Origin of the sequence: Methylobrevis pamukkalensis (genome assembly GCF_001720135.1) — a bacterium.
GTDB lineage: Bacteria > Pseudomonadota > Alphaproteobacteria > Rhizobiales > Pleomorphomonadaceae > Methylobrevis > Methylobrevis pamukkalensis.
Genome location: NZ_MCRJ01000004.1, coordinates 1 through 56,985, shown reverse-complemented (window position 1 = coordinate 56,985; position 56,985 = coordinate 1). Strand labels below are relative to the sequence as shown.

47 protein-coding genes and 9 pseudogenes (1 of these 56 only partly in view) are annotated in these 56,985 nt (G+C 69.4%); 44 read left to right on the top strand and 12 right to left on the bottom strand.

Features of this window, described 5'->3' with window-relative positions:
• From A6302_RS01715 to A6302_RS01710, 3 genes and pseudogenes are all read left to right on the top strand, one after another.
• Positions 1-255 carry the 3' portion of a (2Fe-2S)-binding protein gene (locus A6302_RS01715; RefSeq protein WP_069305593.1) on the top strand. 249 nt of this gene lie to the left of the window's left edge, so only the last 255 of its 504 coding nucleotides appear in the window; the start codon falls outside the window, past its left edge; it ends in the stop codon at positions 253-255.
• Positions 252-1,384: pseudogene (locus A6302_RS23905) on the top strand (xanthine dehydrogenase family protein molybdopterin-binding subunit); the annotation flags it as partial. The gene A6302_RS01715 and the pseudogene A6302_RS23905, both read left to right, overlap by 4 nt.
• Positions 1,385-1,459: 75 nt before the next feature.
• Positions 1,460-2,536, top strand: coding sequence for a xanthine dehydrogenase family protein molybdopterin-binding subunit (locus A6302_RS01710; protein ID WP_425349100.1), 1,077 nt, complete (start codon positions 1,460-1,462; stop codon positions 2,534-2,536).
• A gap of 44 nt (positions 2,537-2,580) precedes the next feature.
• Here A6302_RS01710 and A6302_RS01705 read toward each other — a convergent pair whose 3' ends face one another.
• Positions 2,581-3,180, bottom strand: coding sequence for a helix-turn-helix domain-containing protein (locus tag A6302_RS01705; RefSeq protein WP_069305592.1), 600 nt, complete (start codon positions 3,178-3,180; stop codon positions 2,581-2,583).
• A 137-nt stretch (positions 3,181-3,317) separates the two neighbouring features.
• Between A6302_RS01705 and A6302_RS21870 the strand changes: the two genes are divergently transcribed.
• The 7 genes from A6302_RS21870 (at position 3,318) to A6302_RS01670 (ending at position 8,350) form a co-directional block, all read left to right on the top strand.
• Positions 3,318-3,716 (top strand): cupin domain-containing protein, encoded by a 399-nt coding sequence (locus A6302_RS21870; protein WP_141703360.1) that lies wholly within the window; start codon positions 3,318-3,320, stop codon positions 3,714-3,716.
• Positions 3,716-4,114, top strand: a complete 399-nt coding sequence (locus tag A6302_RS01695) for a cupin domain-containing protein (protein WP_069305590.1) — start codon at positions 3,716-3,718, stop codon at positions 4,112-4,114. Before A6302_RS21870 ends, A6302_RS01695 begins: the two co-directional genes overlap by 1 nt.
• Positions 4,111-4,959 carry a nitrilase-related carbon-nitrogen hydrolase gene (locus tag A6302_RS01690; RefSeq protein WP_069305589.1) on the top strand — a complete coding sequence of 283 codons (849 nt, stop codon included), beginning with the start codon at positions 4,111-4,113 and terminating at the stop codon, positions 4,957-4,959. Before A6302_RS01695 ends, A6302_RS01690 begins: the two co-directional genes overlap by 4 nt.
• 47 nt (positions 4,960-5,006) lie before the next feature.
• A complete protein-coding gene (locus A6302_RS01685; protein ID WP_069305588.1) occupies positions 5,007-5,615 on the top strand; it encodes an SRPBCC family protein in 609 nt (202 codons plus the stop codon).
• A 71-nt stretch (positions 5,616-5,686) separates the two neighbouring features.
• Entirely contained in the window at positions 5,687-6,577 is an 891-nt protein-coding gene (locus A6302_RS01680) for a cyclase family protein (RefSeq protein WP_069305587.1), read from the top strand.
• A gap of 274 nt (positions 6,578-6,851) precedes the next feature.
• Positions 6,852-7,421, top strand: coding sequence for a carboxymuconolactone decarboxylase family protein (locus A6302_RS01675; protein WP_069305586.1), 570 nt, complete (start codon positions 6,852-6,854; stop codon positions 7,419-7,421).
• Positions 7,422-7,423: 2 nt separating this feature from the next.
• On the top strand, positions 7,424-8,350 hold the full coding sequence (locus A6302_RS01670; RefSeq protein WP_069305585.1) for a quinone oxidoreductase family protein: 927 nt from the start codon (positions 7,424-7,426) through the stop codon (positions 8,348-8,350).
• 65 nt (positions 8,351-8,415) lie between these two features.
• Here A6302_RS01670 and A6302_RS23900 read toward each other — a convergent pair whose 3' ends face one another.
• Positions 8,416-8,610 (bottom strand): hypothetical protein, encoded by a 195-nt coding sequence (locus A6302_RS23900; protein WP_069305584.1) that lies wholly within the window; start codon positions 8,608-8,610, stop codon positions 8,416-8,418.
• Between A6302_RS23900 and A6302_RS25960 the strand changes: the two genes are divergently transcribed.
• From A6302_RS25960 to A6302_RS01600, 15 genes and pseudogenes are all read left to right on the top strand, one after another.
• Entirely contained in the window at positions 8,539-8,871 is a 333-nt protein-coding gene (locus A6302_RS25960) for a Rieske 2Fe-2S domain-containing protein (protein WP_425349099.1), read from the top strand. The two genes, A6302_RS23900 and A6302_RS25960, sit on opposite strands and share 72 nt — an antisense overlap.
• Positions 8,817-9,449: a hypothetical protein gene (locus A6302_RS23895; protein WP_083255406.1), complete on the top strand. Its 633-nt coding sequence runs from the start codon at positions 8,817-8,819 to the stop codon at positions 9,447-9,449. The genes A6302_RS25960 and A6302_RS23895 overlap by 55 nt, the downstream gene beginning before the upstream one ends.
• A 75-nt stretch (positions 9,450-9,524) precedes the next feature.
• Positions 9,525-10,127 carry a ferredoxin reductase gene (locus tag A6302_RS20905; RefSeq protein WP_083255405.1) on the top strand — a complete coding sequence of 201 codons (603 nt, stop codon included), beginning with the start codon at positions 9,525-9,527 and terminating at the stop codon, positions 10,125-10,127.
• Positions 10,127-10,402, top strand: coding sequence for a 2Fe-2S iron-sulfur cluster-binding protein (locus A6302_RS20900; RefSeq protein WP_083255404.1), 276 nt, complete (start codon positions 10,127-10,129; stop codon positions 10,400-10,402). Before A6302_RS20905 ends, A6302_RS20900 begins: the two co-directional genes overlap by 1 nt.
• A gap of 292 nt (positions 10,403-10,694) precedes the next feature.
• The gene (locus A6302_RS01650; protein ID WP_169833468.1) at positions 10,695-11,564 is read left to right on the top strand and encodes a branched-chain amino acid ABC transporter permease; all 870 of its coding nucleotides are present in this window, start codon (positions 10,695-10,697) and stop codon (positions 11,562-11,564) included.
• Positions 11,565-11,691: 127 nt separating this feature from the next.
• The gene (locus A6302_RS01645) at positions 11,692-12,669 is read left to right on the top strand and encodes a branched-chain amino acid ABC transporter permease (protein ID WP_069305581.1); all 978 of its coding nucleotides are present in this window, start codon (positions 11,692-11,694) and stop codon (positions 12,667-12,669) included.
• Positions 12,662-13,417, top strand: coding sequence for an ABC transporter ATP-binding protein (locus A6302_RS01640; protein ID WP_069305580.1), 756 nt, complete (start codon positions 12,662-12,664; stop codon positions 13,415-13,417). The genes A6302_RS01645 and A6302_RS01640 overlap by 8 nt, the downstream gene beginning before the upstream one ends.
• A 23-nt stretch (positions 13,418-13,440) precedes the next feature.
• Positions 13,441-14,673 carry an ABC transporter substrate-binding protein gene (locus A6302_RS01635; protein ID WP_083255403.1) on the top strand — a complete coding sequence of 411 codons (1,233 nt, stop codon included), beginning with the start codon at positions 13,441-13,443 and terminating at the stop codon, positions 14,671-14,673.
• Positions 14,674-14,741: 68 nt separating this feature from the next.
• Positions 14,742-15,473, top strand: coding sequence for an ABC transporter ATP-binding protein (locus A6302_RS01630; protein WP_069305578.1), 732 nt, complete (start codon positions 14,742-14,744; stop codon positions 15,471-15,473).
• 101 nt (positions 15,474-15,574) lie between these two features.
• Complete coding sequence (truB, locus tag A6302_RS01625; protein WP_425349098.1) at positions 15,575-16,564, top strand: tRNA pseudouridine(55) synthase TruB; 990 nt, start codon at positions 15,575-15,577, stop codon at positions 16,562-16,564.
• 28 nt (positions 16,565-16,592) lie between these two features.
• Positions 16,593-16,861: pseudogene (gene rpsO, locus A6302_RS01620) on the top strand (30S ribosomal protein S15).
• Between the two features lie 276 nt (positions 16,862-17,137).
• Positions 17,138-19,263 (top strand): annotated as a pseudogene (gene pnp / locus A6302_RS01615) (polyribonucleotide nucleotidyltransferase).
• A 187-nt stretch (positions 19,264-19,450) separates the two neighbouring features.
• Positions 19,451-20,419, top strand: coding sequence for a sugar-binding transcriptional regulator (locus tag A6302_RS01610; protein WP_083255402.1), 969 nt, complete (start codon positions 19,451-19,453; stop codon positions 20,417-20,419).
• A 192-nt stretch (positions 20,420-20,611) separates the two neighbouring features.
• Positions 20,612-21,924, top strand: a pseudogene (locus tag A6302_RS01605) (cyclopropane fatty acid synthase).
• A 191-nt stretch (positions 21,925-22,115) separates the two neighbouring features.
• Positions 22,116-23,120, top strand: coding sequence for an ABC transporter substrate-binding protein (locus A6302_RS01600; RefSeq protein WP_069305575.1), 1,005 nt, complete (start codon positions 22,116-22,118; stop codon positions 23,118-23,120).
• A gap of 349 nt (positions 23,121-23,469) precedes the next feature.
• Here A6302_RS01600 and nadC read toward each other — a convergent pair whose 3' ends face one another.
• From nadC to nadA, 4 genes are all read right to left on the bottom strand, one after another.
• Entirely contained in the window at positions 23,470-24,330 is an 861-nt protein-coding gene (gene nadC / locus A6302_RS01595; protein WP_069305574.1) for a carboxylating nicotinate-nucleotide diphosphorylase, read from the bottom strand.
• A complete protein-coding gene (locus tag A6302_RS23890; protein WP_245293855.1) occupies positions 24,327-24,587 on the bottom strand; it encodes a hypothetical protein in 261 nt (86 codons plus the stop codon). The genes nadC and A6302_RS23890 overlap by 4 nt, the downstream gene beginning before the upstream one ends.
• Positions 24,584-25,690 carry an FAD-binding protein gene (locus A6302_RS01590; protein WP_245293857.1) on the bottom strand — a complete coding sequence of 369 codons (1,107 nt, stop codon included), beginning with the start codon at positions 25,688-25,690 and terminating at the stop codon, positions 24,584-24,586. Before A6302_RS01590 ends, A6302_RS23890 begins: the two co-directional genes overlap by 4 nt.
• Positions 25,691-25,883: 193 nt before the next feature.
• Positions 25,884-26,876, bottom strand: coding sequence for a quinolinate synthase NadA (gene nadA / locus A6302_RS01585; protein WP_069305573.1), 993 nt, complete (start codon positions 26,874-26,876; stop codon positions 25,884-25,886).
• 271 nt (positions 26,877-27,147) lie between these two features.
• Here nadA and A6302_RS01580 point away from each other — a divergent pair, with 271 nt between their 5' ends.
• From A6302_RS01580 to A6302_RS01570, 3 genes are all read left to right on the top strand, one after another.
• On the top strand, positions 27,148-27,528 hold the full coding sequence (locus A6302_RS01580; RefSeq protein WP_141703359.1) for a DUF2946 family protein: 381 nt from the start codon (positions 27,148-27,150) through the stop codon (positions 27,526-27,528).
• A gap of 124 nt (positions 27,529-27,652) precedes the next feature.
• Complete coding sequence (locus A6302_RS01575; protein ID WP_069305571.1) at positions 27,653-28,267, top strand: copper chaperone PCu(A)C; 615 nt, start codon at positions 27,653-27,655, stop codon at positions 28,265-28,267.
• Between the two features lie 228 nt (positions 28,268-28,495).
• Positions 28,496-29,926: a PepSY-associated TM helix domain-containing protein gene (locus tag A6302_RS01570; protein ID WP_069305570.1), complete on the top strand. Its 1,431-nt coding sequence runs from the start codon at positions 28,496-28,498 to the stop codon at positions 29,924-29,926.
• Between the two features lie 13 nt (positions 29,927-29,939).
• Here A6302_RS01570 and A6302_RS01565 read toward each other — a convergent pair whose 3' ends face one another.
• From A6302_RS01565 to A6302_RS01555, 4 genes and pseudogenes are all read right to left on the bottom strand, one after another.
• The gene (locus A6302_RS01565; protein WP_069305569.1) at positions 29,940-30,920 is read right to left on the bottom strand and encodes an NUDIX hydrolase; all 981 of its coding nucleotides are present in this window, start codon (positions 30,918-30,920) and stop codon (positions 29,940-29,942) included.
• A 244-nt stretch (positions 30,921-31,164) separates the two neighbouring features.
• Positions 31,165-31,752 (bottom strand): annotated as a pseudogene (locus tag A6302_RS23885) (CorA family divalent cation transporter); the annotation flags it as partial.
• On the bottom strand, positions 31,725-32,105 hold the full coding sequence (locus A6302_RS22590) for a hypothetical protein (RefSeq protein ID WP_069305568.1): 381 nt from the start codon (positions 32,103-32,105) through the stop codon (positions 31,725-31,727). The gene A6302_RS22590 and the pseudogene A6302_RS23885, both read right to left, overlap by 28 nt.
• A 38-nt stretch (positions 32,106-32,143) precedes the next feature.
• On the bottom strand, positions 32,144-32,854 hold the full coding sequence (locus tag A6302_RS01555) for a TetR/AcrR family transcriptional regulator (RefSeq protein ID WP_069305567.1): 711 nt from the start codon (positions 32,852-32,854) through the stop codon (positions 32,144-32,146).
• A 366-nt stretch (positions 32,855-33,220) separates the two neighbouring features.
• Here A6302_RS01555 and A6302_RS01550 point away from each other — a divergent pair, with 366 nt between their 5' ends.
• From A6302_RS01550 to A6302_RS01515, 9 genes and pseudogenes are all read left to right on the top strand, one after another.
• The gene (locus A6302_RS01550; RefSeq protein ID WP_083255400.1) at positions 33,221-34,732 is read left to right on the top strand and encodes an efflux transporter outer membrane subunit; all 1,512 of its coding nucleotides are present in this window, start codon (positions 33,221-33,223) and stop codon (positions 34,730-34,732) included.
• A 279-nt stretch (positions 34,733-35,011) separates the two neighbouring features.
• Entirely contained in the window at positions 35,012-36,133 is a 1,122-nt protein-coding gene (locus A6302_RS01545; RefSeq protein ID WP_069305565.1) for an acyltransferase family protein, read from the top strand.
• A gap of 154 nt (positions 36,134-36,287) precedes the next feature.
• Positions 36,288-39,317, top strand: a pseudogene (polA, locus tag A6302_RS23395) (DNA polymerase I).
• A 184-nt stretch (positions 39,318-39,501) separates the two neighbouring features.
• A complete protein-coding gene (locus tag A6302_RS01535; protein ID WP_069305564.1) occupies positions 39,502-39,882 on the top strand; it encodes a DUF2852 domain-containing protein in 381 nt (126 codons plus the stop codon).
• 231 nt (positions 39,883-40,113) lie between these two features.
• Positions 40,114-41,147: pseudogene (locus tag A6302_RS01530) on the top strand (LLM class flavin-dependent oxidoreductase).
• Between the two features lie 102 nt (positions 41,148-41,249).
• The gene (locus A6302_RS01525) at positions 41,250-42,047 is read left to right on the top strand and encodes a M48 family metallopeptidase (protein WP_069305563.1); all 798 of its coding nucleotides are present in this window, start codon (positions 41,250-41,252) and stop codon (positions 42,045-42,047) included.
• Positions 42,048-42,237: 190 nt separating this feature from the next.
• Positions 42,238-42,480: a protein kinase family protein gene (locus A6302_RS25510; RefSeq protein WP_342586187.1), complete on the top strand. Its 243-nt coding sequence runs from the start codon at positions 42,238-42,240 to the stop codon at positions 42,478-42,480.
• Positions 42,480-43,109, top strand: coding sequence for a phosphotransferase family protein (locus A6302_RS23880; protein WP_342586186.1), 630 nt, complete (start codon positions 42,480-42,482; stop codon positions 43,107-43,109). The genes A6302_RS25510 and A6302_RS23880 overlap by 1 nt, the downstream gene beginning before the upstream one ends.
• Positions 43,106-45,548: pseudogene (locus tag A6302_RS01515) on the top strand (GcvT family protein). The gene A6302_RS23880 and the pseudogene A6302_RS01515 overlap by 4 nt, the downstream one beginning before the upstream one ends.
• A 336-nt stretch (positions 45,549-45,884) precedes the next feature.
• Here the strand turns inward: A6302_RS01515 and A6302_RS01510 are convergent.
• Together A6302_RS01510 and A6302_RS01505 are read right to left on the bottom strand one after the other, a co-directional pair.
• Positions 45,885-46,775 carry an HpcH/HpaI aldolase/citrate lyase family protein gene (locus tag A6302_RS01510; protein WP_069305562.1) on the bottom strand — a complete coding sequence of 297 codons (891 nt, stop codon included), beginning with the start codon at positions 46,773-46,775 and terminating at the stop codon, positions 45,885-45,887.
• A 163-nt stretch (positions 46,776-46,938) separates the two neighbouring features.
• Positions 46,939-47,769 carry an aldo/keto reductase gene (locus A6302_RS01505; protein WP_069305561.1) on the bottom strand — a complete coding sequence of 277 codons (831 nt, stop codon included), beginning with the start codon at positions 47,767-47,769 and terminating at the stop codon, positions 46,939-46,941.
• Positions 47,770-48,141: 372 nt separating this feature from the next.
• On the opposite strand from A6302_RS01505, the gene A6302_RS01500 reads away from it, so the two are divergent.
• The 7 genes and pseudogenes from A6302_RS01500 to A6302_RS01470 form a co-directional block, all read left to right on the top strand.
• Positions 48,142-48,663, top strand: a complete 522-nt coding sequence (locus A6302_RS01500) for a protease inhibitor Inh/omp19 family protein (RefSeq protein WP_069305560.1) — start codon at positions 48,142-48,144, stop codon at positions 48,661-48,663.
• A 111-nt stretch (positions 48,664-48,774) separates the two neighbouring features.
• Positions 48,775-49,938: a cell division protein ZapE gene (gene zapE, locus A6302_RS01495; protein WP_083255399.1), complete on the top strand. Its 1,164-nt coding sequence runs from the start codon at positions 48,775-48,777 to the stop codon at positions 49,936-49,938.
• Positions 49,939-50,214: 276 nt separating this feature from the next.
• The gene (gene mdh, locus A6302_RS01490) at positions 50,215-51,177 is read left to right on the top strand and encodes a malate dehydrogenase (RefSeq protein ID WP_069305559.1); all 963 of its coding nucleotides are present in this window, start codon (positions 50,215-50,217) and stop codon (positions 51,175-51,177) included.
• Between the two features lie 199 nt (positions 51,178-51,376).
• A complete protein-coding gene (sucC, locus tag A6302_RS01485) occupies positions 51,377-52,570 on the top strand; it encodes an ADP-forming succinate--CoA ligase subunit beta (RefSeq protein ID WP_069305558.1) in 1,194 nt (397 codons plus the stop codon).
• Between the two features lie 5 nt (positions 52,571-52,575).
• Positions 52,576-53,478: a succinate--CoA ligase subunit alpha gene (sucD, locus tag A6302_RS01480; protein ID WP_069305557.1), complete on the top strand. Its 903-nt coding sequence runs from the start codon at positions 52,576-52,578 to the stop codon at positions 53,476-53,478.
• Between the two features lie 161 nt (positions 53,479-53,639).
• A pseudogene (locus A6302_RS01475) lies at positions 53,640-56,623 on the top strand (2-oxoglutarate dehydrogenase E1 component).
• 40 nt (positions 56,624-56,663) lie between these two features.
• Positions 56,664-56,985, top strand: a 322-nt coding sequence (locus A6302_RS01470) for a biotin/lipoyl-containing protein (protein WP_342586185.1), incomplete at its 3' end; no start/stop codon positions are given.

Genomic DNA, 56,985 nt, shown 5'->3' with positions numbered 1-56,985 from the left:
GGCGACAGGCTGCATCCGCTGCAGCAGGCCTTCTGGGAAAACCACGGCCTGCAATGCGGCTTCTGCACCCCCGGCTTCCTGATGCTGGCGGCCGGCGCGCTGGAGGAAAACCCCGACATGACCGACGAGGAGATCCGCGACGTGCTCTCCTCCAACCTCTGCCGCTGCACCGGCTACCAGAACATCGTCAAGGCCGTGCGCCTTGCCGCCGAGGTGATGAAGGCGGGCCCGGCCCCGCAGGCGACACGTTCATGAGAGACACGGGCATGAGCGGCATCGGCATGTCGGTGAAGCGGCTCGAGGACGGGCCGCTCCTGCGTGGGCAGGGCTGCTTTGCCGCCGATTTCAATGCGCCGGGCCAGGTGCACATGCGCGTCGTGCGCTCGCCCGTCGCCTTCGGCCGCATCCTCGCCGTGGAGATCGACGACGCGGTCGCGCTGCCCGGCGTGCTCGCCGTCTGGACCATCGCCGACGTCGACGACCTGCCGCCGATCGACTTCCGCATGACCCGGATCGAGGGTCTCGCGCCCTATCGCCAGCATGTGCTGGCCCGTGACTACGTGCGCTATGTGGGCGAGCCGGTGGCCGTGGTGTTCGCGGTCGATCCCTATGTGGCCGAGGATGCCGCCGATCTGGTCTTCTGCGATGTCGACGAGCTCGATGCCGTGCTCGATCCGCTGGCCGCCCCCTCGGCCTTCAAGCCGGACACGATGCCGGGCTTCCTCAGCGAGCCGGCTGTGGTGCGCAAGGGCTACGGCGACCTCGACGCCGCCTTTGCCGACGCCCACCGGGTGATCGAACTCGAGGTCAAGATCGGTCGCCACAGCGGCGTGCCGATGGAAACCCGCGGCGCGCTCGCCGTCTTTGACGCCGCGCGCGACGTCCTCACCATGTATGGCGCCGCAAGGTGCCCCACTACAACCGCGACGCCATCGCCCGCATGCTGGGCCGCGATCCCGCGCGGCTGCAATTGTCGGAAGGCCATGTCGGCGGCGGCTTCGGCATCCGCGGCGAGCTCTATCCCGAAGACGTGCTGGTCTGCGCCGCCGCCCTGCGCCTCGGCGTGCCGGTGAAATGGGTGGAGGACCGCAAGGAGCATCTGCTCGCGGCCAACCATTCCCGCGACCAGGTCTACCGCCTGCGCGCCGCGGTCGATTCGCGCGGCTACATCCTCGGCCTCGACGCCGAGTTCACCACCGACCAGGGCGCCTATGTGCGCACCCACGGCGGCACGGTCACCGATCTCGCCGCCGGCCTGCTGCCCGGCCCCTACGTGATCCCGGCCTACCGGGTCGCCGGCCACATCCGGCTGACCAACAAGACGCCGTCGGGCACCTACCGCGCGCCGGGCCGCTACGAGTCGACGTTTGCCCGCGAGCGACTGGTCGATCGCATCGCCGCCGAACTCGGCCTCGATCCGGTCGAGGTCCGCCGCGTCAATCTCGTTCCGGCCGAGGCGATGCCGTTCCACCGCGGCCTCGACACGCTCGGCACCCACGTGGTCTACGATTCCGGCCTCTACCACGACCTGCTCGACCGCACGCTCGCCCATGTCGGCCATGCGCAGGCGCGGATCGATGTCGCCGCCCGGCGCAACGCCGGCGAGGCGGTGGGGCTCGGCCTTGCCTTCTTCGTGGAAAAGAGCGGCCTTGGCCCGAAGGATCTCGCCCGCATCGCGATTGCTCCCGACGGCAGCGTCGAGATCGTCACCGGCGTCGCGTCGATCGGGCAGGGGGTGGAAACCGTGCTGGCGCAGATCGCCTCCGAAACCCTCGGCATCGCGCCCGAGCGGATGCGGGTGATCCACGGCCAGACCGACCGGATCGAATACGGTCTTGGCGCCTTCGCCTCGCGGGTCACGGTGATGACCGGCTCGGCGGTGAAGATCGCCAGCGAGGATGTTCTGGCGCGGGCGCGTCCCGCCGCTGCCGCCCTGCTGCAGGCCGATCCCGCCGGTCTCATTTTCGAGAAGGGTTCCTTCGTTTCCGCCTCGGGCGCCTCGGCGTCGCTCGCCGACGTCGCCCGGCATCTCGGCGGACCGGGGCTCACCGGCGAGGGCGAGTTCGCCGCCGACCACATGAACTATCCCTACGGCATCCATGTCGCGCAGGTGCGGGTCGACCGCGAGACCGGCGGCGTGACGGTCGAGCGCTACGTGGTCGCCTGCGATGTCGGCCGCGCGGTCAATCCGATGCTGGTCGAGGGGCAGATCGTCGGCGCCTGCGCCCAGGGCATCGGCGGCGCGCTGCTGGAGGAATTCGTCTACGACGAGGGCGGCCAGCCGCTCGCGGCCAGCCTCGCCGACTATCTGATGCCGACCTGCCACGAGATGCCGCCGGTGGAGGCCTTCGTGCGCGAGGACGCGCCGAGCCCGCAGAATCCGCTGGGAGTAAAGGGCGCGGGCGAGGGCGGGATCACGGCCGTCGGCGCGGCGATCGCCGCGGCAATCGACGATGCGCTGCAGAGCCCGGGTCTCGTCACCCGCCTGCCGGTCTCGCCGTCGCGGCTGCATGCCCTTGTCGCGGGGCTCCGGTGAGCGCGGCGCGGCCTGGCCGCGACCGGCCGGATGTTTCCGGCGCCTCAGCCGCGGTCGAGGTTGAACCACAGGGTGCGGACCTTGCCGCCGCCGTGGTTCCAGATCTTGTGCTGCCGCCGCGAGTCATAGGCGATCAGGTCGCCGGCCTTGAGCTGGTGGCTGATGCCGTCGACCTCGACGGTCAGCTGGCCCTCGAGGATGAAGCCGTATTCGAAGCCCTCGTGGGAGATCGGCCGCTCGGCGCTGCCGGTGTGGGCCTCGTATTCGTTGAGCGCAACCGAGACGCCGCGCTCGCGGTCCTCGCGCAGCATCCGCCGCACCACATGCTTGGCGGTCTCGACGATCGGGGCATCCTCGGAATGGACCACCAGCCGGTCTTCCCGCACCTCCGGGGTCGCCACCAGCTCCGACATGGTGATGCCGAGCGCATTGGCGATCACGATCAGCGAGCCGATCGAGGGCGAGGCGCGGCCGCGCTCGACGAGGCTCAGCATCGACGGGCTGACGCCCGACACCTGCGCGATCGCCTGCAGGGTCATGCCGCGGCCGAGCCGGGCCTCGCGAATCCGGTTGCCGATCGCCGCCAGCGCGCTGGCCGTCGCGTCGGCCACCGAGTCGAGCCCGCCTTCCGAAGGCATGTCCATCTGCGAAGTCCCTTCGTCGCCGTCAGCTCGGCCGAGCTTGACGTGTATTTTCCGGCGTTCCGGATCAACCATGGTGTTGACCTTGTTTTTTGACTAAATTAAAATCCGTTCAATGACAAACAAAATGAGCGCCAGATATGACCTCTTCCGCGAATGTGGTGCGTGTCATCGACACCTCGTCTGACTGTCCGGAAATTCCGATCATCGAAAGAAACGGCCGCGGGCGTGTGGTGCTCTGGCCCGGTAACGGTGCCAGGTTCCGGAGTTTTCAGCTTATCTCACTTACCGAAGGCGGCTCAACCATTCCCCTGAGCCATGCGTCGGACTGTGTCTACTACGTGATATCCGGAACCGGCCGCATCGTCGATCTCGGCGGTGACGGAACGTCCGAACTCGTCGAGGGCACGATGGTTCACATCGATGCCGGCGACAGCTACCGCATCGAGACCGATGCCAGGATCGAGATCCTCGGCGGCCCCTGTCCGCCCGATGCCGCGTTCTACGCCGGCATCGCTGCCCTGGAAGGCGCACTCTGATGGCGATCCGGATCTTCCACCGCGACCACCCGACCCTGCGCCTGCCGCTGATCTCGAAGGATGCCCGCTTCGTGGTGTGGCCGGGCGTCGGTGCCTGGAACGCCAACATGAACTATGTCCGGCTCGAGCCGGGCGAGGAGAACGTGCCCCATATCCATTCGCTGTCCGAGGATACCATCTTCATCCTCGAGGGCGAGGGCACGATCTGCGACTTCACCAATGACATCGAGGTGCCGTTCCGCGCCGGCTGCGTCGTGCACGTGCCGGTCGGGGTCAAGCACGCGGTCAAGGCCAACCGCGGCACCGGCATCGTCAGCGTCGGCGGCCCGGCCCCGGCCGACGTGCCGCTGCTCAAGGCGGTCAAGGCGTTGCCGGCCGACGCGGAACCGCCGAAATGAGCCTTGGCGTCGCCGCCGTCCAGTTCCAGAGCGCGCTCTACCGGCCGGACGAGAACCGGGCGCGGACGCTCGACCTGATCGACCAGGCCGCGGCGGCCGGCGCGAAGCTGGTGATCCTCCCGGAACTCTCCATCTCCGGCTACGGCATCGACCGCGACGGACTGGAGGCCTGCGCCGAGCCCGTGGACGGGCCGACGCTTCAAGCCTGGCAGGCCGCCGCCGCGCGCCTCGGCATCCACATCGCCGGCGGCTTCTGCGAGCGCGCCGACGGCCGCCTCTACAATGCAGCGATGCTGGTCGGACCGGACGGTCTCGTCGGCCATTACCGCAAGCTGCATCTGTTCGACCGGGAAAAGCACGTGTTCACGCCCGGCGATCTCGGTCTGCCGGTCGCCGACCTGCCGTTCGGCAAGGTCGGCATCTGCGTCTGCTACGACCTGCGCTTCGTCGAGGTGGTGCGGGCGCTCGCCCTCAAGGGCGCGTCGATCATCGCGGTGCCCACCGCCTGGGTCGGCGGCTTCGATGCCGATCCCTTCGACGCCATGGGCTACATCGGCCAGGCGCGCGGGGCGATCCTGCAGGCCAATCTCAGCCAGGTGTTCATCTGCTGCGCCTCCCAGCCGGGCCGGCGCGACGACGTGCGCTTTCTCGGCTCCTCGCTGATCGTCGATCCGTGGGGCACGGTGCTCGCCGGTCCCCTCGATCCCGACCGCGAGGGCATCGCGCTTGCGGCGATCGATCCGTCGGCAGCAAAGGCCGCGCAGGTGCGGTCCGAACTGGTCCGCCCGCGCGAGGACCGGCGCACCGACGTCTACGCGATCACCGTCGACGGCACCGCCTGGTGACGTCGCCCAGCCCGGAACAAGGCCAGACCGGAACAAGGACAGACCGCATGAAACTCCAGCAGGACTTCACCATCAACCGGCCGGTCGACGAGGTCTGGGCCTTCTTCCACGACATTCCCGCGCTCGCCGAATGCCTGCCCGGCGCCGAATATCTCGGGCCGAAGGAGGGCGGCGGCCACACCGGCAAGGTGACGAGCAAGGTCGGCCCGTTCCAGGCAAGCTTCGAGGGCGAAGCCCAGGTCGTCTATGACGAGACGGCGCGGACCATCGCGCTCGACGGCAAGGGCGTCGACCGCAAGGGCAACAGCCGCGGCAAGATGACGATGACCTGCACGGTCGTGCCGGATGGGGCGACGACGAAGGTCGGCGTCGAGTCCGACATCCAGCTGTCGGGCACCATCGCCCAGTTCGGCCGCACCGGCATCATCGCCGAGATCGCCAACATCCTCGTCGCCGACTTCGTGCGCAACGTCGAGACCCGGCTCCAGGCCGCTGCCCCGGTGGCGGCAACCGCGGACGGGTCGGTGGCAACGCCGGCTGCGCCGGTTGCCGCGCCGCCCGCCGAGACCAAGCCGCTCGGCGGCTTCCGCCTGCTGCTGCTCGCGCTCAAGGGCTGGATCCGCAACCTGGTGAAGCCGCAGTCGTCCTCGCGCTGACGCGCGCACCCGATCTCCCGGCGCCGCGTTTGCGGCGCCCGCCGTTCAACCCCTGAAGAAAGTCATTTCAGATGCAGATCGTTGATCTCACTCACCTGATGAACGTCCACACCCCGGGCTGGGTCGGCTACGCCGGCAACAAGATGTATTATGCGCAGAACCTGCAGACGATCCACATCGTCGCCCAGCGCATCGATTCGGCCCTGCATGTCGGCACCCACATCGACGGCGCCATGCACGGCACCGACGGCATGGGCGACATGGCCTCCTACCCGATGGACTTCCTCGTCGGCCCGGGTGCCGTGGTCGACGTCTCCGAGCACATGGACGACTGGGCGGTCATCACCCCGGAGATGATCGAGAGCGCGCCGGTCGAGGTGAAGGACGGCGACATCCTGATCATCCACACCGGCTGGCACCGCTACTGGGAAGGCAAGCCGGAGCAGGATCTCGTCAAGTATTTCTGCATGCACCCGGGCGGCAAGCAGGAACTGCTCGACTGGATGCTGAAGAAGAAGATCAAGTGGTTCGGTATCGACGCCGGTTCGGGCGACCATGCCATGAACACCACCATTCGCCGCATGCGCCCCGACCTTGCCAAGCAGTTCGAGGAAAAGGTCGGCATGACCTGCGACGAGTTCTTCGGCAAGAACAGCTACACGCACAAGCGTTCGGGCCGCAAGGTCGTGGAAGACTACTTCCCCTTCCACTCGCAGGCCTTCCAGGAGGGCCTGATCCACGCCGAGAACATCGGCGGCGACATCGAGCTGATGCTCAACCAGCGCGCGGTGATCGGTGCTTTCCCGTGGCGCTACGAAGGCCTCGAGGCCTGCCCCTGCCGCATCGTCTGCTTCAAGGGCATCGAGGAAAATGTCGAGGCGGTCGGTGACGTCGCCAAGGCGATCTTCGGCCCGCGCCAGATCGCGTCCGGCATGATCTCCGGCGGCCCCGACGGCCGCTGAGTCCCGCACGCACGACCACACCCCGGCCGGCGACGGCCGGGGTTTTTGCCATGACGGCCGGAGTGATGAGTGGTTGGCAGCGGTCCATGCCTCTGACCCTCCGGTTGTCATCCCCGGCGAGCCGAGCGCAGCTCGGGGAGGGAAGGGGATCCAGAAATCAGCCGCGGACTTCGGTGGCCAGCTTCTGGATCCCCTTCCCTCGCTTCGCTCGCGGGGATGACAATTCCCTTGATGTGAGACCCAGTTCCCCGAGTGCGGGGCGAGGAGACGAGACGTGCAGATCGGCGCCAGCGATCCGAATGCGATGACCTCCGCCCAGAAGGCGGTCTTCGACGCCATCGCCTCCGGGCCGCGCGGCGACGTGCCCCGGCCCTTCCTCGCCATGCTCGACAGCCCGGTGCTCGCCGATGCGATCCAGGGTGTCGGCGCGGCGATCCGCTTTTCCGGCGCGCTGCCGGCGGACCTGCGCGAGGTGGCGATCCTCGCCGCCGCCGCTGCCTACGGCTCCGGCTACGAGTGGGACTATCACGAGCCGATCGGCCGCCGTGAAGGCCTCGGCGACGCCGTGATCGAGGCCGCCCGAAGCGGCGATGTCGCCGCGCTCGACCCCGTTGATCCGGCCGCCGCGATCATCGTCTTCTGTCATCGGGCGATCGCCGGCAACGTCGCCGATGCCGCGGCGCTCGCCCATCTGTCGACCACGCTCGGCCGGGGCGCCGCGACCGATGTGGTCGCGATCGCCGGCTACTATCCCCTGCTTGCCCTGTTTCTCGCCGCCGCCAATCTCGACCATCCGGTCCCCAATCCCGGCATTGGCGCGGCTACCCCCCTTGAAAGGTCCTGATCATGAAGGCTGCGGTTCTCAGCGCGCCCGGTATCCCCGACTACGCCAGCTTCGAGGCGCCGGTGGCGCGCGAGGGCGAAAGCCTCGTCACCGTCACCGCCGCCGGCCTCAACCCGATCGACGTGCTGCTCGCCTCGGGCCGGATCGGCCCGCCGATGCTGCCCTCGGTGCCCGGCCGCGAGGGCGTCGGCACCGTCGACGGCCGCCGCGTCTACTTCTCCGCCAGCCGCGCCCCCTTCGGCTCGATGGCCGAGATGAGCCTCGCCGCGACCGGGGCGCTGATGCCGCTGCTCGATGACATCGACGACGGCACCGCGCTGGCGCTCGGCATCGCCGGCCTCACCGGCTGGCTCGCCCTCAGCGAAAGCGCCCGGCTGGTCGCCGGCGAGACGGTTCTGGTGCTCGGCGCCAGCGGCGCCGTCGGCGTGGTCGCGCTGCAGGCGGCCCGCCTGCTCGGCGCCGGCCGCGTGGTCGCCGCCGCCCGCTCGGCCGAAGGCCAGGCCCGCGCTCTGGAACTCGGCGCCGACGCGGTGGTCGATCTCTCGTCCGAGGACAACCTTGCCGGCCGCATCCGCGAAGCCTGCGCCGGCCGGCTCGACGTCGTCGTCGATCCGCTCTGGGGTCCGCCGGCCAAGGCCGCGCTGTCCTGCCTCACCGCCGGCGGCCGCCTGATCCAGATCGGCAACAGCGCGGGGGCCGAACTCGTGCTCAATCCCGCCTTCATGCGCTTTCCGCGCAGCGCGATCCTCGGCTTTTCCGGTGGCAGCGTCGCCCACGGCCCGCGCGCCGCGGCCTTTGCGCGCATGCAGGACCATGTGCTCGCCGGCGAGCTCGCCACCACCTTCACGGCGATGCCGCTGTCGGACGTCGCCAGCGCCTTCGAGCTGCAGATGCGCTCGCCGGGCTCCAAGCTCGTGCTGGTGCCGTGACGCCGCATCTCGTTGACAAGAAGCTCCAAATGATTTTGAATATATCAAAATAAAAGTTGAGCTTATTAAATACGGGACCGCACCCGCTCGAGAAACTGGAGGTCGGCATGTCGAAACTTTCGCTCCGCAACTACTGGCACCCGATTGCCCGTACGGAAGAAGTCACCGGCGTGCCGACCGCTTTCCGCATGCTCGGCGAACAGGTCGTCGCCTTTCGCGACGACGAGGGCGTGGCGATCTTCAAGGATCTCTGCATCCACCGCGGCGCCGCCTTCTCGGCGGGTGGCCGCGCCGAGAACGGCCGGATCGTCTGCCCCTATCACGCTGGGCCTATGACAAGACCGGCGCCTGCGTGCACATTCCCTCGCTCGCCCCCGGCGCGCCGATCCCGGAAAAGGCGCGCGCCATCGCCTACAAGGCCCGCGAGGCCTATGGTCTCGTCTGGGTCTGCCTCGCCGAGCCGGCGATGCCCTTCCCCGAATGGCCGGACGATGCCTGGAACCGGCCCGACCACCGGGTGATCCTCGTCAACACCTACGACTGGAAGGCCTCGGCCGGCCGCGTCGTCGAGAATGCCATGGACTTCTCGCATTTCAACTTCGTCCATCTCGGCTACACCGAGCTTGCCGACGGGCCAGTGATCAAGCCCTACGAGGTGACGAAGACCGAGCGCGGGCTGAACTACGCCTATGACGACGGCCACCTGCTGCGCGACTATGTCATCGAGTTTCCCTTCATCGTCCACGACCGCAAGAGCGTGGTGAAGGTCGGCAATGTGAAGACCTGGTCGGACAACGAGGAGTCGAAGCCAGGCGACATCACCTGCCTGTCCTTCCTCTCCGCGCCGATCGACGACACCTTCACCCGGATCTACGTCTTCGTCGGCCGCAATCACTCGCTGGACAAGGCCGACGCCCAGTTCACCGGCGGCTTCGACACGGTGATGGAGCAGGACCGGGTGATCGTCGAGACCCAGCGGCCCGAGCAGATCCCGGTGTCGATCAGCGAGGAACTGCACATCCGCTTCCCCGACGCGGGCGCGGTGCAGTACCGGCGCATGCTGCGCGATCTCGACAAGGCCGAGGCCTTCGTTCCCTGAAACAGGGGCCCTGAAATCTGGATCCTGACACGCGCACGCGCGCGCGGCGCCGACCTCAGAAGCGGGACGACGCGGATGACCGAGACACTGACCCTCCGGGTGCGCGCCGTCGCCGAACTGACCCCGCGCATCCGCACCTTCGAACTGGTTCCGCGCCAGCGGGGTGACGTGCTTCCCGGCTTCACGGCCGGGTCGCACGTCACCGTCTTCCTGCCCTCCGGCCTGGAGCGGCAGTATTCGCTCCACAACGACCCGGCCGAAACCCACCGCTACTGCATCGCCGTGCAGCGCGAGGAGCCGGGCCGGGGCGGGTCGGCGGAGATGTTCCGCGCCGTTCATGTCGGCGACGAGATCGCCGTCTCAAGGCCGCGCAATCATTTTCCCCTCCATGACGGAGCCGAACCGGCGCTTCTGATCGCCGGCGGCATCGGCGCGACGCCCATTCTCGCGATGGCGCGGTCACTCGGTGCCGCGGGACGTGCCTTTTCCGTCGTCTATCTCACGCGCGACCGGGACAGCGCGGCCTTTGCCGCCGACTTCGCGGCGCTCGCCGCCGCGGGCCATGCCGTGATCGTCCACCATGACGGGGGCGATGCGGCCCGGGCGTCGATCTTGCCGGCCACATCGGCGCGGCACCGGACCATGCCCACGTCTACTGCTGCGGTCCGGAAGGCCTGATGACCGCGGTCGCGGCGGTGGCCGGCGCGCGCGGCGAGCGCCTGCATTTCGAGCGCTTTGCCAACGCCGACGCCGGCCCGCGCGACAGCGACGCGGGTTTCACCGTCGTGCTCGCCCGCACCGGCCGGGAAATCGCGGTACCCGCGGGGCAGACCATCCTCGACGCCCTGCTCGGGGCCGGTCTCGACATCGACTACAGCTGCATGGAAGGCACCTGCGCACCTGCATCACCCGCGTCCTGGATGGCACGCCGGACCACCGCGACACCGTGCTGATGCCGGGCGAGAAGGAGAACAGCATCGTCATCTGCTGCTCGCGGGCCCGGACCGCGCGGATCACGCTGGATCTTTGAGCGGAGTCAAGGCGTGGCCGGGGTCGAGGGTGTCGCCACGACTGCCCTCTGATGCAGACGCCGCCGCTCCACCCGTTGGCAGACTGCACAAATCGTCGGCAGATATTTGCCCAGACGAAAAATGACGCAAAATACTTTTGACCTGATTAAAAACTGCGGCTAGCTTGTGGTGGACAGAGGGCAAGGCAATGCCCCGCATCGGATCGGAGAGTGCGATGGACATCCTGATTTTCGGGACAATCTCGGCCAGCATCCTGCTGCTGTCCTCCATCGGCTTTTCAATGACATTAAAGACCGAAGGCTTCATCAACATCGCCCACGGCCAGGCGCTGCTGATGGGGGCCTATCTGGCGCTGTGGCTCGACGGCCTCGGCCTGCCGCTGTGGGCCGCCGCGATCCTCGCCTCGATCGGCTGCGGCTTCACCGGCGTGATCCTCAACCGGGTCCTGTTCAAGCCGGTGAAGTCCAAGGGCATCCTGGTGCTGCTGTTCACCTCGGTCGGCGCGGCTTACGTGATCTACGGCATCGTCGGGGCGCTGGCCGGCAAGCGCATGCTCGCCTTCGACCTGCCGCCGATGCGCGCCTGGCAGATCGCCGGCCAGCCGTTCATGACGCCCTACGAATTCGCCATCGTGCTGCTGGCGATCGTCTCGGCGCTCGGCGTCCACGTGTTCCTCACCTACACCTGGGCCGGCAAGAGCATCCGCGCCGTCGCCGACAACGAGGATCTCGCCCGGGTGCGCGGCTTCGACCCGCGCCGCACGTCCGACATCGTCTGGTTCGTGGCGACCGCGCTGGCCGGTCTCGCCGGCGTGTTCCTCGGTATCGTCGGCTCGCTGCACACCCAGATGGGCTGGCAGATGATCATCATGATCCTCGCCGTCACGGTGCTCGGCGGTCTCGGCAGCATCTACGGCGTGATGCTCGCCTCCGTGGTGCTCGCCTTCGGCATCGAGATCGGCCTGATGTTCGTGTCGTCGAGCTACCGCACGGGCCTCGCCTTCGCGCTGATCATCGCCGTGCTGCTGGTGCGGCCGGGCGGGCTGCAGTCGCTGTGGGGCGGCGGCAAGACGCGCACGCACTGACGGGTCGCTCCGGGCGTGGCCGCGTGGTCCCCGCCCGGCACAGGACAACGAGACGACTTCGGACCGCGGCACAGTTCCCTGACCCGGGACAAGGCCGCCGGATCCGGCGAAAAAGGGTTCGGGACAGATGAGCGGACTTCTGCTTTTCCTCGTCAGCATGGTCAGCCTCGGCGCCATCTACGCCATGCTCTGCGTGGCGCTCAATCTGGAATCCGGGGTCGGCGGCCTCTGGGATCTCGGCATCGTCTCCTTCTTCGGCATCGGCGCCTATGCCTATGTCATCGTCACGGCCCCGCCGGCCGCCTCCTACCAGGCCTACATCTTCGGCTTCGAGGCGCCGGTCTGGGCCGGCATGGCGGCGGCGATGATCGCGGCGGCGCTGTTCGCGCTGCTGATCGGCGCGCTGACCCTGCGGCTCAAGCGGGAATACTTCCTGATCACCACGCTCGCCTTCGCCGAGGTGATCCGCCAGATCTTCGTCAACGAGGCCTGGCTGACCAACGGCGTCGCCGGCATCTACGGCCTGCGCCCGCCGCTGCGCGAGGCGGTCGATCCCTCGGCCTACGGCTTCCTGCTGCTGGCCCTGCTGGTGGCGGGTCTCGCCATCGTCTTCCTCGTGACGCGCCACATGGTGATCTCGCCCTTCGGCCGCAGCCTCAAGGCCGTGCGCGAGAACGAGGCGCTGGCGATCACCGCCGGCATCGCGCCGCGCCGGCACAATCTCAAGGCCTATGTGGTGGCCGGCACGATCAGCGGTCTCGCGGGGGTGTTCTACGTCTGGTACAACACCATCGTCACCCCGGGCCAGTATTCCAGCGACGTCACCTTCTTCGTCTGGACGGCGGTGATCATCGGCGGCCTCGGCAGCCTGCGCGGCGCCCTCGTCGGCGGCTTCATCTTCGTGCTGCTGCACGACATCCTGCGCTTCGTTCCCGTCTCCGGCGAGGCCGCCGCCACCGTCGCCTCGCTGCGCACGGCCGTGATCGGCCTCGCCCTCATCCTCATCCTCCGCTGGCGGCCCAACGGCCTGTTCCCCGAGCGCGCCACCGTCTTCGGCGGCGCGGCTCCGGCCGGCGCCAAGGCCATGGTGTCGCACAATGCTTGACGTCTCCTCCTGCAAGCTCTCCTTCGGCGGCGTCAAGGCGGTGGACGACGTGTCGCTGCGGGTCGAGCCCGGCAGCATCACCGGCCTGATCGGCACCAACGGCGCCGGCAAGACCACGCTGTTCAACGTGATCAGCGGCTTCCTCAAGGCCGACGCCGGCAGCATCCGCTTCATGGACCGCGACATCACCGCCAGGGACCCGAGCGAGATCGCCAAGCTCGGCATCCTGCGCACCTTCCAGACCCCGGTCGGCTTTCCGCGGATGACGGTGATGGAGAACATGCTGGTGTTCTCCCGCCACGACCGTGACCGGCGGTCCTCGCCCTTCTCGCCGGCGCGGGTGCCGGCCGAGACCCTGGAGGCGGCCTCGGCCATCCTCGCCGACTTCGGCCTCTACCAGAAGCGCGACGTCTGGGCCGAGGATCTCAGCGCCCCGGATCTCAAGATGCTGGAATTTGCCCGGGCGATGATGGCCGGGCCCGTGCTGCTGATGCTCGACGAGCCGGCCGCGGGCGTCAATCCGGCGCTGATCGAGAGCCTTGCGTCGCGCATTCGTGCCCTGCGCGACCAGGGCGTGAGCTTCCTGCTCGTCGATCACAACCTGAAATTCGTCTGCAACGTCTGCGACCGGATCTTCGCGATGGCGGACGGTCGCATCATTGCGGAAGGAACCCCCGACGAGGTGATCGCGGACCAGAAGGTCCTCGAACTCTACATCGGGAAGAGTGCGAAGACCGACCTGCAATAAATCCAACGAGGGGACCCGAAATCATGCCTAGGACTCTGAAAAGTGCCCTGTTTGCCGCCGTGAGTGTCGCCTGCCTCGTCGGGCCCGCCGCAGCGGAGGACGTCAAGCTCGGCTTCATGGTGGGCTTCACCGGCGACATGGCCCCCTGGGCCGGCGCGCTGAACAACGGCGCCATCCTCGCCGTGGAGGAAATCAACGCCGCCGGCGGCGTGCTCGGCAACAATGTCGTGCTCGTCCCCGAGGACAACACGTCCACGGCGGCGGGCGGCGTGCGCGGCGCGCAGAAGCTCGTCAGCGTCGACGGCGTGAGCGCGATCATCGGCCCGGAATCCGATCCGATCATGGCGCTGCTGTCCTTTGCCAAGGACACCAAGACCCCGATCATCTCCACCTCCGCCGGCACCGAAGGCCTCGACAAGGCCGGCGGCAAGGGCAACTACATCTACCGCACCAACGCCTCCGACAGCTTCCTCGGCGTCGTCCACGCCAAGCTGCTCATCGACGAGATGAAGCAGACCGAGATCGTCATGGTCGTGGAGAATCTCGAAGGCACGCTCAGCGCTGCCAACACCTTCGTGCGCAACTACGAGAAATTCGGCGGCAAGGTCGTCAAGACCGTGACGCTGGCGCCGGGCCAGTCGAACTATCTCAACGAGATCAAGGAAGTGGCCGACGCCACGCCGGGCGGCCTGATCTTCGTCGCCGCCGGCCAGACCACCGGCGTCAACTTCGTCAAGCAGGCCTACCAGCGCGGCTACGACTGGAAATACTGGGTCACCGCCGAACTGCAGAGCCAGGACTTCGTCCAGGCCGCCGGCGCCGAGATCGTCAAGGGCGCGATCAACCCGGTGTCGAGCCAGGTGGAAGGCGCGCCGAGCTGGGCGCGGTTCTCCGAGGCCTACGCCAAGCGCTTCGGCGAGGCCCCGCAGTCGGGCTTCTACCAGGCCGAGACCTATGACGCGGTGATCCTCGCCGCGCTCGCCATGCAGGCGGCGGGCGCCACCACCGGCGAGGCGATCGATTCCAAGCTGATCGACGTCTCCCGGCCGGAAGGCGAGAAGGTGTTCTCCTATGCCGACGGCGTGAAGCTGCTCGCCGAGGGCAAGGACATCGACTACGACGGCGCCTCCGGCCCGCTCGACTTCAGCGACACCGGCAACGTCGCCGTCCCGGCGACCCGCCTGCTGCAGATCGACGACAAGGGCGAATGGGTGTCGTTGAAGACGATCGACACCAGCGCCTATCCCGCCAACTGAGGCCGGGCCTCATCCGCGCGACCGGGCGGGGGCTCTCCCCCCGCCCGCACCGGACAGGTGGACACATCATGACAGACAACAACGGCGCCCCCGCACAGCTCGTGGTCCGCGACCTCGTCGCCGGATATGGCCGGCTACCGGTGCTGCACGGCCTCAGCCTCGACGTCGCCGCCGGCGCGATGGTGGCGATCATCGGGCCGAACGGCGCGGGCAAGTCCACGCTGACCAAGGCGATCATGCGGCTCGTCGAGGTGATGGGCGGCGAGATCCGCTTCGAGGGCACCCGGATCGACGGCCTCGAACCGCAGGCGATCGCCGCGCTCGGCGTCGGCTACGTGCCGCAGACCCGCAACGTGTTCGGCGCGCTCAGCGTCGAGGAAAATCTCGAACTCAGCTGCAATCTCCTGCCTCGCGGCGCCGCCGGCGCGGCGATCGAGGCGATCTACGCCCGCTTTCCGCGGCTCCGGCAGCGCCGCAGCCAGAAGGGTGCCTCGCTGTCTGGCGGCGAGCGGCAGATGCTGGCGATCGGCTCGGCGCTGATTTCCAACCCGAAGCTGATCATCCTCGACGAGCCGACCTCCGGCCTGTCGCCGCACATGACCACGGAGGTCGCCGAGGGCATCAAGGCGATCAACGACGCCGGCACCACGGTGATCTGGGTGGTGGAGGAAAATCCGCAGCAGATCCTCGCGCTCGCCGACTGGGTCTACGTGCTGGACGGCGGCACCGTCCGCATGTCCTGCGCCGCCCGCGACCTGCTCGGCGCGGAGAATTTCCGCGAACTGTTCCTCGGGGTGTGAGGCGGGCCCCCAAGGCCCGGGTTTCGGCCCGGCCTTGCGGACGGGCGCCCGCCACATTCCTCGTTGCGCGCAGCGGCGTTCCTCTGTAGGACGCGAGCCTGATGAAATGGCGCGCAGCGGCCGGGTCCGAATCCCCGCCGCCGCGGAACGACGAAGACCCCATGGCGAAAAAACCCAAGAAGAACGACGTGCACGGCTGGGTCGTGCTCGACAAGCCGTTCGGCATGACCTCCACCCAGGCCGTCGGCGCGGTCAAGCGCCTCGTCGGCACCTCCAAGGCCGGCCACGCCGGCACCCTCGACCCGCTCGCCTCCGGCATGCTGCCGATCGCGCTGGGCGAGGCGACCAAGACCGTGCCCTTCGTCATGGACGGGGCCAAGGTCTACCGCTTCACCGTGCGCTGGGGCGCGGAGACGACCACCGACGACGCCGAGGGCCCGGTGGTCGCGACCGCCGACGTCCGCCCGACCCCGGACGAGATCAACGCCGTGCTCGACGACTACGAGGGCGTGATCATGCAGGTGCCGCCGGCCTTCTCGGCGATCAAGGTCGACGGCGAGCGCGCCTATGATCTCGCCCGCGCCGGGGAGGAGGTGGAGCTCGAGGCCCGTCCGATCGAGATCCATGCGCTCGATCTCGTCGACTGTCCCGACACCGACACCGCGATCTTCGAGGCCGAATGCGGCAAGGGCACCTATGTCCGCTCGCTCGCCCGCGACATGGGCCGCCAGCTCGGCTGCCGCGGCCATGTCATCGAACTGCGCCGCCTCGCCGTCGGCCCCTTCGGCGAGGACGACATGATTTCGCTGGAAATGCTGGAGGCCTTGCGGCATAGTCCCGCCCGCGAGGACGACCTTGCAAGACTTATCCGCCCCGTCGAGACCGCGCTGGACGACATCCCGGCGCTGGCCATGAGCGAAGCGGACGCGAACAGGCTGCGGAATGGTCAGCCGGTTCTGCTGCGCGGACGGGATGCTCCCACGTTCGATGGACCGGCTTATGCCGTGTGCCGGGGCCAGTTGGTGGCCCTCGGTGACATCGACCGTGGCGCATTCTCCCCGAAGCGCGTGTTCAACCTGGCGCGGACCTGATCCGCGCCGCCACGGAAAGGAATGCCCGATGTCGATTACGCCCGAGCGCAAGTCCGCGCTGATTCTCGAATATGCGACCAAGCCGAACGACACCGGCTCGCCGGAAGTTCAGGTTGCGATCCTGTCGGAGCGCATCTCCAACCTCACCGGCCACTTCAAGACCCACGGCAAGGACAACCACTCACGCCGCGGCTCCTGAAGCTGGTCAGCCAGCGCCGTCAGCTCCTCGATTATCTCAAGCGGTCGGATGCCGGCCGCTATCAGGACCTGATCGGTCGTCTCGGCCTTCGCCGCTGACCGATACCTTCGAACGGGGCGGATGCCAGTCCGCCCCTTCGATTTTTTGAAACCCCCGCAGGACGGCCCGCAGAAACGGGCCGGACCGTGCAACGAGGCCGCAGAGCGATCGCGGTCATGGGGCAGGATCGCCGGACGCTTCCCGCCGCAAGGGCGAAGGAGCCTCCCGCCGTCTTGCCCGTGGCCATGGGCCCCCGGTGTGATGCGGTCGACAGGAGTGTCGCCGCGTGTTCGGGACGTGCGCTCTGCCGCTTCGCGCAAGAAAGGCAGACCTACATGTTCGACATCCAGACCGTCGAGATCGAATGGGGCGGGCGTCCGCTCGTGCTCGAGACCGGCCGTGTCGCCCGCCAGGCCGACGGCGCCGTGTTCGCCACCTACGGCGACACCTCCGTGCTCGCCACCGTGGTCTCCGCCAAGGAGCCCAAGCCCGGCCAGGACTTCTTCCCCCTGACCGTCAACTACCAGGAAAAGGCCTTCGCGGCCGGCAAGATCCCCGGCGGCTTCTTCAAGCGCGAGGGTCGTCCGTCCGAGCACGAGACCCTGACCTCGCGCCTGATCGACCGCCCGATCCGCCCGCTGTTCCCCGATGGCTACAAGTGCGACACCCAGGTGGTCGTCACCGTCCTCTCCCACGACATGGAGAGCGCGCCGGACATGCTGGCGCTGGTCGCCGCCTCCGCCGCCCTGACCCTGTCGGGCGTGCCGTTCATGGGCCCGATCGGCGCGCCCGCGTCGGCTACTTCGACGGCGAGTTCGTCCTCAATCCGGCCGTCGACCGCATGGCCGACTCCAAGCTCGACCTCGTCGTCGCCGGCACCCATGACGCCGTGCTGATGGTCGAGTCCGAGGCTCAGGAGCTCGACGAGGAGACCATGCTTGCCGCGGTGATGTTCGGTCATCGCGAGATGCAGCCGGTGATCGACGCGATCATCCGCCTCGCCGAGCGCGCCGCCAAGGAGCCGCGCGACTTCACCCAGGCCGACGTGTCCGAGATCGAGTCGGCCGTGCTCGCCATCGCCGAGCAGGACCTGCGCGACGCCTACAAGCTCACGGTCAAGCAGGACCGCTACGAGGCCGTCAGCGCCGCCAAGGCCAAGGTCATGGCCGGCATGTTCCCCGAAGGCGAGGAGCCGCGCTTCTCCAAGGAAGCCGTCGCCGGCGTCTTCAAGGAACTGCAGGCCAAGATCGTCCGCTGGAACATCCTCGACACCGGCAGCCGCATCGACGGCCGTGACCTCGTCACGGTCCGCCCGATCGTCGCCGAAGTCGGCGTCCTGCCGCGCGCCCACGGTTCGGCGCTGTTCACCCGCGGCGAGACCCAGGCCCTCGTGGTCGCGACGCTCGGCACCGGCGAGGACGAGCAGTTCGTCGACGCGCTGGAAGGCACCTACAAGCAGAACTTCATGCTGCACTACAACTTCCCGCCCTATTCGGTGGGCGAGACGGGTCGCATGGGGTCGCCGGGTCGGCGCGAGATCGGCCACGGCAAGCTCGCCTGGCGCGCGGTGCATCCGATGCTGCCGCAGAAGCACGACTTCCCCTACACGATCCGCGTGGTCTCCGAGATCACCGAATCCAACGGCTCCTCGTCGATGGCCTCGGTCTGCGGCGCCTCGCTGGCGCTGATGGACGCGGGCGTGCCGATGAAGGCCGCGACGGCCGGCATCGCCATGGGCCTGATCAAGGAAGGCGAGCGCTTCGCGGTGCTCTCCGACATCCTCGGCGACGAGGATCACCTCGGCGACATGGACTTCAAGGTGGCCGGCACCGCCGGCGGCGTCACCTCGCTGCAGATGGACATCAAGATCACCGGCATCACCGAGGAGATCATGAAGGTCGCCCTCGACCAGGCCAAGGGCGGTCGTCTGCACATCCTCGACGAGATGTCGAAGGCCCTCACCGGCGCCCGCGCCACGCTGGGCGAACACGCCCCGCGCATCGAGGTCATCAAGATCCCGACCGACAAGATCCGTGAAGTGATCGGCACCGGCGGCAAGGTGATCCGCGAGATCGTCGAGAAGACCGGCGCCAAGGTCAACATCGAGGACGACGGCACCGTCAAGATCGCCTCCTCGGACGGCAAGGCCATCCAGGCCGCCCTCAACTGGATCCGCGGCATCGCCGCCGACCCGGAAGTCGGCGCGATCTACGAGGGCACCGTGGTGAAGGTCGTCGACTTCGGCGCCTTCGTGAACTTCTTCGGCACCCGCGACGGCCTCGTCCACGTCTCCCAGCTCGCCCCGCACCGGGTCGCGAACGTCAAGGACGTGGTCAAGGAAGGCGACAAGGTCTGGGTCAAGCTCATGGGATTCGACGACCGCGGCAAGGTCCGCCTCTCCATGAAGGTCGTCGACCAGGCGACCGGCACGGAACTGAGCGGCGAAGCCGACGCGGGCTGATCGCCGGCGCATCGATCCACGGAAGGGCCGGGCCGCAATGGCCCGGCCTTTTTCGTCGGATCCGGCGCGATCGCTGTGAAATCCTTGACATCCCGCATCCGGAACGGTTGCATCCGTGCATCGGAAGTCCGATTGTGCGAACACGATCCCGACATCCTGATGCAGGCCCTCCTCCGGACGACCGCCCATGCTTGAAATTCCCAAGGACGACGACCTTCTGGTTCGCACTGCCTGGCTCTACTACGTCGGCGGGCAGAGTCAGGAAGAGGTCGGCAACGCCCTGGGCATCTCGCGCTTCCGGGTGACGCGGATGCTGGCCGAGGCGCGCGAGCGCGGCATCGTCCGCATCGCCATCGAACACGGCACCACCGCCACGCTCCGGGCCGCCGACAAGCTGACCGCCGGCTACGGCCTGCGCGAATGCATCGTCACGCCCAAGCTCGGCATCGATCTCGACGCCGCGCCGACCGATGCGGAAGCCGAGGTCGCGCGTCGCGCGGTCGGCATCGCCGCGGCCGGGCTGCTCGCCCGCAAGCTGCAGGTCGACGGGCCGGTGACGATCGGCATCGGCCTTGGTCGCACCATCGCCCGCATGGCCGAGGCGCTGTCCGGCGTGCGCAAGAAGGACGTGCGCTACGTGTCGCTGGTCGGCTCGCTGACCCGGACGGCCAAGGCCAATCCCTTCGACGTCTGCACCCAGCTGGCCGCAAGCTGCGGCGGCGAGGCCTATTTCCTCGCCGCGCCCTATCTCGTCGACAGCGAGGCCGACGTCGACGTCATCATGAGCCAGCGCATCGTCCGCGAGACGCTGGAGGTCGCCCGCTCGGCGGCCGTCTATTTCGTCGGCTGCGGCGAATGCCGCGAGGGCTCGACGCTGCATTCGAGCGGCCTCGTCACCGCCGAGGAATTCGCCTCCGTGACCGCGGCCGGCGCCGTGGTCGATTCCACCGGCAAGTTCTTCGATGCCAAGGGCCGGATCGTGCCGACCGAGCTCAACAACCGCACCATCGCCGTCAGCCTCGACGACCTGATGAGCCACGAGGTGGTGCTGCTCGCCGCCGGGCGGATCAAGGCCGAGCCGGTGCGCGCCATGCTCGCGACCGGCATCGTCGACCGGCTGGTGGTCGACGGCGATCTCGCCGAACTGCTGGTCTGACCCGGAGCCCCGGGGGGCCGAGGTCCGGTGATGGCGGGTGCGACGGCAACCTTCGATCGCGAGGGCGCGCCTGCGGGCGTGCACGGTGGATATAATCAGGTATCCTGACCGGGAACCGGTCCTGCCGGATCGACCCTTGCGACCGGGACGGCGTTGCCGATCCCCCTCGCGGCGAGACGAGAGGAAGTGCCGATGATCGCCGATCATCTTCTCGGGCGCGTGCTGCGCGCCGTGATTCGCACCGGAACCCTGGAGGTCATCGACGCGGTCGGCCGCCGCCAGACCTTCGGCGACGGCGGCTCGCCCCGGGTCGCCGTCCGCTTCGCCGATGCGGGCGCGGTGCGCGAACTGATCCGCGACCCGGAGCTGAAGCTCGGCGAACTCTACATGGACGGACGGCTGCTGATCGAGGCCGGCAGCCTCGACGACCTCTTGCGGCTCTGCCTGGAGACCACCGGCGGTGACCGGGCGCTGATGCCGGGCCGCGCGCTTGCCGTGCTGCGCCGCGCCTTCCGCCGGCTGGCCGCCAGCAATCCGGTGTCCAAGGCCCGGCGCAACGTCGCCCATCACTATGATCTCGACGGCCGGCTCTACGATCTGTTCCTCGACGCCGACCACCAGTATTCCTGCGCCTATTTCGAGACGCCGGACGCCAGCCTCGAGGAAGCCCAGCTTGCCAAGAAGCGGCATGTGGCGGCCAAGCTGATGATCGAGCCGGGCATGAGCGTGCTCGACATCGGCTGCGGCTGGGGCGGCATGCTGCTCTATCTCGCGACCTTCGCGGGCGCCGGCCCGATGCGCGGCATCACCCTGTCGGAAGAGCAGCTGGCCACCGCGCGGCGCAGGGCCACGGCGCGCGGCGTCGATCCGGACACCTTCGCGCTGGAGGACTTCCGCCAGACCACTGGCCGCTTCGACCGCATCGTCTCGGTCGGCATGTTCGAGCATGTGGGCGCGTCCAGCTACGACGCCTATTTCGAGGCCTGCGCCCGGCTGCTCGCCGAGGACGGGGTGATGCTGCTGCACACCATCGGCCGCACCGGCGTGCCGGATTTCACCAATCCGTGGATCACGAAATACATCTTCCCCGGCGGCCACCTGCCGACCCTGTCGGAGATCCTGCCGGCGATCGAACGCTCCGGCCTCGCCGTCGCCGACATCGAGATCCTGCGCCTGCACTACGCCGAGACGCTCAAGGCTGGCGCACGCGCTTCATGGCCGCCTGGGACGAGGCCAAGGCGCTCTACGACGAACGCTTCTGCCGGATGTGGGAATTCTACCTCGCCGTCTCCGAGGCGGCCTTCCGCTACGAGGACGTGGTGGTGTTCCAGATCCAGCTGACGCGGCGCAACGACATCCTGCCGATCACCCGCGGCTATGTCGCCGAACGCGAGGCGGACCTGCGCCGCCGCGAGGCGGCCGAGCCGGAGCTTGCCTTCGGCGGCGCCCGCCCCGGGCCGGACGGCGCCGGATGGGCTGCGGATCAGGACCGCGCGGCGGAATAGGGCACGCCGCCCCGGCGCTGGCCGAAAAGTTTTCGGGCCCGGAACATCGCGCCATGGCTTGCCGTTGCCCGCTCGCGCCCGATGTTCCTCGGGATGCGAGGCTCACGTGCCGCGGCGCGAGGTCATGGGCGGGTCCACGGCCAGATGCGGAGCCGGGGTCGGGGCGAGATCCAGCTGGGAGACGATCGGACATGAAGACAGTCATCGCAGGGGCCGCGGTTGCCGCGGCCATGCTCGCCGCGCCCGGCGCGCTCGCCGCCGACTGCGGCCGGGTGACGATCGCCAACATGAACTGGCCCTCGGCCGAGGTGCTGGCCTGGATCGACAGCCTCATCCTCACCGAAGGCTATGGCTGTGCGGCGGAACTCGTCGTCGGCGACACCCAGCCGACGCTGACCTCGATGATCGAGAAGGGCGAGCCGGACGTCGCGCCCGAGGGCTGGATCAACTCCTACCGCGAGGCGCTGGACACGGCGGTCGCCGAGGGGCGGCTGTTCTATGCAGTCTCGACGCTGTCGGACGGCGCGGCCGAGGGCTTCTGGATCCCGAAATATGTCGCCGAGGCCCATCCGGAGATCCGCTCGATCCCCGATGCGCTCGCCCGGCCGGAGCTGTTCCCGGCACCGGAAGACCCGGGCAAGGGTGCGGTCTACAACTGCCCGACCGGCTGGGGCTGCGAGACCAACGTCGGCAACCTGTTCCGCGCCTATGACGGCGAGGACAAGGGTTTCGTTCTCGTCGACACCGGCTCGGCCGCCGGTCTCGACGGCTCGATTGCCCGCGCCTTCGAGCGCAAGGAACCCTGGCTCGGCTATTACTGGTCGCCGACCGCCATCCTCGGCAAATACGAGATGGTGCGGCTTGATCCGGGCGAGGGCGTCACCTTCGACAAGGCCGAATGGGACCGCTGCACCACGGTGATCGGCTGCGCCGACCCCAAGCCCAACGCCTGGGTCACCTCCGACGTGCGCACCGTGGTGACGCAGCGCTTCCGCGACGCCGGCGGCCCGGCCTACGATTACCTCACCCGCCGCTCCTGGGACAACGCCACCGTCAACAGGCTTCTCGCCTGGATGACCGACAACCAGGCCACCGGCGAGACCGCGGCCAAGCATTTTCTGAAGTCCAGTCCGGACGTGTGGACGGCCTGGGTCTCGCCGGAGGTGGCGGACAAGGTGAAGGCGGCGATCGAGTGAGGATGGTGGGCTGAGAGAACATGTGGCGCGGGGACGACAGAGGCGAGGGGCGGAGAGCGGGCGGTGGTCTTTACCCGGCTCCCACCTCTCGATTGTCATCCCTGCTCCCCTCTCGCCTCCGTCATCCCCGCGTCAAGCGGGGATCCATCCCTCTCCGGGCGGATGGTCGGATGGGATCACGGGCGGGGGGTCGAAGCTTGGCTTCAGCTGCCACCGCACCGTTTTCCTTGCCGCTCGATGGGTCCCCGCTTGACGCGGGGATGACGGAGGCGAGGGGGGGCGAGTCCGCCCTTCCGCATTCCGCGCGGCCTGCGCAATTCCACCCGCCGCGCCAGCAAAATCCCCGCTCTCACACCGCGTCGAGGCCGAAGTCCAGGATCGGCGCGCTGTGGGTCAGCCAGCCGCAGGAGATGACGTCGACGCCGGCGGCGGCAATCGCCGGCACACTGGCCAGCGTCACGGTGCCGGAGGCCTCGGTGATCGCCCGGCCCGCCACCATGGCGACGGCCGCCGTCAGCATCTCGGGCGGCATGTTGTCGAGCAGCACCGCGTCCATGCCGATGGCGAGCGCCTCTTCGAGCTGGGCGAGCGTGTCGACCTCCACCTCGATCTTGACCAGATGGCCGACTGCGGCGCGCGCCGCCTCCAGCGCCGGGCGGATGCCGCCGGCCGCGGCGATGTGGTTGTCCTTGATCAGGATCGCATCGTCGAGGCCGTAGCGATGGCTCGACCCGCCGCCGGCCAGCACGGCGTATTTTTCCAGCGCCCGGAGGCCTGGCGTCGTCTTGCGCGTGCAGGTGATCCGGGCATGACCGTTGCCTTGCGCGGCGGCAACGAGGCCGGCGGTGGCCGTGGCCACCCCCGACAGGCGGCAGAGGAAGTTGAGCGCCACCCGCTCGGCGGTGAGGATCGGCCGCGCCGGACCGGACACGGCGAGCACCGCATCGCCCGGCATCACCGCCGTGCCGTCGGGCTTCAGCACCTCGATCGTCAACCCCGGATCGACGAGCCGGAAGGCCAGCGCCGCGACATCGACGCCGGCCACCACCCCGGGCCGCCGCGTGGCGGCGACCACCGACAGCCGCGCACTGGCCGGCACCACGGCGTTGGTGGTGATGTCCCCGGCCCGGCCGAGGTCCTCCAGCAGGGCGGCACGGACGATCGGCTCGACGAGGAGAGCGGGCAGGCGGTGAAGCTCGGTGGTGGTCACGCAAGGTTCCTTCGCGGGGCGGGCGTCTGCCCGGCAAGGTCGAACAGGCGGTCGGCGGTGAGCTCGCCGTGGACGGCCAGCGCCGCCGCCTGCGGATGATCGGCGCGGAAATGGCCGCCGCGGCTTTCCTCGCGAAGGAGGGCGCCGACGGCGACGAACAGCGCGACCAGCGCCCCGTCGGCCAGCGCGCCGGAGCCGGCGGCCAGCGGCGCGAGCCGGTCGATCGCCTGCGCGAGGCCGGCCGCGTCGCGGATCACCCCGGCGCGGGCGCCATCAGCGCGCGCAGGTCGAATCCGGCGTCGATGTCGCGGCCTTCCGCGATCGCGGCCGTGCGCGGCCGGAGCGATGGCGCGCTGTCGCCGAGGATCGCCTCGGCGATTGCCCGGGCAAAGACGAGGCCCTCGATCAGCGAGTTGCTGGCGAGCCGATTGGCGCCGTGCAGCCCGGTCGACGCGACCTCGCCGACGGCATAGAGGCCGGCAAGGCTCGACCGGCCGCTGCCGTCCACCTTCACGCCGCCCATGTGATAGTGGGCGGCCGGGCGCACCGGGATCGGGGCGTTGACCGGATCGAGGCCGGCGGCCCGGCACAGGCGGTCGACGGTCGGAAAGCGCCTCGGAAAGGCCGCGCCGACGCTTGCCCGCGCGTCGAGGTACACCCGGCGTCCGGCGCCGATCTCGGCGTGGATCGCCCGGGCGACGGTGTCGCGCGGGGCCAGTTCCGCGCCCGGCACGTCGGCCATGAACCGCCGGCCGGACTCGTCGACGAGGATCGCCCCGGCGCCGCGCAGGGCTTCGGTGGCGAGCGGCATCGGGTCGCCGGCCACCGCGATCGCGGTCGGGTGGAACTGGACGAACTCCATGTCGCGCAGCACCGCCCCGGCCCGCGCCGCCATGGCAAGGCCGCGGCCGGTGGCGCCGCGCGGGCTGGTCGCCGAGCGGTAGAGCCCGCCGATGCCGCCGGTGGCGAGCACCACGGCCCGGGCGGACAGCACGGTGCCGTCGGCGAGCCGGACCCCGGCGATCCGCCCGCCGGCCTCGACCAGGCCGGCGACCAGCAGGCCCTCGCGGACCTCGATCGACGGGGTCGCGGCCACGGCGTTGGCAAGCGCCGCCAGCACGGCTGCGCCGGTGGCGTCGCCGGCGGCATGGACGATGCGGCGGGCGGCCATGGGCGGCCTCGAGGCCGAGCGCGAGGCGGCCGGCGCCGTCGCGGTCGAACGGCGTGCCGAGCCGGACGAGATCGTCGATCGCCCGCGGCGCGCCCTCGGCCACGAGCCGGGCGATCGCAGGATCGGTGAGGCCGGCGCCGGCGCGACGGTGTCGTCGGCGTGGAGCGCCGGGGCGTCGCCGTCGCCGATCGCGGCGGCAAGCCCGCCCTGGGCGAGCGCGGTGGCGGTGCCCGCGCGCCGCGGCTGCCGCAGAGGAGGAGGACGGGGAAGGGGGCGAGCGCGAGCGCCGTGGCAAGGCCCGCGACCCCGCCGCCGACCACGATCGCCCGGTCTGGGGCCCGGTCGAGGGCCCGATCAAGGGCGCGGATGTCGGCCATGGCGGTCAGCCGATCGCGAGCATGCGCTCGACCGAGCGGCGCGCCGCAGCGGCGATCGCCGGGTCGATCGTCACTTCCTCGCCCATGGTTTCCAGCGCGCGGCGGATGCCGCTGAGCGTGATGCGCTTCATGTGCGGGCAGAGATTGCAGGGCCGCACGAAGTCGACCTCGGGATAGTGCACGGCCACATTGTCGGCCATCGAGCATTCGGTCACGAGCGCGACGCGGGTCGGGCGGCGCGTGTCGACGAAGCCGATCATCTCGGCGGTCGAGCCGGCAAAGTCCGAGGCGGCCACCACCTCCGGCGGGCACTCGGGATGGGCGATCACCGTCACGTCGCCATAGGCGGCGCGGATCTCGGCGATGTCGGCGACCGAGAAGCGCTCGTGCACCTCGCAGTGGCCGCCCCAGGTGATGATCTCGACGTCGGTCTGCGCCGCGATGTTCCTCGCGAGATATTCGTCGGGCACCATGATCACCTTCGGAACGCCGAGCGACTCCACCACCTTCAGCGCGTTGCCGGAGGTGCAGCAGATGTCGGTCTCGGCCTTGAGCGCCGCGGAGGTGTTCACATAGGTGATCACCGGCACGCCGGGATGGGCGAGCCGCAGGGCGCGCACGTCGGCGGGCGTGATCGATTCGGCGAGCGAGCAGCCGGCGCGCGAATCGGGGATCAGCACAGTCTTGTCAGGGTTCAGCAGCTTGGCGGTCTCGGCCATGAAATGCACGCCGGCCACCACGATCACGTCGGCATCGGTCTTCGCCGCCTCGCGCGCCAGCGCGAGGCTGTCGCCGACGATGTCGGAGACGGTGTGGAAGATTTCCGGCGTCTGGTAATTGTGGGCGAGCACGATCGCCCCGCGCGTCCGCTTCAGCCGTTCGATCGCCGCGATGTCCTCGGCCATGGCCGGCCATTCCATCGGCGTCACATGGTGACGCACCCGCGCATAGAGGTCGGGGCGGGGAAATTCGGCGGTCCGGAGCGCTGCATTCTGCATGGCAACCTCATATGCTCAGTCTGAGCATTAGGGGGGACAAAAAGAAGCCGAACCAAAGCCGGCTCTTATGCTTAGTCTGAGCATAAGGGGCTGTCAAGGAAGAATGACCGCGGCGGGCGCAGCGCGCGGACAGCTCGTCCTCGTCCCCGCTTGGCCGGTGACGGACGTCGTGCTAGAGCGTTGGACCTTCGCGCCGCCCGGATACCAGCGGCGGCGCCTCACGCCGGCCGCGTCTTTCTGGGACGCGGATGACAACGGGACGTCGCTTCGCATGACTGGCGGGACCATCGCACGGCAGGCAGTCCGGATCTGGGTGGCGATGATCGCCGCCTATGTCCTCGTGCTGCAGTCGGTGCTGCCGGTCTATGCGGTCTCGCCGGTCCACGGCGCGGGCAGTCTCGTCGGCGTGCTCTGCCAGCGCGACGCCGGCACGCCCTCCGATCCTGCGGGAACGAGCCAGCAGGGCGACATCTGCTGCATTCTCTGCGTGGCGCCCTCGCTCGCCGCCAGCAACGCCGACCCGGTGCGCACGGCGCTGCCGCGTGGGCGGGCCGCGGTCCTTGCCGTCTTTGCCGTCCACGAGATCCTGCCGCGCGCGCCGCCCGAGCGCAGCCCGGTCCGCTCGCGCGCCCCGCCGTCCGTGTCTGCCTGACGCCGCCGCCGTCCGGTTTCCGCCTCAACGCGGACCGGCGGACGCGCGGTTCGCTTTCGGTGACAGACATCCGGACCTCCGCCGCCAGACGGCCGGGGCCTCCGGCCAGGACGGACGATCCCAAATGACCCACTTTCATGCCAAGGCCGCATCTCTGCCGGCCGCCTTTCGCCTGCGCGCCGCCCTGTTCTGCGGCCTGCTCGCCCTTGCCCCCTTGGCCGTGCCGGCCGCCGCCCACGACTACAAGGCGGGCGATCTCGAGATCGCCCATCCCTGGACCCGCGCGACGCCCGCGGGCGCGGCGGTCGCCGGCGGCTTTCTCGTGGTGAAGAACCATGGATCCACGCCGGACCGCCTCGTCGGCGGCACCGCGGAGTTCGCTGACAAGGTCGAGATCCACGAGATGTCGACCACCGACGGCGTCATGAAGATGCGCCACCTGCCGGATGGCCTCGCGCTTCCCGCCGGCACGGAGACGGAACTCAAGCCCGGCTCCTTCCACATCATGTTCACCGGCCTCAGGCGGGGCCTCGCCCGGGACGAGAAGGTGAAGGGCACGCTTCTCTTCGAGAAGGCCGGCACCGTCGAGGTGGAATGGAAGGTCGAGGCCATGGGCGCCCGTGCCCCGGCCGGCGCAACTGCCGGTGCATCCGGCGACGCGGCGCCGCTGGACCATTCGGGCCACGGCGACCACTCCGGCCATGGCGACCATTCCGGCCACGGCGCCCACACGCCCTGAAGCCGGACCTGCGGTTGCGTCCGCCGATCGGCCTGACCGGCACACGTCCGGCCATGCCGACCGCTACCTGACGCCACCTGCGCCGCACGATCCGTCCCGATGTCCCCTCGCCGGCCCGCCGGCGATCCCTTCCGCATGCGAGCCCGCGCCCGCTGACCGGGTGCCCGTGTCTCTGGCGCATCGTCCGCGCCGGCCGCCGTCTCGCGCCCTTTTCATGAGCTTTCGATCATGACCGACATCACCATTCCTCCGCCTCCTCCTTCCGCGTCCCCGTCTTCCGCAGTCCGGCGCGGCGCCACCGGCCCGTTCTACTTTGCCGCCTGGCGCTGGCACTTCTACGCCGGGCTCTATGTCGTCCCCTTCCTCGTCGTCCTCGCCCTCACCGGCCTCGTCATGCTGTGGACCTCGGTGCTGGACGGCCGCGACGGGGAAAACGCCTTCACCGTCGCGGCTGCCGGCTCGCCGCTGGCGGTGTCCGCGCAGATGCAGGCGGTGACCACCGCCTTCCCGCAGGCGCCAGTCGTGCGCTACATCGCCCCGCGCGCGGCCGAGGGCGCCGCGATCTTCCAGATCGACCGGGCCGGCGAGGCGGTGATGGTCGCCGTCGACCCCTATGCCGGGACCGTGCTCGGCGACTGGCCCCGCCGCAGCGGCTGGTACGACTTTGCCTCCGACGTCCATGGCACGCTGATGCTCGGCACCCTCGGTGACCGGCTGATCGAGATCGCCGCCGGCTTTGCCGTCGTGCTGGTCGTCACCGGCCTCTATCTGTGGTGGCCGCGCGGCCGGCACGGCGTCTTGCGCATGCTGGTGCCGGACTTTGCGGCTCGCGGACGGCCGCTGTGGAAGTCGCTGCACGGCGTGGTCGGGGCGTGGATGTCGGCGATCCTCGTCGTCTTCCTGCTGTCGGGCCTGTCGTGGTCGGGCGTGTGGGGCGAGAAGTTCACCCAGGCCTGGAGCACCTTTCCGGCGGAAAAGTGGGACAACGTGCCCCTGTCGGACGCCACCCACGCCGCGATGAACCACGGCACCAAGCAGGTGCCCTGGGGCCTCGAGCAGACGCCGATGCCGGCCTCCGGGTCGCAGGCGGGCGCGCCCGGCATCGCCGACGGCGTCCCGGTCGACCTGCAGGCGGTGGTCGACTTTGCCCGTGCGAGCGGCTTTGCCGGCCGGATGCAGGTCAACATGCCGTCGGGCGAGACCGGCGTCTGGACGATCTCGCGCGATTCGATGAGCAACGACAGCGCCGACCCGACCTCGGACCGCACCGTCCATCTCGACCGTTTCACCGGCAAGGTGCTCGCGGATGTCGGCTACGGCGACTACGCAGTTCCGGCCAGGGCGATGGCCGTCGGCGTCGCCTTCCACGAGGGCGATCTTGGCGCCTGGAACGTGGCGCTGGTCACGGTCTTCTGCCTGTCGGTGGTGTTCCTGTCGGCGAGCGGCCTGGTGATGTGGTGGAAGCGCCGGCCGGCGGGGGTCGCCCGCCTCGTCGCCCCGCCGGTGCCCGACAGCCTGCCGATGTGGAAGGGCGCGATGGCGCTGATGCTGGCGGTGTCGATGCTCTTCCCGCTCACGGGCCTCACGCTGATCGCGGTGCTGGCGCTCGACGTGCTGGTGATCGCGCGGCTGCCGGGACTGCGGCAGGCGATCGGCTGACGCCGATCTTCCCTCATCCTCCGGGTCGCAGCCCGGCCATGCGCAGGCCCGGCGCGGGGCGCTCCAGCAGCACCTCGCGCCGGAACCGGACCAGCCGGGCCGGCCGGCCGCCGGTTTCCGCCGTGGTCTGGCCGGTTTCCTCGATCAGGCCCTGGCTTTCGACGAGGCGGCGGAAATTCTGCTTGTGCAGGCGCACGCCGGACAGCGCCTCCACGGTGCGCTGCAGCTGCAGCAGCGTGAAGCTCTCCGGCATCAGCTCGAACACCACCGGCCGGTACTTGATCTTGCTGCGCAGCCGGCCGATCGCGGTGGCGAGGATGCGGCGATGGTCGAAGGCCATGGCCGTGCCGGCGGTGAAGGCGGCGGCGACATCGCCGATCGCCGCCCCGCTGGCGGCCGCCCCGCGCCGGCCTTCCTCGACGAGACCGGCCTCGTAGAGCAGTTCGTAGCGCTCCAGCACCCGGTCGTCGATCCAGCCCGCCCCGTCGCCGGAAAACACCAGCATCCGCCGCTCGCGGCGGCTGCGGCGCAGGCTCGCCGACGACGTGCCCTCGATCCAGGCGTCGAGCCCGGCCTCGAGCTCGGCGGCGATCCGCGGCCGGCCGTCGCGCCAGTCCTCCCAGGGAAAGAAGTGATACCAGTCCTGCCAGGCGGCATCGGCCTCGCCGGCCGGCCGTGCCTCGCGCGCCAGCGCCAGATAGGCGACCGACAGCGCCCGGGCGGACTGCTCCTCATGGCGGCCGACGTCGCCGAAGGTGTAGAGCTGCTCCACATGGCCGAGCCGCTGGTCGGTCTGCCGCTCCACCCAGCCGCGCAGGCCCTGGTCGAGCGTGCGGTGCCCGGTTTCCAGCGGCCCGGAGGGCAGGCCGGGGCGCGGTCCGCGCCGCACCACCAGCACGCGCGGCTCGGTCTCGCTTGCGGCAACCACCGCGGCGACGAGGTCGACAGGAACGGCGGTGCTCGTCGGCGTGCGCGGCGCGGCGGTGTCGGACATCGAGGGCGGGCTCGTCAGGGTGAAACTCGGGGCTCTCTTTAGGGGCTTTTACCACACCGCGTCGATGAGACCGTCTGTCATGGCGCGGGCCGTCTGTTCCGCCGCGGCGGAAATGATTGGTCCGGGCATGCTGCGGTTCCGGCCCGGGCTCATCGCTTGCGGCGACCGAATCCGAGCACCCCGCGCGGGCCATCATCCAGGCGATGCCGCCGGTGACGCCGACGCCCAGCGCGGCGGCATAGAGCGTGCCGTGGGCCATCTCGGCGAACGGCATGCCGCCGGTGTTCATGCCGAAGAAGCCGGTGACCAGCGTCGGCGGCAGCAGCAGGCAGGACATCAGCGACAGCACGAACAGCAGCCGGTTCATCTCGGCCGCGCGCCGGGAATCGATCTCGTCGTGGATCAGCCGCGCCCGGTCCTGCAGCGCGCAGACGTCGATGTCGAGCGCCTGCATCTGCCGGCCGATCCGCGCGGCCGCCGCCGCCGTGCCCTCCGGCAACTCGGCCTCGTCCTCCTCGTCGAAACGGTCGACCAGCGCCGAGGCGGAGCGCAGGTTGCGGTGGGCGAGCAGGATCTGGCGGCGGATCTCGCCGAGATCGCCGTTTTCCTCGGTGGCCCGGCCGTCGAAGATCCGGTCCTCGATCAGGTCGAGCTCGTTGGTCAGCCGGTCGTTGAGCCGCTCGGCCCGCCGCTGGAAGGCGTCCATCAGCGCGGTGAACAGGGCCGAGGGACGGGCGACGCGCCGGCCGCGGTCGATGTCGGCGCGCACCATGGAAAAGGACAGCAGCGGCTGGTGCCGCGTCGTCACCACCAGCCGGTCGCCGAGCGCCATGTGGAAGCGGGCAATCGTCGGCGCCTCGTCCGGCGGGCGTCGAAGCGGGTCTCGAAATCGGGCAGGGTGCCGTGGACGACGCCCTCGTCGGCCTGGAGTCCGGTGTGGCGGTCGCGCGAGACCAGCGTCGTCAGCGCCGCCTCGGGCAGCGGCAGCCGGGCGAGGAACGCCGGCAGCCGCGCGTCGGCCAGCGACAGATGCAGCCAGAGGAAGCCGTCGTCCGGCACGCTCACCTGCGCCGGCGGGCAGTCGTGGAGCGCCTGTCCGGTGCCGTCGGCATCGAAGCGATAGATCCAGACGAGGCCGGGAATCTGCCCGGCGAAGGCGGTCGGTGGGCGCTCCTGGTCCAGCATGACGGCTCGGCCCGTTCGGGAAGGTGAAGGTCGTCCACCTATCGCCGATCGGCGGGCGCCGGTCCAGCGGTCCCGGTGGCGGCGCCCGGCGCGAGGGGCGGCGCGGTGGGCGGCGGAGAGGCTGCAAGGCCGCTGATGAAGATCTCGACGGTGGCGGGAATCCGCCGGGCGATCTCGGCGGCCGCGCTGGTCTGCCCGTCCGGGTCGAGCAGGCGGAACAAGGGGTTGCCGAGCGCCATGTCGAGCAGAAGTCGGGCGACCAGATCCGGATCGTGCGGCCGCAGCAGCCCGGCCTCCTGCTGCCGGCGCAGGAAGTCGGCCACCGCGGTGCGCACCCGGGTCGGCCCCGCCGCAAGGAAGATCCGGCCGAGTTCGGGGTGCGCGCCGGTTTCCGCCACCACCACCCGCAGGAGGCACAGCGACTGCCCGTCGCAGATCGCCTCCGCCAGCCGGCCGAGCAGGCCGGTGAGGGCCACGGCCGGCGGGCCGGCGCAGGCATCGGCCGGAACGGCGGAAAACAGGCGCTCGACGCGCGCCTCGACCATGGCGGCAAACAGCGCCTCCTTGCCGGCATAAAGCGCATAGAGCGTCTTCTTCGACATGCCGGCGCGGCGGGCGATCTCGTCCATCGCGGCGGCGGCATAGCCGGTCTCGGCGAAGACGTCGGCCGCCGCGCCGAGGATCAGGTCGTGGCGCTGCTCGGGGCTGAGTCGGGGCGGGCGGCCACGGCCACGGCCGGGGGTCGTCATCGGGCCTCTCCTGTTTCCGTTGGGCCACACCGCGGACGAAAAGCGACAGGCGCTCACCGCGATTCCGGGCCCGACACGGAGGATCAACGATTTGTGATCTCGCGCCACCGCGGCCTTTGACTTACACCAGAGGCGCGGGAATGACGGGATCGCGCGCCGGGCGGGACCGGCGGCCGGTCGCCCCGCGTGGCAGCCACGACACCGTGTGACAGCCGCTTACAATCCGCTGCTTGACGAAATTAGGAAACCATTTAGTTTCCAAAATCAAGCACGACGGATGCTGCATTGCACGCGCGCGTCGCCGATCCGGTGCGCCTGTGCCCGTCCTGTCGTCTGGTAAGCCTCACGGGGGTCAACTTGTCCGGTATGTCTTCTTCCTCGGTCCGCCCGTTGCGGCCGTCCGGCCTCCGCCGTGTCGCCGCGATCGCCGTTCCGGCCCTCGGCCTGTTGCTCGCCGGCTGCTCGGTCGGCCCCGATTTCGCCCGTCCGGCGCTCGACGCCGACGCCGGTTACGTCCAGGGCGGAAACCCGAAGTCCACCGCCTCGGCCTCCACCATGGGCGGCACGGCCCAGGCCTTCGTCTCCGGCCAGGACGTGCCGGGCCGCTGGTGGGAGATGTACGGCTCCAAGAAGCTGTCGCGGCTGGTCGAGACGGCAATGGCCGCCAGCCCGGACGTCGCCGCCGCCCAGGCGACCCTGCGCCAGGCCCAGGAAAACACCCTTGCCGCCGGCGGCGCGCTCCTGCCCGCGGTCGACGGGTCGACCAATGCCTCGCGCCAGCAGACCCAGAGCAATTCGAGCGGCAAGTCGATCTACAATCTCTTCAGCGCCGGTGTCAGCGTCACCTACGCCCTCGACGTCTTCGGCGGCACGCGCCGGTCGATCGAGTCGCTGGAGGCGCAGGCCGAGTTCCAGCGCTACCAGCTCGAGGCGACCTATCTGGCGCTGACGGCCAACGTCGTCACCGCCGCGGTGCAGGAAGCCTCGCTGCGCGAGCAGATCTCGGCCACCAACGAGATTCTCCGCTCGCAGCAGGACGCGCTCAACCTCCTTGAGGAGCAGGTGCGGCTCGGCGCCGGTGCCCGCGCCGACGTGCTGTCGCAGCAGTCGACGCTGGCCCAGACCCGCGCCACCCTGCCGCCGCTTGAAAAGGCGCTCGCCCAGCAGCGCAACCAGCTCGCGGTGCTGATCGGCCGCTTCCCCAACGCCGAGATCGGCGCCAGCTTCCGCCTGTCGGACCTCAAGCTGCCGCGCCGCCTGCCGCTCAGCGTGCCCTCGCAGTTGGTCGCCCAGCGGCCCGACGTGCGCGCCGCCGAGGCCACCCTGCATGCGGCCAGCGCCGAGGTCGGCGTGGCGATCGCCAACCAGCTGCCGCAGTTCAGCATCACCGCCGATCTCGGCGCCTCCTCGCAGAAGCTCAACAAGCTCCTGACCGACAGCGGGGGCGTGTGGAGCATCGGCGCGGGCCTCACCCAGCCGATCTTCGACGGCGGCACGCTGTTCCACCGGCGCAAGGCGGCGGAAGCGGCCTATGAGGCCGCGGCCGCCCAGTATCGCAGCACGGTGCTCTCCGCCTTCCAGGAGGTCGCCGACGCGATCCGGGCGCTGCAGTCGGACGCCGACGCCCTGCGCGCCTCGCTCGCCGCCCACGATGCCGCCGCCGCCAGCCTCGAGCTGACCCGCGAGCAGTTCCAGGCCGGGGCTGTCGCCTACCTGAACCTCCTTACCGCCCAGCAGACCTACCAGTCGGCGCGGCTCAACCTCGTGAGCGCCCAGGCCGCGCGCTTTGCCGACACCGCCGCCCTGTTCCAGGCGCTCGGCGGCGGCTGGTGGAACCGCGTTCCGCCGCCCGAACAGACGGTCGCCGCGGCGCGCTGAACGCGCCGTCCGACACCGAAGGCCCTGGCGGGCGCCCGGCGAAAGCCGCGGCGCCCGTTCTGCGTTGCAGGGGCGTCAGCACCTGGTCCGCAAGTCGAAGTATTCCTCTCCGGTCCATTAACCAGTTTACCAAGCAAAACCTCAGTATCGTGACGTTGCTTGTTAACTCTTTTTTCAGATCAACGATTTCCCGACTCCTGTTCGCGCAAAACAAATGATAATTTTAGTCAAATGACGCGGCATACGAGGCCGTAGCTGTTGCGTCCGAGGGAGTTCCCCATGCAAAATGCGCGCACGGACCGGGTCGACTGGGTCGACTACGCCAAGGGTATCTGCATCATCTTCGTGGTCATGATGCATTCCGTCGAAGGCGTCGAACGCCTCGCCGAGGCACATGGCTGGATGGGGACGGTCGTCGACTTCGCCCGTCCCTTCCGCATGCCGGATTTCTTCCTGATCTCCGGCCTGTTCCTCTCGCGCGTCGTCGATCGCCGGCCGGACGTCTTCTACGACCGCCGGGTGATCCACTTCTTCTACTTCTACCTGATCTGGCTGAGCATCCAGTTCGCGGTGAAGGCGCCCGGCTTCGTGGCCGAGGAGGGCGTGCAGGGCACGCTCCTCAACTATGTCGCGGCGATCTTCTACCAGCCCTTCGGCACGCTCTGGTTCATCTGGATCCTGCCCTTCTTCGCGATGGTCGTGCGTTACACCCGCAGCGTCCCGCCGGTGATCATCTTCGCCGTCGCCGCCGCGCTGGAGATGTCGCACCTCGACTTCGGCGTCACGAAGGACAACGTGCTCGGCTGGTACGCGATCAACGAGTTCGGCGCCCGCTTCGTCTACTTCTTCGCCGGATACTGGGCCGCGCCGCTGGTGTTCCAGCTGGCCCGCAAGGCCTTCGAGAAGCCCGTCGCCGCGCTCGGCTATCTGGCGGTCTGGGGTGTGGTGAACGCTCTCCTGGTGTTCAACGGCTTTGACACCACCAGATACGGCGAGCCCTTCTTCCAGAACTTCGCGACCCTGCCGGTGGTCTCGCTGCTGCTCGGCTTTGCCGGCGCCGGCGCCATCATCGTCGTCGCCGTGCTCTGTGCGAAGCTCGCCGACAGTCTCGACCTGATGAAGCTGCTGCGCTTCGTCGGCGCCAACTCGATCGTGGTCTACCTCTCCTTCTTCCTGCCGATGGGCGCGGCCCGGCTGGTGCTGCTGCGCAGCGGCGTGATCACCGACGTCGGCACCATCTCGGCGCTGGTGACGATCGCGGCCGTGGTCGTGCCCTTCGCGATGTGGTGGGTGGCCAAGCGCATCGGCTTCGGCTTCCTCTACAAGCGGCCGGAATGGGCGCATGTCGAGCGCAAGGTGACCAAGGAACCGCGCCCGGTCGGCCTGCAGCCGGCGGAGTGAGGCTCTCGTAAAGCGGACGAAGACAGGAAGGCGGGTGCGCGGCGAGGGCCGGGCGCCCGCCGTCTGCATTGCGGACACGCTGCCGTGCGGACAGGCGCTCCCGGCGCGGGCGAAAGCGGTGGCTCGCCGACCGGCCGGTGATATAGTCCGCGCCATGTCCGACGCCCCTGCCGATTCCGCCCATCACCGCCCCGTCCGCCCCGGCGACCACGTGTTCCTGATCGACGGGTCGGGCTACATCTTCCGCGCCTACCACGCGCTGCCGCCCCTGACGCGCAAGTCCGACGGGCTGCCGGTCGGCGCGGTCGCGGGCTTCTGCAACATGGTCTGGAAGCTGCTGCGCGAGGCCGACGACACCGCGGCCGGCGTCAGGCCGACCCATCTCGCCGTGATCCTCGACGCCTCCGGCCCGACCTTCCGCAGCGACTTCTTCCCCGCCTACAAGGCACAGCGCCCGCCGCCCCCCGCCGATCTCGTGCCGCAGTTCGCGCTGATCCGCGAGGCGGTGAAGGCCTTCAACGTCGCCTGCGTGGAAAAGACCGGCTTCGAGGCCGACGACCTGATCGCCACCTACACCCGCCATGCCCGCGAGGCCGGCGCCGACGTCACCATCGTCTCCTCCGACAAGGACCTGATGCAGCTGGTCGGCCCGGGCGTGATCCTGCTCGACACCATGAAGGACCGCCGGCTCGGCCCGGACGAGGTGGTGGAGAAATTCGGCGTGCCGCCGGAGAAGGTGGTCGACGTGCAGGCGCTCGCCGGCGACAGCGTCGACAACGTGCCGGGCGTGCCGGGCATCGGCGTCAAGACCGCGGCCCAGCTCATCCTCGAATACGGCGACCTCGAAACCCTGTTGTCGCGGGCCGGCGAGATCAAGCAGGCCAAGCGCCGCGAGAACCTGATCGCCTTCGCCGAGCAGGCCCGCGTCTCGCAGCGGCTGGTGCGGCTCGACGTCGACACCCCGCTCGACATGCCGATCGACGGCCTGGCCGTGCGCGGCCTCAAGGGCGAGCAGCTGATCGCCTTCCTCAAGGGCATGGAATTCGGCACGCTCACCCGCCGGGTCGGCGAGGCGACGGGCACGGCGATCGCCGACGTTGCCCCCGCCGAGATCCCGGTGAAGGGCTGGCCGCCGGAAGCGGCGGAGGGGGCCGCGCTCGAGGACATTGCGTCGTCAGCCCCAGCCCCAGCCCCAGCCCAGTCCCAGCCTCTGCCGCCCCGCGCGCGCCGAGAGGTCCGCGCCCGCTGCGGCCACCCCGGCAGCTCCGGCCGGCGACGGCGCCCTCACGCCCCAGGCCCTTGCCGCTGCGCGCCTTGCCGAGGCCACCGCGATCCCCTTCGACGTCGCCGCCTACGAGACCGTGCGCAGCCTCGACCGCCTCGACGCCTGGATCGCCGAGGCCTTCGCGGCCGGCGTTGTTGCCGTCGACACCGAGACCACCTCGCTCGACGCCATGCGCGCCGATCTCGTCGGCGTCTCGCTCGCCACCGCGCCGGGCATGGCCTGCTACATCCCGCTCGGTCACCGCTCGGGCGCAGGCGACCTGCTCGGCGGCGGTCATGCGGAAGGGCAGATCCCGATGGACGCCGCGCTGTCGCGCCTCAAGGTCCTGTTCGAGGCGCCGGACGTCCTGAAGGTCGCGCACAATCTCAAATACGACCACCTGATCCTGGTCCGCCACGGCATCGACGTCGCGCCCTATGACGACACCATGCTGCTGTCCTATGCGCTCGACGCCGGCAAGGGCGGGCAGGGCATGGACGAACTGTCCGGCCGCTGGCTCGGCCACACGCCGATCCCCTACAAGGACGTGGCCGGCTCCGGGCGCAGCCTGGTCACCTTCGACCTCGTCGACATCGACCGCGCGACCGCCTATGCCGCCGAGGACGCCGACGTGACGCTGCGGTTGTGGCGGGTGCTGAAGCCGCGCCTCGCCGCCGAGCGGCTCACCGTCGTCTACGAGACGCTGGAGCGCCCGCTGCTGCCGGTGCTGGTGCGGATGGAGCGGCGCGGCATCAGCGTCGACCGCCAGATCCTGTCGCGGCTGTCGGGCGATTTCGCGCAGTCGATGGGCGCGCTGGAGGCCGAGATCCACGAGCTCGCCGGCGAGAAGTTCAACCTCGGCTCGCCCAAGCAGCTCGGCGAGATCCTGTTCGACAGGATGGGCCTGCCGGGCGGCAAGAAGACCAAGACCGGCGCCTGGGGCACCGGCGCGACGTGCTGGAAGACCTTGCCGTCCAGGGCCACGACCTGCCGCGGCGCATCCTCGACTGGCGCCAGCTCGCCAAGCTGAAATCCACCTACACCGACGCGCTGCCCGGCTTCGTCCACCCCGAGACCCACCGGGTTCACACGTCCTATTCGCTGGCCTCCACCACCACCGGCCGGCTGTCGTCGTCCGACCCGAACCTGCAGAACATCCCGGTCCGCACCGAGGAGGGGCGCAAGATCCGCACCGCCTTCGTGGCGCCGAAGGGCCGCCGGTTGATCTCGGCCGACTACAGCCAGATCGAACTGCGCATCCTTGCTCATGTCGCCGAGATCCCGCAGCTGGTGCAGGCCTTCGAGGACGGCATCGACATCCACGCGATGACCGCCTCGGAAATGTTCGGCGTGCCGGTGGCGGGGATGGACCCGATGGTCCGCCGCCGCGCCAAGGCGATCAACTTCGGCATCATCTACGGCATCTCCGCCTTCGGCCTCGCCAACCAGCTGTCGATCCCGCGCCAGGAGGCCGGCGACTACATCAAGCGCTATTTCGAGCGCTTCCCCGGCATCCGCGACTACATGGAATCGACCAAGGCCTTCGCGCGGGCCAACGGCTACGTCGAGACGATCTTCGGCCGCAGAGCCCATTACCCCGAGATCACCAGCCCCAACCCGTCGATGCGCGCCTTCATGGAGCGGGCGGCGATCAACGCGCCGATCCAGGGCTCGGCCGCCGACGTGATCCGCCGGGCGATGATCCGCATGGAGCCGGCGCTGGCTGCCGCCGGGGTCGCGGCCGACATGCTGCTGCAGGTCCACGACGAGCTGATCTTCGAGGTCGAGGAGGGGGCGGCGGCTACCGCCCTGCCGGTGATCGTGTCGGTGATGGAGGCCGCCGCCGAGCCGGCGGTCCGGCTCAGGGTGCCGCTGAAGGTGGATGCCCGCGCCGCCGGCAACTGGGACGAGGCGCACTGACGCCGGGTCCGGCGATCGGACCGGATTGCAGCGCGCCGACGCCTCCCGCGTCTTGCCATATTCCCGAGTCATCCTGCCGTTGCGGAAGGTTGCGAGGCCTTGCGAAATTCATTGGCGCGCTTCTTGAAAGTCACCCCGGGCGGGGCCACCTCCAAATCTGTTGGCAAGCGGAGAGGATGCGGAGATGAACCAGACGTGCATGCTGAAACCGGGCTGGAACCCGATGTCCATCGGCCTGATGGTCCTTGGCTTCGTGGCCTTCTGGCCACTGGGACTGGCGATGCTCGCCTATATACTTTGGGGTGACCAGATGCGAGGCAAATTCAACGTGATGCGCAATCGGGCCAGCGAGGTCGCCCGCGACTTCGAGTTCACGGGGCGCACCGCGCGCACCGGCAACGTGGCCTTCGACGCGTATCGCGACCAGGAACTGAAGCGCCTCGAGGAAGAGCGTCGCAAGATCGACGAGATGCGCAGCGAATTCGACGAGTTCCTTCGCGAGCTTCGGCGCGCGAAGGATCAGGAAGAATTCGACGGGTTCATGGCGCGCCGGAAGCCGGTCTGACACGTCGTCCTCACGGACGCGGCGACCGGCCGAGGCGGCACCCCCGCCAGACCCGAGGCTTCCTGACCTCCAGAGTGCGGGCGACCCAAGCGGTCGCCCGCATTTTTTTTGTGACCCCTGACGAGCAGCCGCATTTCTTCGCGAAGATGCATGACGGGCCGTCCGCATCCCCCGCCCTCGAGTCTATGCGATGACGGGACGCGACACCGGCCGGACTCAGGAAGGACCATGATGGAACTCGGGCTCTACACCTTCGCCGACGTCGATCCGGACGCGGCCGACAAGGGCGCGGCCGCCGCGCGCCGGACCCGCGAGCTGATCGCCGAGATCGAGCTCGCCGATGCGGTCGGCCTCGACGTCTTCGGCCTCGGCGAGCATCACCGGCCCGACTACATGGCCTCCAGCCCGGCGACGCTGCTCGCCGCCGCGGCGGTGAAGACTAAGTCCATCCGGCTGACCAGCGCGGTCTCGGTGCTGAGCTCCGACGACCCGGTGCGGGTGTTCCAGCAGTTCGCCACCGTCGACCTGCTGTCCGGCGGGCGCGCCGAGATCATGGCCGGCCGCGGCTCCTTCATCGAATCCTTCCCGCTGTTCGGCTACGACCTCGACGACTACGACCGGCTGTTCGAGGAAAAGCTCGAATTGCTGATGGCCCTGCGCGCCGGCGAGCGGGTGACCTGGGCGGGCGAGACCCGCGCGCCGCTGGACGATCTCGCGGTCTATCCGCGCCCGCTGCAGGACCCGCTGCCGCTGTGGATCGCGGTCGGCGGCACGCCCAATTCGGTGGCGCGGGCGGCCTATCACGGCCTGCCGCTGGCGCTCGCCATCATCGGCGGCGTGCCGCGCCGCTTTGCCCCGCTGTTCGACCTCTACCGCGAGACCGCCCGCCGCGTCGGCCACGACCCGGCAAGGCTGAAGACCTCGATCAACGTCCACGCTTCGTCGCCGCGACGGCGGACGAAGCCGCCGAGACCTTCTACGCGCCGCAGGCGGCGGTGATGAACCGGATCGGCCGCGAGCGCGGCTTCACGCCGATGACCCGCGCGCATTTCGACGCCGCGCGCGGACCGGACGGGGCGATCTTCCTCGGCGGGCCGCAGGAGCTGGCCGACAAGATCGTCGCCCACCACCGGATCTTCCGCAACGACCGCTTCCTGCTGCAGATGGCGATCGGCCTCGTGCCGCACGAGAAGCTGATGGAGGCGATCGAGATCTTCGGCACCGAGGTCGCCCCGCGGGTGCGCGAGGCGGTCGCCGCCGGCTGACAGCGGACAGGCCGGAGAAACCCGCCCGGCACCGGGCTGCCTGTCCCGATCCGCATTTCCCGTCCCGCGCCGGATCCTCTAGATTTCCACCATGCGCCTCCGATTCCCCTTTGCTCTCCTGACCCCCGACCGGCGCCGGCCGAACGGCCCGCTCCCCCGTCGCGCGCGCGGCCCGACCGCACGACCGTCGACGTCGCCGGCCGGCCGGTCGAGGTCGCGCTGCGCTGGAACCCGCGCGCGCGGCGCTACACCCTGCGTCTGGCGAACGGGCGGACCGAGCCGGTGGTGACCATTCCGAAGGGCGGCAGTCTCAAGGCCGCCTGCGCCTTCGTCGGCCGCCACGCGGACTGGCTGGCCGCGCGGCTGGACGCCCGCCCGCAGCCGACCGCCTTCGCCGACGGTGCGCTGGTGCCGATCCGCGGCGTGCCCCACCGTCTCGCGGCCACGGGCACCCTGCGCGGCCTCGTACGCATTCACCCGGCCGGGGAGCCGGCGGAGGAGGCGGACGACGCCCTGCCGCGCCTGCTGGTGCCCGGCGCGCCGGAGCGTTTTTCCCCGCGCGTCGCGGATTTTCTCAGGAAGGCGGCGCGGGCCGATCTGGAGGCCGCGGTCGCCCGCCATGCCAGGGCACTTGGCCGGACGCCGCAGAAGATCGTCGTGCGCGACACCACCTCGCGCTGGGGCTCCTGCTCCTCGCTCGGCGTGCTGTCCTTCTCCTGGCGGCTGATCCTCGCCCCGCCGCTGGTGCTCGACTATCTCGCCGCCCACGAGGTCGCCCATCTTGCCGAGATGAACCACGGCCCGCGCTTCTGGGCCCATTGCACCGCGCTCTGCCCCGAGACCGAGACGGCGCGCGCCTGGCTGAAGGCCCATGGCGCCGGGCTTCACGCCTACGGCTGACCGGCCATCTTCGACGCCGTAAAAAGCCACAGAAAGCCAAGTTGCGACGTGGCATTCTGTGTTGCCGCTTGACAGGTCCGGACCCTGCCGCCGATAGTCGGACATCCCTCCGGAGCGAGCTGCCGTCTGGCGGCATCACGTTTCAAATATTGGGCATTTCCGGTTTCAGCTGGCCGTCCGGGGACATGGCATGACCGACGAGGACGTGATCCGCGCCCTGCCGTTGTGGACCGGGCCGGTCGACATCGAGCCGCTGTCCGGCGGCCTGTCCAACCGCAACTATCACGTTGCGGCGGGCGGGGCGCGCCATGTGGTCCGGCTCGGCGACGACCTGCCGTTCCATCACGTGTTCCGCGCGCGCGAGGCCGCCGTCGCCCGCGCTGCCCACGCGCCGGCGTTTCGCCGGCGCTGCTCCATGCCGGGCCGGGGGTGATGGTGTTCGCCCATCTCGACGGGCGCAGCCTGACGGCGGACGACGTGCGGGCCGACTGGCCGCGGGTGGTCGATCTCCTGCGCCGCGTCCACGGCGGCCTTGCCCGCCACCTCACCGGCCCGGCGCCCTGCTTCTGGGTGTTCCATGTTCTGCGCGACTATGCGGCGACGATCGCCGCCGGCAACGGCCGGCCCGCCGCGGACCTCGCCCGCTTCACCGATCTCGCCGGCCGGCTGGAGGCCGCGCAGGTGCCGCTGCCCGTCACCTTCGGCCATCACGACCTCTTGCCCGCCAACATCTTCGAGGCGGGCGGCCGGCTCTGGCTGATCGACTGGGAATACGGCGGCTTCGGCACGGCGATGTTCGACCTTGCCAATCTCGCCGGCAACGCGGGCCTCGAACCGGGCGAGGACGAGGCGCTGCTCGCCGCCTGGTTCGACGCGCCCGATCCCGCGATCCGGCGCGCCTTTGCCGCCATGAAGGTCGCCTCGCTGCTGCGCGAGGCGATGTGGAGCATGGTCGGCGAACTGCACATGACCGCACCCGGCGTCGATTACGCCGCCTATTCCGCCGAGACGCTCGCCCGCTTCGAGGCGGCGCTCGCAGCCTTCGAGGACGATGGCCGATGACCCCTTCCGCGCTTCCCGCCGCCGCCGAGGTCGTCGTCATCGGCGGGGGCATCGTCGGCTGCTCCACCGCCTATCACCTTGCCCGCGACCACAAGGCCGACGTGCTGCTGATCGAGAAGGGCCGCCTGACCGGCGGCTCCACCTGGCACGCCGCCGGCCTCGTCGGCCAGCTGCGCACCTCCGCCTCGATCACCCGGCTGCTCAAGCATTCGGTCGAACTCTACGACCGGCTGGAGGCCGAGACCGGGCTGGCCACCGGCTGGAAGCGCAACGGCGGACTCCGGCTCGCCTGCAACGCGGACCGCTGGATCGAGATCAGGCGTCAGGCGACCACGGCGAAGAGCTTCGGCCTGGAGATGCATCTCCTGTCGCCCGGCGAGGCGAAGGCGCTGTGGCCGCTGATGGACACATCGGATCTGGTGGGCGCCGCCTTCCTGCCGACCGACGGCCAGGCGAGCCCCTCCGACATCACCCAGTCGCTGGCCAAGGGCGCGCGCATGCACGGCGCCCGCCTGATGGAGGGCGTCGCCGTCACCGGCTTCGAGATCGAGAACGGCCGTGTCGTTGCGGTCCTCACCGATCACGGCCGCATCGCCTGCGAGAAGGTGGTCAACTGCGCCGGCATGTGGGCCGGCGAGGTCGGGCGCTTGCCGGGGTGAACGTGCCGCTCGTCGCGGTCCAGCACCAGTATATCGTCACCGAGGCGATCCCCGGGGTGACGGCCGACCTGCCGACCCTGCGCGATCCCGACCGGCGGATCTACTTCAAGGAAGAGGTCGGCGGCCTCGTCATGGGCGGCTACGAGCCCGACCCGATCCTGTTTCCGGGCGGCACGGTGCCGAATGACTTCGAGTTCCAGCTCCTGTCGGAAAACTGGGACCACTTCGAGCAGCACATGGTCGAGGCGATTGCCCGGGTGCCCGCGCTGGAGACGGCCGGCGTCAAGCAGCTGATCAACGGGCCGGAGAGCTTCACCCCCGACGGCAACTTCATCCTCGGCCGCGCGCCGGAGCTGGCCAACTTCTACCTCGCTGCGGCTTCAACGCCTTCGGCATCGCCAGCGCCGGCGGCGCCGGCTGGGCGCTCGCCGAATGGGTGATGCGCGAGGCCGCCCCGCTCGACCTCTGGGTGGTCGATCCGGCGCGCTTTTCCGCCGTTCATGACGCCGACTTCGTGCGCGAGCGCACGCTGGAGGCCTACGGCAAGCATTACGAGATCGCCTGGCCGCAGCTCGAATACGAGAGCGCCCGGCCGCGGCTCACCTCGCCGCTCTACGGCCGGCTGAAGACCCGCGGCGCCGTGTTCGGCTCCAAGCTCGGCTGGGAGCGGGCCAACTGGTTCGCCCCGCCCGGCGCCGAGCCGGTGGACCGGCCCTCGCAGGGGCAGGCCAACTGGTTCGAGGCGGTCGGCGCCGAACACGCGGCCTGCCGCGAGGGCGTCGTCCTGTTCGACCAGTCGTCCTTCGCCAAGTTCGAGATCTGGGGCCGGTCCGCCGCCGAGCGGCTGGAATGGCTCGCCGCCAACCGCATCGCCCGGCCGGTGGGCGGACTGGTCTACACCCAGCTTCTCAACGGGCGCGGCGGCATCGAGGCCGACGTCACCGTCGCCCGCCTGGCCGCCGACACCTTCTACATGGTCACCGGCACCGGCTTCCGCACCCATGACGGCGGCTGGCTCCGCGAACACCTGACCGGCGGCGGCGTCGCCGTCGAGGACGTGACCGAGGCCTGGAGCACCCTGACGCTGATGGGCCCGCGCGCCCGCGACGTGCTCTCGGCCGTCACCACCGCCGATCTGTCCAGCGCGGTCTTCCCCTTCGGCACGGCCCGGCTGATCTCGATCGCCGACTGCGCGGTGCGGGCGCTGCGCGTCACCTATGTGGGCGAGCTCGGCTGGGAACTGCACGTGCCGGCCGGCAATGCCGGCACGGTGTTCGACGCGCTGATGATGGCGGGCGCGCCCTTCGGCATCCGCCTTGCCGGCTACCGGGCGATCGAATCGCTGCGGCTGGAAAAGGGCTACCGCGCCTGGGGCGCCGAGATCACCCCGCGCGACAGCCCGTTCGAGGCCGGTCTCGGCTGGGCGGTCAAGCTCGCCTCCGGCATCGACTTCCTCGGCCGGGAGGCCTCGCTCGCGATCGCCGCCGCCCCGCTGTCCCGCCGGCTCTGCGGCTTCACGGTTGCCCGCCCGGACCTCCTGCTCACCGGCCGCGAGACGATCCTGCGCGACGGCGAGGCGGTCGGCTATCTGGCCAGCGGCGGCTGGGGCTACACCGTCGGCACCCACATCGGCTACGGCTATGTCCGCCGCGAGACCGGGGTCGACGACGCCTGGCTGCGCGCCGGATCGTGGGAACTGGTGGTGGCCGGCGAGACGGTGGCGGCTACTCTCGCCATGCGCCCGCTGTATGATCCCAAGGGCCTGCGCATCAAGGTGTGATCGGGACGGTCCCCGCGAGGCCGTCTTGCGGCTCGGCGAAATGCAGGCGGATTGTCCCTCGACGAAATCGGCGAAAGCACCGCCCCTCGTGTCCGTCATCCCCGCGTCAAGCGGGGACCCATCAGTCGGCAAGGGAAAACGCTGCTGTCGGGCCGAAGGCAACCTTCGAGATGCCGTGACCCCATCCGGCCATCCGCCCGGGGAGGGATGGATCCCCGCTTGATGCGGGGATGACGATGGAGAGGTGGGGGAGGGGAGGTCAGACCGGGAGGCCGCAGCTTGCCGAGGTGACGATCGAGAGGGATGAATGTGGATCGGACCGAGAGCTGACCACCTTCACGCCGCCGCCTCGACCTCCCGGATCGCGGCGGCGAGGGCCAGCGTGCGCTCGGCCATGTCGGCATGAAGCCGCTCCACCATCCGGCCCTCGATCTTGACGGCGGACTTGCCGGCATAGTCGGGCAGGGCGAACACCTCGACCACCCGCTTGGCCCATTCGATCTCCTCCACGCTCGGCACGAAGGCGCGGTTGGCGACGTCGATCTGGCGCGGATGGATCAGGGTCTTGCCGTCGAGGCCGAATTCGCGGCCCTGCCGGCATTCGGCGGCATAGCCCTCGTCGTCGTGGATGTCGTTGTAGACGCCGTCGAGAATGGCAAGGCCGTAGGCGCGGGCGGCGGTGAGCGCGATCTGGATCCACGGCACCATCGGCAGCCGGTCACCGGTGAACTGGGCGCCGGTCTCCTTCGCCAGATCGTTGAGGCCGAGGACGAAGCCCTCCAGCCGGCTGCCGGGGCGGGTGGCAAAGGCCGCGATCTCGCGGATCGACAGGATCGCGAGCGGCGTCTCGATCATCGCCCAGATCCTCATCGCCGGCCGCGCGCCGAGCCGGTCCATCGCCGCGCTCACCCGGTCGAGGTCGTCGGGGCTGGACACCTTGGGCACGAGGATCGCGTCCGGCCCGGCGGCGACCGCGGCGGCGAGATCGTCCGCGCCCCAGACGGTGCCAAGGCCGTTGATCCGGATGAAGATCTCGCGCCGGCCGTAGCCGCCTTCGCCGAGCTTCTGCCGGATGAGCACCCGGGCCTCGGCCTTCGCCTCCGGCGCGACGGCGTCTTCCATGTCGAGGATCAGCCCGTCGGCGGGCAGTGTCCGGGCCTTGTCCAGCGCGCGCGGATTGGACCCCGGCATGTAGAGGACGCTGCGACGGGGACGGACGGCGTTCATGGGGTCAAGGCTCCGCGGGGCAGGGCGCGGCCTCCGGGCGGAAGCCATGTTGCACTGCACATGGTAGCCCGGGCGCCGCCGCCCGCAAAGTCGTCCCTTCGGCCGATGCGACAGAGCGTAGCGGCGGCGGCGCCGCCACGCCCCATGCCCGATCGGTGCGCGGTCAGAAGGGTGCGGTCTCGGGCTCCGGGCCGATCCGGCCCTCGCGGTCGTCGAGCGCCTCGATCTTGCGACGGTCGTCGAGGTCGAGGGTGAAGTCGAAGACGCTGAAATTCTCCAGGATCCGCGACGGGCGCACGGACTTGGGGATCGTGATCACCCCGTTGTCGAGATGCCAACGGATGATCACCTGCGCCGGCGTCTTGGCGTTCTTCTCCGCGATCGCGGTGATCACCGGGTGGGAGAGCAGCGTGCCCTGACCGAGCGGGCTCCAGGCCTCGGTGGCGATCTTGTGCTCCACATGCACGGCCCGGAGGCCCGCCTGCTGGAAGCGCGGATGCAGCTCGACCTGGTTGATCACCGGCGCGACGCCGGTTTCCTCGAACAGCCGGCCGAGGTGGTCGGCATTGAAGTTGGAGACGCCGATCGAACGGACGCGGCCTTCTTCCTTGAGGCGGATCAGCGCCTTCCAGGTGTCGACGTAGAGATCCTTGCGCGGGGCAGGCCAGTGGATGAGGTAGAGGTCGACATGGTCGAGGCCGAGCTTCTTCAGGCTTTCGTCGAAGGCCGCGCGGGCGGAGTCATAACCCTGCGCGTCGTTCCACAGCTTGGTGGTCACGAAGATGTCGTCGCGGGCGATCCCGCTCTGGCGGATACCCTCGCCGACGCCCGCCTCGTTGCCGTAGATCGCGGCGGTGTCGATGTGGCGGTAGCCGGTCTCGATCGCGGTGCGCACCACGTCGGCGGTCTCCGCTTCGGGCGTCTGCCACACGCCGAGGCCGAGTTGCGGAATGGAGGTGCCGTCGGAAAGGGCAATGGTGGGTTGGTCGCTCATGAAGGTGTTCCTGTCGTTCTTGGCAAGGCTGCGCAGGCGGGGCGGAGACCGACGGCCTCCCGGAATTTCCGGATCGGTGGACAGATGGGAACGCGAACGGGTGACCACCAGACGCGGAACCGCCGGACGCCAAGGGTTGCCATCCCCGCCCGGCCGACGCAAAGTCACCTGCGTCAACGGACAGACGGGGCGGCATGTTCCGGGCAGGTCTCGGCGTGCCGGATGGCGGGGGTCTCGGGTCGCGAGGGTCAGGGTGCCGGATGCGGGCGCGCACAGGGCGGCGGCCCGCGCATCGGCCGGGTTTGCATGATCGGCGTGAACGGCCCTATACCGCTCGTCAGGAAAGATCCGCCCATCAAGGAGCGATTCGACATGACTTTTTCGCGCGTAGCAGCCGGTTTGATCGTCGTTGCGGCCCTCGCCGGCTGCGGCCGGGGGGCCGGACCGGCGCCGCAGGGCATCCCGCCCCTGACCCCGGCACCGACCACGCCGGTGCAGACGATGCAGCTGCCGCCGCCCGCGCTGCCCGAGGCGCCCGCGCCGATCGAGACGCCGGTGAGCCCTGAGGCCGCTGCGGCCGAGCTGCGCTCGACCGAGCAGGCCGCGCTGACGATCTCGCGCCCGGATCTCGCCGGCGCCTGGACGATCGATTCTGGCGGCGAGAGCTGCAAGCTGTTCATGAACCTCACCACCTGGACCGGCGGCTACCGCGCCAACACCCGCGGCTGCTCCACCGACGAGATGAAGGCGGTCGGCGCCTGGGATCTGTCCGGCAAGGAAGTGGTGCTGAAGGATGCCTCCGGTTCGCCGGTCGCCCGCCTCTACGCCACGGCGGCGCAGCGCTATTCCGGCCAGCTGGAAGTGTCCAAGCGCGGCGTGCAGTTCTACCGCTGAGCCGAGCTGACGCCCGCAATGCGTGACCGGGTGCGTCCCGGTCACGCATTGCGGCGGGAGCGATGATCGGCTAGATCCTGTTGCGGTGCACAACCGTCCGGGACTGGCTGCATGACCGCGACCCCGCGCTCGCAATCCTTCGGCGCCGCGCATGCCACGCGCGGCGTGACCGCGGCCTATGAGGCCCAGGTCGCCAGCGGCCAGATCGCCCCCGATCTCGCCCAGAAGAAGGTCGCCGCGCGGCTCGACCGCCTGATCGACGACCTGCGCGAATCCCATCTTGCCTCCAAGACCAGCGCGCTCGGCTGGCTGTTCGGCCGCAAGGGTGCCGGCAGCCGCCCGAAGGTGAAGGGCGTCTATGTCTGGGGCTCGGTCGGCCGCGGCAAGACCATGCTGATGGACCTGTTCTTCGAGACCTCCACCGAGCCGAAGAAGCGCCGCGCCCATTTCCTCGACTTCATGGCCGACACCCACGCCCGCATTCACGCCGCCCGCCAGGCCGGCGAGAAGGATCCGGTGATGCGGGTCGCCGACGCGCTGGCCGCCGAGACCCGGCTCCTGTGCTTCGACGAATTCTCCGTGACCGACATCACCGACGCGATGATCCTCGGCCGGCTGTTCACCGCGCTGTTCGAGCGCGGCGTGGTGGTGGTCGCCACCTCCAATGTCGATCCGGACGATCTCTACAAGGACGGGCTCAACCGCGGCTTCTTCCTCGGCTTCGTCGGCCTGCTGAAGACCGAGGTCGACGTGATGCGGCTGGATTCGCCCACCGACTATCGCCTCGAGAAGGCGGCCGGCGAGGAGATCTACATCACGCCGCTCGGGCCGGAGGCGCCGCGGCGCATCGCGGCGACCTGGGAGCGGATCACCGCCGGCGCGCCGGCCGGGCCGGCCTTCGTCACCGTCATGGGCCGGCGCGTGCGCGTGCCGCTGGCCGCCGCCGGGGTCGCCCGCTTCGAATTTGCCGATCTCTGCGTCGCCGCCCTCGGCGCGCAGGACTATCAGGCGATCGCGCGCACTTATCACACGGTCCTCGTCGAGAACGTGCCGGTGATGGACCGTTCGAAGCGCAACGAGGCTAAGCGCTTCATCACCCTGATCGACACGCTCTACGACACCGGCACCAAGCTGGTCTGCTCGGCCGGCGCCGAGCCGGACGGCCTCTACACCGACACCGGCGGCACCGAGGGTTTCGAATTCGCCCGCTGCGCCTCGCGCCTTGTCGAGATGCGGTCGGAAGCCTATCTCGCGGCCCCGCGCCGCCTCGGCTGACGGCCGGACGCGCGCCTCGCATCGGCTCCCCAGCCGGCCGTCTCGCGGAACCGACATTCCCCTGCCACGAAGATCTGCGACCATCCGTCGATTGACGTTCGCGTCAGCCTGTCTATCCAGAACGGGCGGCGCTGGTGCGCCGCGGGTTGACGCGGCGGATTCGGGCGTTTTTCGGCGCCCCCGCGGTTCTGATGCTTGCTTCGGACCCGCATTCGGGGTAGTGCAGACGAATAACGCCCGACCAAATTTCCCTTTACGTAAACGGAAGGTGTTCAAATGGCGCGGAACAAGATCGCCCTCGTCGGGGCGGGACAGATCGGTGGAACGCTCGCGCATCTGATCGGGCTCAAGGAACTGGGCGACGTCGTCCTGTTCGACATCGCGGACGGCATTCCCCAGGGCAAGTCGCTGGACCTGGCCGAATCCTCGCCGGTCGAGGGCTTCGATGCGGCGATGTCCGGCACCCAGACCTACGAGGGGATCGCCGGGGCCGACGTCGTGATCGTCACCGCCGGCGTGCCGCGCAAGCCGGGCATGAGCCGCGACGACCTGCTGGGCATCAATCTCAAGGTGATGGAATCGGTCGGCAAGGGCATCGCCGCCCACGCGCCGGACGCCTTCGTGATCTGCATCACCAACCCGCTCGACGCCATGGTCTGGGCGCTGCAGAAATTCTCCGGCCTGCCGGCCCACAAGGTGGTCGGCATGGCGGGCGTGCTGGACTCCTCCCGCTTCCGCTATTTCCTCGCCGAGGAATTCGGCGTGTCGGTCGAGGACGTCACCGCCTTCGTGCTCGGCGGCCACGGCGACACCATGGTGCCGCTCGCCCGCTATTCGACGGTGGCCGGTATTCCGCTGCCCGACCTCGTCAAGATGGGCTGGACCACCCAGGACAAGCTCGACCGGATCATCCAGCGCACCCGCGACGGCGGCGCCGAGATCGTCGGCCTGCTCAAGACCGGTTCGGCCTTCTACGCCCCGGCCTCCTCGGCGATCGCCATGGCCGAAAGCTACCTCAAGGACAAGAAGCGCGTGCTGCCCTGCGCCGCTCATCTCTCCGGCCAGTATGGACTGACCGACATGTATGTCGGCGTGCCGATCGTGATCGGCGCCGGCGGCGTGGAGAAGGTGATCGAGATCGATCTCCAGGGCGAGGAAAAGGCCGGCTTCGACAAGTCGGTGGGTTCGGTGACGGGCCTGATGGACGCCTGCAAGGCGATCAAGCCGGAACTCGCCTGACGGATCGCCGCGGCGGGATTGACGGCGGGGCGCGCTGCGGCGCCGCCCGGCTTTCGACCCCCGCCAAGGTGATTTGCCGGACGGCACCCTGACCGCTCGCACGGAGAGGGTGTATCAAGCTTCCTGCCGCCCTGCGGCCGGGCCTTGGGAAGAGGGCCTGAAAATCAACAGTGACCCACTTTCGGGGGGAACGAAACGTATGAACATTCATGAATATCAGGCGAAGGCCCTGCTCAAGGAGTATGGCGCGCCGGTTGCCGAGGGCGTGCCGATCTTCGCGGCCTCCGAGGCGGCGGAAGCCGTGAAGGCGCTGCCGGGCCCGGTCTACGTGGTCAAGAGCCAGATCCACGCGGGCGGCCGCGGCAAGGGCAAGTTCAAGGAACTGCCGCCCGAGTCCAAGGGCGGCGTGCGCGTCACCTTCAAGCCCGAGGATGCGGTTGCCAACGCCGAGGAAATGTTCGGCAAGACGCTGGTGACCCAGCAGACCGGCCCGGCCGGCCGCCAGGTCAACCGCCTCTACATCGAGGACGGCGCCGACATCGACCGCGAGCTCTACTGCTCGCTGCTGGTCGACCGCTCCTGCGGCCGCGTGGCCTTCGTCGTCTCGACCGAGGGCGGCATGGACATCGAGGCCGTCGCCCACGCGACCCCCGACAAGATCCAGACCATCGACATCGATCCGGACATGGGTGTCACGGAAACCAACGTCGAGAAGATCTGCATGGTGCTGGAGCTCGAGGGCACGGCCCACGACGACGCCCGGCTGCTGTTCCCGACGCTCTACCGCGCCTTCACCGAGAAGGACATGAGCCTTCTGGAGATCAACCCGCTGATCGTGCTGAAGGACGGCCACCTGCGCGTCCTCGACGCCAAGGTCTCCTTCGACGGCAACGCCCTGTTCCGTCATCCGGACGTCCAGGCGCTGCGCGACACCAGCGAGGAAGACGCCAAGGAGATCGAGGCGTCCAAGTATGACCTCGCCTATGTTGCCCTCGACGGCAACATCGGCTGCATGGTCAACGGCGCCGGCCTTGCGATGTCCACCATGGACATCATCAAGCTCTACGGTGCCGAGCCCGCCAACTTCCTCGACGTCGGCGGCGGCGCCACCAAGGAAAAGGTCACTGCGGCCTTCAAGATCATCACGGCCGATCCGGCGGTGAAGGGCATCCTCGTCAACATCTTCGGCGGCATCATGCGCTGCGACGTCATCGCCGAGGGCGTCATCGCCGCGGTGAAGGAAGTCGGGCTCCAGGTTCCGCTGGTGGTGCGCCTCGAGGGCACCAACGTCGAACTCGGAAAGAAGATCATCGACGAGAGCGGTCTCAACGTCATCTCCGCCGATGACCTCGACGACGCCGCCCAGAAGATCGTCGCCGCGGTGAAGGGCTGACACGCATGTCCATTCTCGTTGACAAGAACACCAAGATCATCGTCCAGGGCCTCACCGGCAAGACGGGCACCTTCCACACCGAACAGGCGCTGGCCTACTACGGCACCCAGATGGTCGCCGGCGTCCACCCCGCCAAGGGCGGCGAAAAGTGGGCCGGCAAGTCCGGCGAGCAGCTGCCGATCTTCAAGTCGGTTGCCGAAGCGAAAGACGCCACCGGCGCCGACGCGTCGGTGATCTACGTGCCGCCGGCGGGCGCCGGCGCCGCGATCATCGAGGCGATCGACGCCGAGATCCCCTTCATCGTCTGCATCACCGAGGGCATCCCGGTGATGGACATGGTCAAGGTCAAGGCGAAGCTGGAAAACTCCAGGTCGCGGCTGCTCGGGCCGAACTGCCCGGGCATCATGACGCCGGAAGAGTGCAAGATCGGCATCATGCCGGGCTCGATCTTCCGCAAGGGCTCGGTCGGCATCGTCTCGCGCTCGGGCACGCTCACCTATGAAGCCGTGTTCCAGACCTCCAACGAGGGCCTCGGCCAGACCACCGCCGTCGGCATCGGCGGCGACCCGGTCAAGGGCACCGAGTTCATCGACGTGCTGGAGCTGTTCCTCGCCGACCCGGAGACCACGTCGATCATCATGATCGGCGAGATCGGCGGCGCGGCCGAGGAAGACGCGGCCCAGTTCCTGAAAGACGAGGCCAGGCGCGGCCGCAAGAAGCCGATGGCCGGCTTCATTGCCGGCCGCACCGCGCCGCCCGGCCGCACCATGGGCCATGCCGGCGCCGTGGTCTCGGGCGGCAAGGGCGATGCCGAGAGCAAGATCGCGGCGATGGAGAGCGCGGGCATCCGCGTCTCGCCGTCCCCGGCCAAGCTCGGCAAGACGCTGGTCGACGTCCTCAAGGGCTGATCGGCCTCAGGGGGACTGGCGATCGCCGGTCTCCCGCACGACATGGGGGAAACCCCCGACAGCGACAGGGCGGCGGAGCGATCCGCCGTCCGTCACGGGTCAAGGACCGCGCCGGCGGACCGGCGCAGCAAGACGAAAGGCGGGGAGTTCCCCGAACCGTCATGGCACGCCAGGATCTCAACGACATCTTCGCGCAGACCTCGTTCCTCTATGGCGGCAATGCCGACTATATCGAGGAACTCCACGCCCGCTACCAGGCCGATCCGGCCTCGGTGGACCCGCAGTGGCGCGACTTCTTCGACGCCCTCGCCGATGACGGCGACGATGTGCGCAAGAGCGCGGAAGGCGCCTCCTGGGAGCGGCCGAACTGGCCGATCGCCGCCAACGGCGATCTCGTCGCGGCCCTCGACGGCAACTGGGCCGAGACCACCAAGGTCATCGAGAAGAAGCTGAAGGAGAAGGCCGCCGCCCCCGGCGCCGCTCCGGCCAGCGCCTCCGACATCCAGCAGGCGGCCCGCGATTCCGTGCGTGCGATCATGATGATCCGCGCCTACCGCATGCGCGGCCACCTCCACGCCAATCTCGATCCGCTCGGCCTTGCCAAGAAGCTCGACCACGAGGAGCTGCATCCGTCGTCCTACGGCTTCACCGACGCGACATGGACCGCCGGATCTTCATCGACAACGTGCTCGGCCTCGAATACGCGACGCTGCGCGAGATGATCGCGCTTTTGAAGCGCACCTATTGCGCGTCGGTCGGCTTCGAGTTCATGCACATCTCCGATCCGGAGGAAAAGGCGTGGATCCAGGCCCGCATCGAGGGGCCGGACAAGGAGATCACCTTCACCCCCGAGGGCAAGAAGGCGATCCTCAACAAGCTGATCGAGTCCGAGGGCTTCGAGAAGTTCCTCGACGTCAAGTTCACCGGCACCAAGCGCTTCGGCCTCGACGGCGGCGAGGCGCTGATCCCGGCGCTGGAGCAGATCATCAAGCGCGGCGGCAATCTCGGCGTGCGCGAGATCGTGCTCGGCATGGCCCACCGCGGCCGCCTCAACGTGCTGACCCAGGTGATGGCCAAGCCGCACCGGGCGCTGTTCCACGAGTTCAAGGGCGGCTCGTTTGCCCCCGATGACGTGGAAGGCTCCGGCGACGTCAAGTATCACCTCGGCGCCTCGTCGGACCGCGAGTTCGACGGCAACAAGGTCCACCTGTCGCTGACGCCCAATCCGTCGCATCTGGAGATCGTCAATCCGGTGGTGCTCGGCAAGGTGCGCGCCAAGCAGGACCAGATCGCCACCGTCCACGAGGGCGACATCATCCCGCTGCGCGAGCGGATCAAGGTGCTGCCGCTGCTGCTGCACGGCGACGCGGCCTTCGCCGGCCAGGGCGTCGTCGCCGAATGTTTCGGCCTCAGCCAGCTGCGCGGCCACCGCACCGGCGGATCGATCCACTTCATCATCAACAACCAGATCGGCTTCACCACCAACCCGCATTTCTCGCGCTCGTCGCCCTATCCGTCCGACGTCGCAAAGATGGTCGAGGCGCCGATCCTGCACGTCAACGGCGACGACCCGGAGGCGGTGGTCCACGCCGCGCGCATCGCGATCGAATACCGGCAGAAGTTCTTCAAGCCGGTGGTGGTCGACATGATCTGCTACCGCCGCTTCGGCCACAACGAGGGCGACGAGCCCGCGTTCACCCAGCCGCTGATGTACAAGAAGATCCGCAGCCATCCGACGACGCTGCAGATCTATTCGGAGAAGCTGGTTGCCGAGGGCACCGTCACGGCGGCCGAGGTCGACGCGATGAAGGCCGAGTTCCGTGCCCGGCTCGACGCCGAGTTCGACATCGGCCAGGCCTACAAGCCCAACAAGGCCGACTGGCTCGACGGCGTGTGGTCGGGCCTCAAGACCGCCGACAGCTTCGACGAGCGCCGCACCGGCCAGTCGGGCGTGTCGGTCGACACCCTGCGCGAGATCGGCGGCAAGCTGTCGCGGGTGCCGGAGGGCTTCAAGGTCCACCGCACCATCCAGCGCTTCCTCGACGCGCGCGCCAAGGCGATCGAGACCGGCGAGGGCATCGACTGGGCGACGGCCGAATCGCTCGCCTTCGGCACGCTGGTGGTGCAGGGCTTCAAGGTCCGCCTGTCCGGGCAGGACTGCGAGCGCGGCACCTTCTCCCAGCGCCACACCGTGCTCTACGACCAGGACAGCGAGAGCCGCTACATTCCGCTCGCCAACCTCGCGCCCGACCAGGCGAAATACGAGGTCATCAACTCGATGCTCTCCGAGGAGGCGGTGCTCGGCTTCGAATACGGCTATTCGCTCGCCCGCCCCAACGCGCTGACCCTGTGGGAGGCGCAGTTCGGCGACTTTGCCAACGGCGCGCAGGTGATCTTCGACCAGTTCGTCTCGGCCGGCGAGCGCAAGTGGCTGCGCATGTCGGGCCTCGTCTGCCTGCTGCCGCACGGCTACGAGGGCCAGGGCCCGGAGCATTCCTCCGCCCGCCTCGAGCGCTTCCTGCAGATGTGCGCCGAGGACAACATGCAGGTCGCCAACTGCACGACGCCTTCGAACTATTTCCACATCCTGCGCCGCCAGCTGACCCGCGACTTCCGCAAGCCGCTGATCCTGATGACGCCGAAGTCGCTGCTGCGCCACAAGCGGGCGGTGTCGCGGCTGGAGGAAATGGGCGCCGACACGTCGTTCCACCGCCTGCTGTGGGACGATGCCCAGTCGCGCCCCGACGCGGAGCTGAAGCTGGTGCCCGACGCGCAGATCCGCCGCGTCGTGCTCTGCTCCGGCAAGGTCTACTTCGATCTCTACGAGGACCGGCTGAAGCGCGGCACCGACGACGTCTACCTCCTGCGCATCGAGCAGCTCTATCCCTTCCCGGCGAAGGCGCTCGTCAGCGAACTGGCGCGCTTCCCCAATGCCGAGATCGTCTGGTGCCAGGAAGAGCCCAAGAACATGGGTGCCTGGGCCTTCGTCGATCCCTACATGGACTGGGTGCTGCGGCAGACCGGCTCGAAGTCGCAGCGCCTGCGCTACATCGGCCGCCCGCCGGCGGCGGCCACCGCCACGGGCCTGATGTCCAAGCATCTGGCGCAGCTGCAGGCCTTCCTCGACGACGCCTTCGCCGACTGAGTTCCGGCACCCCGACAGATCGAAAGAAGAGACGAACATCATGGCGACGGAAATTCGAGTCCCCACTCTCGGCGAATCGGTCACCGAGGCCACCATCGGGCGCTGGTACAAGAAGGCCGGCGACACCATCGCCGCCGACGAGCCGCTGGTCGAGCTCGAGACCGACAAGGTGACCATCGAGGTGCCGGCCCCGGCGGCCGGCGTGCTGGCCGAGATCCTGGTGCAGGACGGCGAGACCGTCGGCGTCGGCGCCCTGCTCGGCACCCTGTCGGACGCCGGTGCGGCGGCGCCTGCGCCCAGGCCTGCCGCCGCCGCGCCCGCCCCGGCCGAGAAGCCGGCGGCCCCCGCCACTGTGGCGCCGG

Excerpts from the sequence above, each read along its gene's own strand:
- A6302_RS20905 (WP_083255405.1), top strand. The coding sequence starts at position 9,525 with ATGACCGAGACACTGACCCTCCGGGTGCGCGCCGTCGCCGAACTGACC.
- A6302_RS01640 (WP_069305580.1), top strand. The coding sequence starts at position 12,662 with ATGCTTGACGTCTCCTCCTGCAAGCTCTCCTTCGGCGGCGTCAAGGCG.
- A6302_RS01630 (WP_069305578.1), top strand. The coding sequence starts at position 14,742 with ATGACAGACAACAACGGCGCCCCCGCACAGCTCGTGGTCCGCGACCTC.
- A6302_RS01555 (WP_069305567.1), bottom strand. The coding sequence starts at position 32,854 with ATGACGACCCCCGGCCGTGGCCGTGGCCGCCCGCCCCGACTCAGCCCC.
- A6302_RS01690 (WP_069305589.1), top strand. The coding sequence starts at position 4,111 with ATGAGCCTTGGCGTCGCCGCCGTCCAGTTCCAGAGCGCGCTCTACCGG.
- A6302_RS01685 (WP_069305588.1), top strand. The coding sequence starts at position 5,007 with ATGAAACTCCAGCAGGACTTCACCATCAACCGGCCGGTCGACGAGGTC.
- sucD (WP_069305557.1), top strand. The coding sequence starts at position 52,576 with ATGTCCATTCTCGTTGACAAGAACACCAAGATCATCGTCCAGGGCCTC.
- A6302_RS01600 (WP_069305575.1), top strand. The coding sequence starts at position 22,116 with ATGAAGACAGTCATCGCAGGGGCCGCGGTTGCCGCGGCCATGCTCGCC.
- A6302_RS22590 (WP_069305568.1), bottom strand. The coding sequence starts at position 32,105 with ATGCTGGACCAGGAGCGCCCACCGACCGCCTTCGCCGGGCAGATTCCC.
- A6302_RS01670 (WP_069305585.1), top strand. The coding sequence starts at position 7,424 with ATGAAGGCTGCGGTTCTCAGCGCGCCCGGTATCCCCGACTACGCCAGC.
- A6302_RS01505 (WP_069305561.1), bottom strand. The coding sequence starts at position 47,769 with ATGAGCGACCAACCCACCATTGCCCTTTCCGACGGCACCTCCATTCCG.
- mdh (WP_069305559.1), top strand. The coding sequence starts at position 50,215 with ATGGCGCGGAACAAGATCGCCCTCGTCGGGGCGGGACAGATCGGTGGA.
- A6302_RS01650 (WP_169833468.1), top strand. The coding sequence starts at position 10,695 with ATGGACATCCTGATTTTCGGGACAATCTCGGCCAGCATCCTGCTGCTG.
- A6302_RS01680 (WP_069305587.1), top strand. The coding sequence starts at position 5,687 with ATGCAGATCGTTGATCTCACTCACCTGATGAACGTCCACACCCCGGGC.
- A6302_RS01635 (WP_083255403.1), top strand. The coding sequence starts at position 13,441 with ATGCCTAGGACTCTGAAAAGTGCCCTGTTTGCCGCCGTGAGTGTCGCC.
- A6302_RS23880 (WP_342586186.1), top strand. The coding sequence starts at position 42,480 with ATGGTGTTCGCCCATCTCGACGGGCGCAGCCTGACGGCGGACGACGTG.
- A6302_RS20900 (WP_083255404.1), top strand. The coding sequence starts at position 10,127 with ATGACCGCGGTCGCGGCGGTGGCCGGCGCGCGCGGCGAGCGCCTGCAT.
- A6302_RS21870 (WP_141703360.1), top strand. The coding sequence starts at position 3,318 with ATGACCTCTTCCGCGAATGTGGTGCGTGTCATCGACACCTCGTCTGAC.
- zapE (WP_083255399.1), top strand. The coding sequence starts at position 48,775 with ATGACCGCGACCCCGCGCTCGCAATCCTTCGGCGCCGCGCATGCCACG.
- A6302_RS01500 (WP_069305560.1), top strand. The coding sequence starts at position 48,142 with ATGACTTTTTCGCGCGTAGCAGCCGGTTTGATCGTCGTTGCGGCCCTC.
- nadA (WP_069305573.1), bottom strand. The coding sequence starts at position 26,876 with ATGCAGAATGCAGCGCTCCGGACCGCCGAATTTCCCCGCCCCGACCTC.
- A6302_RS01545 (WP_069305565.1), top strand. The coding sequence starts at position 35,012 with ATGCAAAATGCGCGCACGGACCGGGTCGACTGGGTCGACTACGCCAAG.
- A6302_RS01710 (WP_425349100.1), top strand. The coding sequence starts at position 1,460 with ATGCCGTTCCACCGCGGCCTCGACACGCTCGGCACCCACGTGGTCTAC.
- A6302_RS25510 (WP_342586187.1), top strand. The coding sequence starts at position 42,238 with ATGACCGACGAGGACGTGATCCGCGCCCTGCCGTTGTGGACCGGGCCG.
- A6302_RS01575 (WP_069305571.1), top strand. The coding sequence starts at position 27,653 with ATGACCCACTTTCATGCCAAGGCCGCATCTCTGCCGGCCGCCTTTCGC.
- A6302_RS23895 (WP_083255406.1), top strand. The coding sequence starts at position 8,817 with ATGCCCTTCCCCGAATGGCCGGACGATGCCTGGAACCGGCCCGACCAC.
- A6302_RS01535 (WP_069305564.1), top strand. The coding sequence starts at position 39,502 with ATGAACCAGACGTGCATGCTGAAACCGGGCTGGAACCCGATGTCCATC.
- A6302_RS01705 (WP_069305592.1), bottom strand. The coding sequence starts at position 3,180 with ATGGACATGCCTTCGGAAGGCGGGCTCGACTCGGTGGCCGACGCGACG.
- A6302_RS25960 (WP_425349099.1), top strand. The coding sequence starts at position 8,539 with ATGCTCGGCGAACAGGTCGTCGCCTTTCGCGACGACGAGGGCGTGGCG.
- truB (WP_425349098.1), top strand. The coding sequence starts at position 15,575 with ATGAAATGGCGCGCAGCGGCCGGGTCCGAATCCCCGCCGCCGCGGAAC.
- A6302_RS01565 (WP_069305569.1), bottom strand. The coding sequence starts at position 30,920 with ATGTCCGACACCGCCGCGCCGCGCACGCCGACGAGCACCGCCGTTCCT.
- A6302_RS01510 (WP_069305562.1), bottom strand. The coding sequence starts at position 46,775 with ATGAACGCCGTCCGTCCCCGTCGCAGCGTCCTCTACATGCCGGGGTCC.
- A6302_RS01550 (WP_083255400.1), top strand. The coding sequence starts at position 33,221 with ATGTCTTCTTCCTCGGTCCGCCCGTTGCGGCCGTCCGGCCTCCGCCGT.
- A6302_RS01695 (WP_069305590.1), top strand. The coding sequence starts at position 3,716 with ATGGCGATCCGGATCTTCCACCGCGACCACCCGACCCTGCGCCTGCCG.
- A6302_RS01610 (WP_083255402.1), top strand. The coding sequence starts at position 19,451 with ATGCTTGAAATTCCCAAGGACGACGACCTTCTGGTTCGCACTGCCTGG.
- A6302_RS01570 (WP_069305570.1), top strand. The coding sequence starts at position 28,496 with ATGACCGACATCACCATTCCTCCGCCTCCTCCTTCCGCGTCCCCGTCT.
- A6302_RS01580 (WP_141703359.1), top strand. The coding sequence starts at position 27,148 with ATGACTGGCGGGACCATCGCACGGCAGGCAGTCCGGATCTGGGTGGCG.
- sucC (WP_069305558.1), top strand. The coding sequence starts at position 51,377 with ATGAACATTCATGAATATCAGGCGAAGGCCCTGCTCAAGGAGTATGGC.
- A6302_RS01645 (WP_069305581.1), top strand. The coding sequence starts at position 11,692 with ATGAGCGGACTTCTGCTTTTCCTCGTCAGCATGGTCAGCCTCGGCGCC.